At 63.8% G+C, this 56834-nt stretch carries 51 protein-coding genes and 3 pseudogenes (1 of these 54 running past the window's edge); 22 read left to right on the top strand and 32 right to left on the bottom strand.

What is annotated here, in order from left to right:
• The 5 genes from hutC to CK230_RS16510 all read right to left on the bottom strand — a co-directional run.
• Positions 1–494, bottom strand: partial view of a histidine utilization repressor gene (gene hutC / locus CK230_RS16530; protein ID WP_095818452.1) — the 5' portion only. Its footprint begins 238 nt before the window's first position; 494 of the gene's 732 nt are visible here — the first part of the coding sequence; its start codon is at positions 492–494; the stop codon falls past the left edge of the window.
• 32 nt (positions 495–526) lie between these two features.
• Positions 527–1549 carry an alcohol dehydrogenase catalytic domain-containing protein gene (locus CK230_RS16525; RefSeq protein ID WP_095818216.1) on the bottom strand — a complete coding sequence of 341 codons (1023 nt, stop codon included), beginning with the start codon at positions 1547–1549 and terminating at the stop codon, positions 527–529.
• A gap of 12 nt (positions 1550–1561) precedes the next feature.
• Positions 1562–2884 (bottom strand): histidinol dehydrogenase, encoded by a 1323-nt coding sequence (gene hisD / locus CK230_RS16520; RefSeq protein ID WP_095818215.1) that lies wholly within the window; start codon positions 2882–2884, stop codon positions 1562–1564.
• 100 nt (positions 2885–2984) lie between these two features.
• Positions 2985–3758 carry a glucose 1-dehydrogenase gene (locus tag CK230_RS16515; RefSeq protein ID WP_095818214.1) on the bottom strand — a complete coding sequence of 258 codons (774 nt, stop codon included), beginning with the start codon at positions 3756–3758 and terminating at the stop codon, positions 2985–2987.
• 195 nt (positions 3759–3953) lie between these two features.
• On the bottom strand, positions 3954–5999 hold the full coding sequence (locus CK230_RS16510) for an NADH:flavin oxidoreductase (protein WP_095818213.1): 2046 nt from the start codon (positions 5997–5999) through the stop codon (positions 3954–3956).
• A 204-nt stretch (positions 6000–6203) separates the two neighbouring features.
• Between CK230_RS16510 and queF the strand changes: the two genes are divergently transcribed.
• Positions 6204–6665: a preQ(1) synthase gene (queF, locus tag CK230_RS16505; protein ID WP_095818451.1), complete on the top strand. Its 462-nt coding sequence runs from the start codon at positions 6204–6206 to the stop codon at positions 6663–6665.
• A 4-nt stretch (positions 6666–6669) separates the two neighbouring features.
• Here queF and CK230_RS16500 read toward each other — a convergent pair whose 3' ends face one another.
• The 5 genes from CK230_RS16500 to CK230_RS16480 all read right to left on the bottom strand — a co-directional run bounded on the left by CK230_RS16500 (position 6670) and on the right by CK230_RS16480 (position 11984).
• Positions 6670–7539, bottom strand: coding sequence for an alpha/beta fold hydrolase (locus tag CK230_RS16500; RefSeq protein ID WP_095818212.1), 870 nt, complete (start codon positions 7537–7539; stop codon positions 6670–6672).
• Between the two features lie 33 nt (positions 7540–7572).
• A complete protein-coding gene (locus tag CK230_RS16495) occupies positions 7573–8148 on the bottom strand; it encodes a hypothetical protein (RefSeq protein WP_095818211.1) in 576 nt (191 codons plus the stop codon).
• 4 nt (positions 8149–8152) lie between these two features.
• Positions 8153–8626 carry a DUF3828 domain-containing protein gene (locus CK230_RS16490; protein ID WP_095818210.1) on the bottom strand — a complete coding sequence of 158 codons (474 nt, stop codon included), beginning with the start codon at positions 8624–8626 and terminating at the stop codon, positions 8153–8155.
• A 92-nt stretch (positions 8627–8718) separates the two neighbouring features.
• Complete coding sequence (locus CK230_RS16485) at positions 8719–10368, bottom strand: ABC transporter substrate-binding protein (protein WP_095818209.1); 1650 nt, start codon at positions 10366–10368, stop codon at positions 8719–8721.
• Between the two features lie 65 nt (positions 10369–10433).
• The gene (locus CK230_RS16480; RefSeq protein ID WP_095818208.1) at positions 10434–11984 is read right to left on the bottom strand and encodes a trimethylamine methyltransferase family protein; all 1551 of its coding nucleotides are present in this window, start codon (positions 11982–11984) and stop codon (positions 10434–10436) included.
• A 90-nt stretch (positions 11985–12074) separates the two neighbouring features.
• On the opposite strand from CK230_RS16480, the gene CK230_RS16475 reads away from it, so the two are divergent.
• The gene (locus CK230_RS16475; RefSeq protein ID WP_095818207.1) at positions 12075–12977 is read left to right on the top strand and encodes a LysR substrate-binding domain-containing protein; all 903 of its coding nucleotides are present in this window, start codon (positions 12075–12077) and stop codon (positions 12975–12977) included.
• Between the two features lie 285 nt (positions 12978–13262).
• Positions 13263–15152, top strand: a complete 1890-nt coding sequence (gene mutL, locus CK230_RS16470) for a DNA mismatch repair endonuclease MutL (protein WP_095818206.1) — start codon at positions 13263–13265, stop codon at positions 15150–15152.
• Positions 15153–15194: 42 nt separating this feature from the next.
• On the opposite strand, the gene CK230_RS16465 is transcribed toward mutL, so the two are convergent.
• The 3 genes from CK230_RS16465 to CK230_RS16455 all read right to left on the bottom strand — a co-directional run bounded on the left by CK230_RS16465 (position 15195) and on the right by CK230_RS16455 (position 17318).
• Complete coding sequence (locus CK230_RS16465) at positions 15195–15953, bottom strand: hypothetical protein (RefSeq protein ID WP_095818205.1); 759 nt, start codon at positions 15951–15953, stop codon at positions 15195–15197.
• Positions 15954–16012: 59 nt separating this feature from the next.
• The gene (locus CK230_RS16460) at positions 16013–16354 is read right to left on the bottom strand and encodes a DUF2185 domain-containing protein (protein ID WP_095818450.1); all 342 of its coding nucleotides are present in this window, start codon (positions 16352–16354) and stop codon (positions 16013–16015) included.
• Between the two features lie 70 nt (positions 16355–16424).
• Complete coding sequence (locus tag CK230_RS16455) at positions 16425–17318, bottom strand: DMT family transporter (RefSeq protein ID WP_095818204.1); 894 nt, start codon at positions 17316–17318, stop codon at positions 16425–16427.
• A gap of 90 nt (positions 17319–17408) precedes the next feature.
• Here CK230_RS16455 and CK230_RS16450 point away from each other — a divergent pair, with 90 nt between their 5' ends.
• Positions 17409–18335 (top strand): LysR substrate-binding domain-containing protein, encoded by a 927-nt coding sequence (locus tag CK230_RS16450; RefSeq protein WP_095818203.1) that lies wholly within the window; start codon positions 17409–17411, stop codon positions 18333–18335.
• A gap of 8 nt (positions 18336–18343) precedes the next feature.
• Here the strand turns inward: CK230_RS16450 and CK230_RS16445 are convergent, their stop codons facing one another.
• Positions 18344–18946: a hypothetical protein gene (locus CK230_RS16445; protein ID WP_141246038.1), complete on the bottom strand. Its 603-nt coding sequence runs from the start codon at positions 18944–18946 to the stop codon at positions 18344–18346.
• A gap of 115 nt (positions 18947–19061) precedes the next feature.
• Between CK230_RS16445 and CK230_RS16440 the strand changes: the two genes are divergently transcribed.
• Together CK230_RS16440 and CK230_RS16435 are read left to right on the top strand one after the other, a co-directional pair.
• On the top strand, positions 19062–19295 hold the full coding sequence (locus tag CK230_RS16440; protein WP_095818449.1) for a DUF2093 domain-containing protein: 234 nt from the start codon (positions 19062–19064) through the stop codon (positions 19293–19295).
• 186 nt (positions 19296–19481) lie between these two features.
• Positions 19482–20414, top strand: coding sequence for a UDP-glucuronic acid decarboxylase family protein (locus tag CK230_RS16435; protein ID WP_095818201.1), 933 nt, complete (start codon positions 19482–19484; stop codon positions 20412–20414).
• 35 nt (positions 20415–20449) lie between these two features.
• Here CK230_RS16435 and lpxK read toward each other — a convergent pair whose 3' ends face one another.
• The 6 genes from lpxK to CK230_RS16405 form a co-directional block, all read right to left on the bottom strand.
• Positions 20450–21478: a tetraacyldisaccharide 4'-kinase gene (gene lpxK, locus CK230_RS16430; protein WP_095818448.1), complete on the bottom strand. Its 1029-nt coding sequence runs from the start codon at positions 21476–21478 to the stop codon at positions 20450–20452.
• 137 nt (positions 21479–21615) lie between these two features.
• A complete protein-coding gene (waaA, locus tag CK230_RS16425) occupies positions 21616–22932 on the bottom strand; it encodes a lipid IV(A) 3-deoxy-D-manno-octulosonic acid transferase (protein ID WP_095818200.1) in 1317 nt (438 codons plus the stop codon).
• Entirely contained in the window at positions 22929–23708 is a 780-nt protein-coding gene (locus tag CK230_RS16420; RefSeq protein ID WP_095818199.1) for a lysophospholipid acyltransferase family protein, read from the bottom strand. The genes waaA and CK230_RS16420 overlap by 4 nt, the downstream gene beginning before the upstream one ends.
• Positions 23709–23713: 5 nt before the next feature.
• Positions 23714–23959, bottom strand: coding sequence for a DUF4170 domain-containing protein (locus tag CK230_RS16415; RefSeq protein WP_041002569.1), 246 nt, complete (start codon positions 23957–23959; stop codon positions 23714–23716).
• A gap of 75 nt (positions 23960–24034) precedes the next feature.
• Entirely contained in the window at positions 24035–24844 is an 810-nt protein-coding gene (locus CK230_RS16410; protein ID WP_095818198.1) for a 3'(2'),5'-bisphosphate nucleotidase CysQ, read from the bottom strand.
• The gene (locus CK230_RS16405) at positions 24831–26174 is read right to left on the bottom strand and encodes a TldD/PmbA family protein (RefSeq protein WP_095818197.1); all 1344 of its coding nucleotides are present in this window, start codon (positions 26172–26174) and stop codon (positions 24831–24833) included. Before CK230_RS16405 ends, CK230_RS16410 begins: the two co-directional genes overlap by 14 nt.
• Before the next feature lie 520 nt (positions 26175–26694).
• On the opposite strand from CK230_RS16405, the gene CK230_RS16400 reads away from it, so the two are divergent.
• Positions 26695–28557 (top strand): glycosyltransferase, encoded by a 1863-nt coding sequence (locus CK230_RS16400; RefSeq protein WP_141246037.1) that lies wholly within the window; start codon positions 26695–26697, stop codon positions 28555–28557.
• 5 nt (positions 28558–28562) lie between these two features.
• Positions 28563–29651, top strand: coding sequence for a glycosyltransferase family A protein (locus CK230_RS16395; RefSeq protein WP_095818195.1), 1089 nt, complete (start codon positions 28563–28565; stop codon positions 29649–29651).
• A gap of 19 nt (positions 29652–29670) precedes the next feature.
• On the opposite strand, the gene epmA is transcribed toward CK230_RS16395, so the two are convergent.
• A complete protein-coding gene (epmA, locus tag CK230_RS16390) occupies positions 29671–30711 on the bottom strand; it encodes an EF-P lysine aminoacylase EpmA (RefSeq protein ID WP_095818194.1) in 1041 nt (346 codons plus the stop codon).
• A 129-nt stretch (positions 30712–30840) separates the two neighbouring features.
• On the opposite strand from epmA, the gene efp reads away from it, so the two are divergent.
• Positions 30841–31410, top strand: a complete 570-nt coding sequence (gene efp / locus CK230_RS16385; protein ID WP_095818447.1) for an elongation factor P — start codon at positions 30841–30843, stop codon at positions 31408–31410.
• Between the two features lie 170 nt (positions 31411–31580).
• On the opposite strand, the gene CK230_RS16380 is transcribed toward efp, so the two are convergent.
• Positions 31581–32333, bottom strand: a complete 753-nt coding sequence (locus tag CK230_RS16380; RefSeq protein WP_245429950.1) for a phytochelatin synthase family protein — start codon at positions 32331–32333, stop codon at positions 31581–31583.
• A gap of 190 nt (positions 32334–32523) precedes the next feature.
• Between CK230_RS16380 and CK230_RS16375 the strand changes: the two genes are divergently transcribed.
• Both CK230_RS16375 and CK230_RS16370 read left to right on the top strand, forming a co-directional pair.
• Positions 32524–33114 carry an ankyrin repeat domain-containing protein gene (locus tag CK230_RS16375; RefSeq protein WP_095818446.1) on the top strand — a complete coding sequence of 197 codons (591 nt, stop codon included), beginning with the start codon at positions 32524–32526 and terminating at the stop codon, positions 33112–33114.
• A 12-nt stretch (positions 33115–33126) separates the two neighbouring features.
• A complete protein-coding gene (locus CK230_RS16370) occupies positions 33127–33630 on the top strand; it encodes a YHS domain-containing (seleno)protein (RefSeq protein ID WP_245429949.1) in 504 nt (167 codons plus the stop codon).
• A 12-nt stretch (positions 33631–33642) separates the two neighbouring features.
• Here CK230_RS16370 and CK230_RS16365 read toward each other — a convergent pair whose 3' ends face one another.
• Both CK230_RS16365 and CK230_RS16360 read right to left on the bottom strand, forming a co-directional pair.
• A complete protein-coding gene (locus CK230_RS16365) occupies positions 33643–35829 on the bottom strand; it encodes an adenylate/guanylate cyclase domain-containing protein (RefSeq protein ID WP_095818192.1) in 2187 nt (728 codons plus the stop codon).
• Between the two features lie 44 nt (positions 35830–35873).
• Positions 35874–38051: an adenylate/guanylate cyclase domain-containing protein gene (locus tag CK230_RS16360; protein ID WP_095818191.1), complete on the bottom strand. Its 2178-nt coding sequence runs from the start codon at positions 38049–38051 to the stop codon at positions 35874–35876.
• A gap of 128 nt (positions 38052–38179) precedes the next feature.
• Between CK230_RS16360 and CK230_RS16355 the strand changes: the two genes are divergently transcribed.
• Positions 38180–39793: a winged helix-turn-helix domain-containing protein gene (locus CK230_RS16355; RefSeq protein WP_245429948.1), complete on the top strand. Its 1614-nt coding sequence runs from the start codon at positions 38180–38182 to the stop codon at positions 39791–39793.
• Positions 39794–39878: 85 nt separating this feature from the next.
• Here CK230_RS16355 and CK230_RS16350 read toward each other — a convergent pair whose 3' ends face one another.
• Complete coding sequence (locus CK230_RS16350; protein ID WP_095818190.1) at positions 39879–40559, bottom strand: metalloregulator ArsR/SmtB family transcription factor; 681 nt, start codon at positions 40557–40559, stop codon at positions 39879–39881.
• Positions 40560–40672: 113 nt separating this feature from the next.
• On the opposite strand from CK230_RS16350, the gene CK230_RS16345 reads away from it, so the two are divergent.
• The 3 genes from CK230_RS16345 to CK230_RS16335 all read left to right on the top strand — a co-directional run bounded on the left by CK230_RS16345 (position 40673) and on the right by CK230_RS16335 (position 43856).
• A complete protein-coding gene (locus CK230_RS16345; protein ID WP_095818189.1) occupies positions 40673–41404 on the top strand; it encodes an MBL fold metallo-hydrolase in 732 nt (243 codons plus the stop codon).
• Positions 41401–42660: an MFS transporter gene (locus tag CK230_RS16340; RefSeq protein WP_095818188.1), complete on the top strand. Its 1260-nt coding sequence runs from the start codon at positions 41401–41403 to the stop codon at positions 42658–42660. The genes CK230_RS16345 and CK230_RS16340 overlap by 4 nt, the downstream gene beginning before the upstream one ends.
• A 107-nt stretch (positions 42661–42767) precedes the next feature.
• Entirely contained in the window at positions 42768–43856 is a 1089-nt protein-coding gene (locus CK230_RS16335) for an acyltransferase family protein (RefSeq protein WP_095818187.1), read from the top strand.
• Positions 43857–43880: 24 nt separating this feature from the next.
• Here CK230_RS16335 and CK230_RS16330 read toward each other — a convergent pair whose 3' ends face one another.
• Together CK230_RS16330 and CK230_RS16325 are read right to left on the bottom strand one after the other, a co-directional pair.
• Positions 43881–44519 carry a DUF5074 domain-containing protein gene (locus CK230_RS16330; protein WP_095818186.1) on the bottom strand — a complete coding sequence of 213 codons (639 nt, stop codon included), beginning with the start codon at positions 44517–44519 and terminating at the stop codon, positions 43881–43883.
• A gap of 31 nt (positions 44520–44550) precedes the next feature.
• Positions 44551–45771 (bottom strand): helix-turn-helix domain-containing protein, encoded by a 1221-nt coding sequence (locus CK230_RS16325; protein WP_095818185.1) that lies wholly within the window; start codon positions 45769–45771, stop codon positions 44551–44553.
• Positions 45772–45892: 121 nt separating this feature from the next.
• Between CK230_RS16325 and CK230_RS16320 the strand changes: the two genes are divergently transcribed.
• The 3 genes and pseudogenes from CK230_RS16320 (at position 45893) to CK230_RS16310 (ending at position 47731) form a co-directional block, all read left to right on the top strand.
• Positions 45893–46642, top strand: coding sequence for a DUF899 family protein (locus CK230_RS16320; protein ID WP_095818184.1), 750 nt, complete (start codon positions 45893–45895; stop codon positions 46640–46642).
• 153 nt (positions 46643–46795) lie between these two features.
• Positions 46796–46993, top strand: a pseudogene (locus tag CK230_RS16315) (hypothetical protein); the annotation flags it as partial.
• Positions 46994–47071: 78 nt separating this feature from the next.
• Complete coding sequence (locus CK230_RS16310) at positions 47072–47731, top strand: class I SAM-dependent methyltransferase (RefSeq protein WP_095818182.1); 660 nt, start codon at positions 47072–47074, stop codon at positions 47729–47731.
• A gap of 166 nt (positions 47732–47897) precedes the next feature.
• Here the strand turns inward: CK230_RS16310 and CK230_RS16305 are convergent, their stop codons facing one another.
• The 4 genes and pseudogenes from CK230_RS16305 to CK230_RS34100 form a co-directional block, all read right to left on the bottom strand.
• Positions 47898–49109: a substrate-binding protein gene (locus CK230_RS16305; RefSeq protein WP_245429947.1), complete on the bottom strand. Its 1212-nt coding sequence runs from the start codon at positions 49107–49109 to the stop codon at positions 47898–47900.
• Positions 49106–49378 carry a hypothetical protein gene (locus CK230_RS16300; protein ID WP_095818180.1) on the bottom strand — a complete coding sequence of 91 codons (273 nt, stop codon included), beginning with the start codon at positions 49376–49378 and terminating at the stop codon, positions 49106–49108. The genes CK230_RS16305 and CK230_RS16300 overlap by 4 nt, the downstream gene beginning before the upstream one ends.
• A 90-nt stretch (positions 49379–49468) precedes the next feature.
• Positions 49469–49609, bottom strand: a pseudogene (locus CK230_RS33615) (hypothetical protein); the annotation flags it as partial.
• Positions 49610–49930: 321 nt separating this feature from the next.
• Positions 49931–50674: pseudogene (locus tag CK230_RS34100) on the bottom strand (HD domain-containing phosphohydrolase); the annotation flags it as partial.
• A gap of 494 nt (positions 50675–51168) precedes the next feature.
• Between CK230_RS34100 and CK230_RS16290 the strand changes: the two are divergent.
• From CK230_RS16290 to CK230_RS16280, 3 genes are all read left to right on the top strand, one after another.
• Complete coding sequence (locus tag CK230_RS16290; protein ID WP_095818179.1) at positions 51169–51588, top strand: PLDc N-terminal domain-containing protein; 420 nt, start codon at positions 51169–51171, stop codon at positions 51586–51588.
• 169 nt (positions 51589–51757) lie between these two features.
• Entirely contained in the window at positions 51758–52432 is a 675-nt protein-coding gene (locus CK230_RS16285) for a peroxiredoxin-like family protein (protein WP_095818178.1), read from the top strand.
• Positions 52433–52828: 396 nt separating this feature from the next.
• Positions 52829–54757 carry an adenylate/guanylate cyclase domain-containing protein gene (locus CK230_RS16280; protein ID WP_095818443.1) on the top strand — a complete coding sequence of 643 codons (1929 nt, stop codon included), beginning with the start codon at positions 52829–52831 and terminating at the stop codon, positions 54755–54757.
• A gap of 110 nt (positions 54758–54867) precedes the next feature.
• On the opposite strand, the gene CK230_RS16275 is transcribed toward CK230_RS16280, so the two are convergent.
• On the bottom strand, positions 54868–56037 hold the full coding sequence (locus CK230_RS16275) for an epoxide hydrolase family protein (protein ID WP_095818177.1): 1170 nt from the start codon (positions 56035–56037) through the stop codon (positions 54868–54870).
• A 433-nt stretch (positions 56038–56470) separates the two neighbouring features.
• Here CK230_RS16275 and CK230_RS16270 point away from each other — a divergent pair.
• Positions 56471–56834, top strand: a 364-nt coding sequence (locus CK230_RS16270; protein WP_176480120.1) for a PLDc N-terminal domain-containing protein, incomplete at its 3' end; no start/stop codon positions are given.

Here is a 56834-nt window from a genome sequence, read left to right as displayed (position 1 = left end):
GTCTTCGAGAAATCCTGCTTGTCATAGTCGGGTATCAGGCTCGGATTGACGAAACGCTCTTCCAGTTGCACGGGCAGGTCGTTCTCGAAGTTGACGACCACCGAATGATAAAGCGCCGCGCGCTTGGCGAATTCGAAGGACAGCGAGAGCTCCTTGGTCGGCGTGATCCTTTCGAGGACGAGAACCTCGGAGCGATGCCTGTTGCCGCGCGCGACGATTTCGGCCGCGATGTTGTTGATCTCGATAAGCGTCGACTGCGGCCGGGGCGGCGCGATGAACGTCCCCACTCCCTGCAGCCGGATCAGGAAGCCGGCCGAGGTCAATTCCCGCAAGGCGCGGTGGACGGTCATGCGCGACACGCCGAGCGCCGCCACGAATTCATTCTCGGACGGCAGCTTGCGGTCCTTGCTCCACTTGCCGGTTCCGATGTTGGTCAGGATATAGTCCTTGACCTTCTCGTAGAGGGGGCTGGCCGTATCGGGCAAAGCACTCATCTTCAAAAGTCCCTTCCGCCAAACATCGGAAATCAGGTGCCGGCAGGCTGCCGCAGCCGGATAATGGTTTTCAAGCCGTCGCCTTGCCCCGCCAAAAGACGCTCATAAGCGGCGGGAATGTCATCCAGGCCGATCTCGCGATCGATCAGGCCGATCAGCGGTTCGGACAGCTCGGCCAGCATGCCGATGGCGTCGGGCAGTTCGTCGGCAAAGGCATGGCAGCCCAGCAGACCGATCTCGCGCTCGACCAGCATGTTGGGGTCGATGTCGAGGCGGCCGTGGAAGATGCCGACCAGCGCCACGGTGGCGCCAGAGCCCAGAACACCCAGCAACTGGTTGAGCGCGGCGATGCTGCCGGTGGCCTCGACGGCCGCAAGCAGAGGCGCATCGGCGGTCGCGGCGGCGATGGCATCGCGGTCGAGATCGACGATGGTGGCGCTGGTCACCCGGGCGACGCGCTTGCAGCGGGCCTTGTTGCGGTCGGCGATCAGCACCCTGCCCGAGAACGTCCGCGACAAGAGCAGCGCCGCCAGGCCGCCGATGGTGCCGCAGCCGACGACAAGCACCGTACCCGCGGTCTTCGGCAGGCGCCGCACGGCATGCAGCGCGACGGCGAGCGGCTCGGCCATCGCCGCCACCCTTTCGTCCAGCAGGGCGTCGATGACATGCAGCAGCCGCGCCGGCAGCACCGTCTCCTCGGCAAAGCCGCCGTCGCATACTTCGCCGACGAAGCCCAGCGAGGCGCACAGATGCCGCCTGCCCGCGCGGCATTGCGCGCATTCTCCGCACCAGAAACGGGAATCGGCAACGACCCGGTCGCCCACGGCGATGGTGTCGACGCCCTCGCCGACCGCAACCACCGTGCCGGTCAGTTCATGGCCGGCCGTCGACGGCGCGCGGCTTATCCATTGTCCAGTGCGGAAATTGTGGAGGTCGGAACCGCAGATGCCGGCGGCGTCGACATTGAGCTTCACCCAGCCCGGCTCGGGAGCCCCTGGCGCGGCGATGTCCTCGACACGCAGGTCGCCGGGTCCATGCAGTCTGGCGGCCTTCATCGCGCCGGCCCGTCAGGCGCCGAGATAGCGGTCGCGGATTTCCGAGACCGCGTTCTCGTGCGAGCTGAAGCCTTCATAGCGGGCGAGCCTGCGGGCGTGGCCGGCAAGCTCCGGATAGGCGGCCGAGGTCACATAACCGACCGACGAGCGTTTCAGGAAATCCGTCACCGAAAGCGGCCCGTAGGTCCGCGCCCAACGGCTGGTCGGCAGCACCGCATTCGGCCCGAGGACGAAATTGGCGAGCGTCACCGGCGTGTGCGGCCCCATCAGGATCTCGGCCGCCTCGGTGATGTGGCCGAGATGCGCGAACGGCTCCTTGGACAGGATCTCGAGATGCTCGGGCGCATAGTCGTTGATGAAGCGGTAGCTGTCCTCCAGCGATGCGGTCAGCACGATGCCGCCGCGCTTGCCGGTCAGCACCGCGCGCGAGAACTCGACCCGCTGCTCGGTCATACGGGACCAGTGCTCGGGAAGTTCTGCCAGGGCAGCGTCGGCGACCTTGCGGCTGTGCGTGACGAGATAGGCGGAGGAGTCCGGTCCGTGCTCGGCCTCGATCAGAAGGTCGAGCGCGGCGAGGCCGCCGTCGACGCTGCCGTCGGCGAAGATGATCGCTTCCGACGGGCCGGCCGGAAGGCCTGTGTCGATGATCGAGGAGAGCAGGCTCTTGGCGGCCACCACCCACGGGCTGCCCGGGCCGACGATCTTGAGCGCGGGCTTCACCGTCTCGGTGCCGTAGGCGACGGCCGCAACCGCATGCGCGCCGCCGCATTTGTAGACGGTCTCGACCCCGGCGAGCCGGGCGGCGACCAGGGTCGCGGCATCGACGGAGCCGTCCGAGGTCGGCGGCGTCACGATGGCGATCTGCGGCACGCCGGCGATGACAGCCGGAACCGAGGTCATCATCGTCACCGACGGGAAGGCGCCCTTGCCGCGCGGGACGTAGAGCGCGACCGAGGCGATCGGCGTGTAGCGGTCGCCGGCATAGGCGCCGGGACGGACCTCCTTGAGCCACATCGTCTCGGGACGCTGCTCCTCATGGAAATGCCTGATGTTTGCGATGCCGAAGCGAATGCTGTCGATGACATCCTTGTCGACCTTGCCGAAGGCAGCGTCGAACTCCCCTTCCGAAACCTTCAGATTGCCCGCGGCCACATCGGCCTTGTCCAGGTCTCTGACGAAGTGGAGCAAAGCCGCGTCGCCTTCGGTCCTGACTGCCTCAAGGATCGGACGGACCTTCTCGACGAAGACCGAGAGGTCGGCTTCGGCGCGCTTCAGCAGGCTCGCCCGCTGTTCGGCGCTGGCGGATGAGAGGTCGTGGAAGCTGATGTCGGACATGGCTGCTCCTCAGAAACGCGGGAAAAGTATATACATGTATGTATAATGGTCACCAGTATTTTTCTGTTCCCTGCCGCCAGGCTGGCCACCGCACGGCGCTTCAGATCGAGGCAAGAAAGCCCCCGTCCACCGGAAAGGACTGGCCGGTGATGTAGGCCGAGGCGTCCGAGGCCAGGAACACGGCGATCCCGTGCAGATCCGAAAGATCGCCGAAACGATGCTGCGGAATCTTGGCGAGCATCGACTGCTGCCACGCCTCGTCGACGTAGAACACCTCCGTCATCGCCGTCCTGAAATAGCCGGGCGCGATGGCGTTCACCCTGATCCCCAGACCCGCCCATTCCGCCGCCAGCGCCCGCGTCATGCCGAGCAGGCCCGACTTCGACGAGCCATAGGGCACGGCCGTGGGGATGCCGACCTCGGAGGTCAGCGAGCACAAATTGATGATGGCGCCTGGCCGTCCGGCATCGCGCATGTGGCGGGCGGCGGCCTGGGCGCAGAAGAAGGCCCCCTTGAGATTGGTATCGACGATCCGGTCCCAGAGCGCTTCATCGACATCGAGCGAAGGCCTGACCTCTTCCATGCCGGCATTGTTGACCAGGATATCGAGACCGCCAAGCAGGTTGGCGGCCTCGGCGGTCGCGGCGCGGCAGTGGGCGACGTCGGTGACGTCAAGGGCAATGGCATGCGCAACCCCGCCGGCGGCCCGGATCGCCGCCGTCGTCTCCTTCAGCGAAGCAAGGCTGCGCGCCGTGACCGCGACAGCGGCGCCGGCAGCGCTCAGCGCCTCGGCGATGCCGCGCCCGATGCCGCGGCTGGCGCCGGTGACGAGCGCCTTCCTGCCCGACAGGTCGAAGAGGGAAGCATTGCGCATGTCGATCCTCCTTGGCCTTGGCGGCCTGCCCTCGATTGCGAGACTAACCGATCATCAGTTATACATACAAGCATATACAATGGTTTTGGGAGCCGCAGTGAAAGCCGACCGCAGGGAGCGCGGTATCCGCAACCGATACCACAAGCCTGTACGGGCTTTTTCCCGTCGCCGCGATTTTGCGCCGCGGCCTGTCAGTCAGATCCTGATCCCGAACCGGATGCCGTCATAGATGGCGGCATGGATGTTGCGCGAAGCGACCGCGTCGCCGATGCGGAACAGCACGAAGCCGCCTTCGGCATTGCGCGCGGGGAAAATGTCGCCGCCATTCACCAGACGCTCGTAGTCGACCGCGCCGGCATTCTTCGACAAAGGCTTCAGCGCCAGATAAAGGTCGTCGAGGGGTGCCGTGCCATGCTCGACCACCACCTGGTCGACGCGCCGCTCGCCGCGCCAGCCGTCGGCGAAATCCGAAGCCAGCTCGGCGACGAGCTGGTTGCCCTCGCGCCGCACCGAGCGCAGCCTCGTGTTGATGGTGACGGTGACGCCCTTTTCGTGGAACGCGCGCATATAGGGCACGTGGTTCATGCCGCCCATTTCCGGCGCGAAGAAGCGTTCCGGCGAGACCAGCTCCAGCTTCGAGCCGCCGTTGGCGATGAGTTCGGCGGCGCCCATGCCCTGATGGCCGCCATTGTCGTCATAGACCAGCACATTCTCGGCCGGCTTGACGCTGCCGGCCATGATGTCCCAGCTCGAGGTCACAAGATTGTCGCCGGCCGTCAGCGGCGGGTTCTGCGGCAGGCCGCCCGTCGCCACGATCACCACATCCGGGGATAATGCCAGCACGTCATCCTTTTCGGCCCAGGTGTCGTAGCGGATTTCGACGCCAAGACGATCCAGTTCGGCGAGCCGCCAGTCGATGATGCCGATCAGTTCCTTGCGGCGCGGATTCTGGGTGGCGAGCCTCACCTGCCCGCCTGCCTGGCTGGAGGCTTCGAGCACCGTCACCAGGTGGCCACGTTCGGCCGCGACGCGCGCGGCTTCCAGGCCACCGGCGCCCGCCCCAACCACCACGACCTTCTTCTTCGGTCCTTCGCTTTTTGCGATGATGTGCGGAATGGTCGCCTCGCGACCGGTCGCGGCGTTGTGGACGCAAAGCGCCTCGCCGCCCTCATAGATGCGGTCGAGGCAATAGGTGGCGCCGACGCAGGGCCGGATCTCGTGCTCGCGACCCTCCATCACCTTCTTGATGATATGCGGATCGGCGATGTGGGCGCGCGTCATGCCGACCATGTCGAGCTTGCCGGTGGCGATGGCGTGGCGCGCGGTGGCGACGTCGGAGATGCGCGCCGCGTGGAAGGTCGGGAAGTTGGTCGCCGCCCTCACCTCGCCGGCGAAATCGAGATGCGGGGATGAGCGCATGCCGGTCACCGGAATGACCTTGGTCAGCGACGCATCGGTCTCGATCGTGCCGCGGATGATGTTGAGGAAATCGACCTTGCCGGAGTTGGCGAGCCGCCTGGCGATCTCGACGCCGACTTCCTTCGAAATGCCGTTTTCGAGATCCTCGTCGGCGACCATGCGGATGCCGACGATGAATTCTTTCCCGACTGCGGCACGCACAGCATCCAGCACCATGTCGGTGAAGCGCAGCCGGTTGTCGAGCGAGCCGCCGAACTCGTCGTCGCGATGGTTGGTCAAAGGCGACCAGAAGCCGTCCATCAAATGGCCGTAAGATTCGAACTCGATGCCGTCGAGGCCGGCCGCCTGGCAGCGCTGCGCGGCCGAAGCATAGTCGGCGACGATGCGCTCGATGTCCCACTCCTCGATGGTTTTGGGAAAGGCGCGGTGCGCCGGCTCGCGCACCGGCGAAGCCGAAAGCACAGGCAGCCAGTCGGCCTTGTTCCAGCCAGTGCGGCGGCCGAGATGGGTGATCTGGATCATCACCTTGCAGTCATGCTCGTGGCAGGCATCCGCCAGTTCGGCCAGCCACGGCACGATCCTGTCGTCATAGACATGCAGATTGCCGAAGGCGGCCGGGCTGTCGCGCGAGACGATCGCGGAGCCCGCCGTCATGGTGAGCGCCATGCCGCCCTTGGCCTTCTCGGCATGGTAGAGCCGGTAGCGCTCCTTCGGCATGCCGTCCTCGGAATAGGCCGGCTCATGGCTGGTCGACATAACCCGGTTCTTCAGCATCAGGTGCTTGAGCTGGTAGGGTTGGAGAAGCGGGTCGTTGCTGGTCATCGTCTTCCTGCCGTTTCATTTGCACGGGAGCGTCGTGCCGCACCCGCTTCCATTTCACGCATCGGATTCATCCGAAAACCGCTGCGCACTTTTCGGTCCGATGCTATTGAGCGGCCCAAACCCGCCGCGTCCGAAAGGTTGTGGCGCAATTTCCGCTTTGTTTTGCCTGCCGGCCGGACCTTGGACGGCAGCAAGGAGCCGCCCATGACCGATGCCAAGAACCTCACCCAGCTCGGCAAGCACGTCGAGACGCCACAGAGCCCCGAACAGGCGGTCCTGGAGACCGTGCCGTTCCAGCGCGGCGATGGCCCGCCGGCGATCGTGCGCTTCACCTGCCCCGAATTCACCTCGCTCTGCCCGGTCACCGGCCAACCGGATTTCGCCCACATCGTCATCGACTACGCACCCGACCGGACGCTGGTGGAATCGAAGTCGCTGAAGCTGTTCATGACCTCGTTCCGCAACCACGGCGCCTTCCATGAGGAATGCACGGTGATGATCGGACGCCGCATCGTGGAAGCGACTAAGCCGCTCTGGCTGCGCGTCGGCGGCTACTGGTTCCCGCGCGGCGGCATCCCGATCGATGTCTTCTGGCAGACCGGCGCGCCGCCCAAGGACGTATGGCTGCCGGATACCGGCGTGGCGCCCTATCGCGGACGGGGTTGAGCGCTCAGACATGGCCGGCCTGGCAGAGATTCTTTGACAGGAACGGCAGAACCGCATCGCGACAACGCGGCGTATCGTAGCGCAGCAGGTCGACATGGCCGGCGCCTTCGAACCAGACGAGCTGGGATGCGGGTGCGGCATCATGCAAGGCCGCCACCTGCCCGCGATCGATGAAGGGATCGGCACCACCTGCCAGCAGGATCAGCGGTTTGCCGATCTTGCCGATACGGTCGACAGGCCTGACGTCGTCGGCGCCGAAGCCAAGGCGCACGGACATTTGTGCCAGCAGGATATCGGCCTGCAAGCTGCGCAAGGCATGGAACGGCATGCGCCAGGCCGTAGTCTCGCGCAAGGTCGCGTAGAGCTGCTCGAGCACATAGGCGTCGGCCAGTGCCTGCGGCGTCGCAAAGACAAACGACGCGGCACCCAACGATGAGCCGAGCGCGCCGATTTTCTGGCCGGGAAAGCGCTGCCTTGCATAGGCCAGGATCCGGGCGGCATCCTGCCCTTCGCTGTAGCCGAAGCCCTGGACGGTGCCGCCGCTCTCGCCATGACCCGACAGGTCGAAGAGGATCACGGAATAGCCAGCATCGAACAGCATTTTCGCCCTCTGCACATTCGCCAGCCGGTTAGAGCCGCGGCCATGCAACAGAACGATCGCGCCGCAGCTGCCCTTCCTCTCGGCCACCCAGCCGACAAGCTCGGGCGTGCCGGGCTGATCAAGTGCGGTCCGCTCGATGGGCAAATCGCCGGGCGCCGTCAAGATCTGACGAGGCTCCCGGGCAATCAGCATCGTGCCGGCACGCCATGTGCCGATGCCGCCAACGATGCACACCGCAGCCAGCGCGAGCCCAAGCAAAGCGCGAATCCTCATCTGCAATGACCCAGCGGCGCATTCATCGGCAGCTCATTCGCACTGATACTGGCTCAGCGCCCATTCGCCGGTCACCGACAGAATGTCTGATACCTTCCAAGCGCCGCCGACCTTCTTCAGCTTCCATTCGAGCCGGTGCTGGTGGCCCTCGACGACGAAGGCGACGACCACCTTGGCCTCGTCGCCATTGACGGCCTCGATGGTGCGCAGACTCCGGTCTATGGCCAGCTTGTCGTAGTCGGCATTGTCCAGCGCCATGTTGGGATCCAGGCACTCGCCCTGCCCCGAGGCGCGCAGCGCATCGCTCTTGTCGAGCACGGTTTTCGCCGGGTCGATAAAGTTCTTGCGCTGGGACGGATCGAGTTCCAGTCCGAGACGCTCGTAGAACGGCTTCACCACCGCGGTCGGCGACCCGGGCAGAACGGGGGCGACAGGCGCCGGTTCGGCCGGCTTGCTTTCCGGCGCAGCGGCCGCAGGCGGCGAGGGATCGTCGCCCGATGAGGCTTTCGGCGGCGGCGCGCCGAAGAGCCCTTGCGCGGAGGCGCCGTCGTTCAGCCCCGCGGCCAGCATCGACAAGCTCGACAGCGCGAGGACCAGACGGCGAAGCACGGCATCACTCCGTCGAGGCGCCGCATTCCAGCGCGCTGAGCGTCCAGTTGCTGGTCTTCGAGGCGATGTCGGCGATCTTCCACTTGCCGTCCACTTTCTTCAGCGACCACACCATTTCGCGTTTGGAGTCATCGCCTTCCGGGAAAAGATTGAAGTTTGCCGTCACTTCGGCAGTGTCGCCATTGACGGCCTCGGTGAGCTTCAGCGTCTTCGACAGGGTCTTCTGGTCGAAATCCTGCGCGTCGAGGCCGGGATCGAAGTCGAGACAGGACACCTCGTCGGGCTTCTCCTTCTGCGCCTTGTCGTTGGCTTCGAACAGCTTGGTGACCGGCTCGGTGAAACGGTCGCGGTATTTCGCGTCTCCCTCAAACTTCACCGAAGGCACGTAGAAGAACTTCACGGCGTTGGAGGCCGGCCCGGCGAGCACGGCGCCGGGCAAGGCAATCGAGAAGACAGCGGCAAGCACTATCGGCTTCATGCAGGATCTCCGGGGTTCGGCGCGTGGCGGCACGCTTGCCACCACGCATCCTGCATATCGCCTTTTTTGCGGCTCATGAAGTCCAGGCGCACTCAGGCATCCAGCCAGACGTTCTGGAAGTCCATCTCGTAGGTCTGGTGCATCGAATAGTTCTTCACCTTCTTGTTCATGTGGCAGTAGAGCTTCTGCCAGAAGGGCTGGATGATGACGCCGGAGTCCTGCAGGATCGCCTCGACGTCCTTCATCACCTCCTTGCGCTTGGCGACGTCGATCTGCGACAGCGCGTCCTTGAGCTTGGCGTCGAAGTCCGGGTTGGAAAAGGCCGTCTCGTTCCAGGCTTCGCCCGAGCGGTAGCCCAGCGCCAGCACCTGCACGCCGAGCGGGCGCATGTACCAGATGGTCATGGAATAAGGATATTTCGTCCAGTCGTTCCAGAAGGTCGAGCCGGGCAGCACGGTGCGCTTTACCTTGATGCCGGCATCGCGCAGCTGTCCGGCGATGGCATCGCCGGTGTTCTTCTGCCACTCGTCCTCGACCGTGATCAGCTCATGCTCGAAGTCGGCCTGGCCAGCGTCGGCCATCAGCTTCTTGGCGCCGGCGGCGTCACGCTCCTTCTTGGGCAGCGGGTAGTATTCGGGATGGATCGGGGCGACGTGGTGGTTCTCGCCGACCGTGCCGCGGCCATTATAGCCGAGCCGCATGACCTGGTTGTTGTCGACCGCCATCTGCAGCGCGTTGCGCACCCGCTTGTCGTCATAGGGCTTATGGGTGATGTTCGTGCGGGCAACCAGCGTGGTTGCCGTTGCGACCTCTGACTTCACCAGGCCCATCTTATCCAGCGGATCGATGTAGTCGGCCGGCGTTTCGAAATCGAGGTCGACCTCGCCGGAATCGAAGGCATTGAGCGTGGCGTTGAAGTCGGTGCCGTAGTCGATGAACTCGACGCCGTCGAGCGGCGCCTCGCCGCCCCACCATTTGCCGTTCTCGCGGCGCTTGACGACCGCTTTTTGGCCGACATCGTAGGAGACCAGCTCGAAGGCTCCGGTGCCGATCGGCTTCTTGATCGGATCGGCGCCGTCCTTGTCGAAGTCGCGATGCACGACCAGCGCCGGATAGTCGGTGAGGCCGGGTATGATGGCGATATCGGCTTCGTTGAGCTTCAGCTTGACCGTGTGGTCGTCGACCTTGGTGATCGCGCCATCCTTGGCCTTGCCGGTTTTGGCGTCGATCAGTGCGCCGACGCGGGCGGCCATGGAGTTGCCGGAAGCCCCCTTCTCGCACCAGCGGTTCAGATTGGCGACCACGTCATCGGCGTTGAAGGCATCGCCATTGTTCCAGGTCACACCCTTGCGCAGATGCAGCGTGTATTCGGTGGCATCGTCATTGACGTCCCAGCTTTCGAGCAGGACCGGCTCGAAGGTGAACTGGTGTGTGTAGCGCACCAGCGGCTCCAGCCAGCAGCGGGTGACGTTCGCCATCTCCGTCCAGTCATAAGTGCGCGGATCCTTCTGCGCCTTGACCGACATGGCGACATGCAGCGTGCCGCCCTTCTTTGGCTCGTCGGCCAGCGCCTTGCTCGGCGCGGCAAGGCCGAGCAGGCCATAGGCGAAAGCCGTCGATGCGCCGAAGGCGCTTGCCAGCGCCAGGAATTCGCGCCGGTCGACACGGCCGGCGCGCGCCTCCTCGGCCATCGCCTCGATCGCGGCCGGAACGCGGTCACCATTGCTTCTGAAAAGTGTCATTGTCGTTCTCCCATTCTTATCGGGTCTACGCCCGTTTTTGATTCAACTGCGCTGCCTTCCATCAACTAACTAACGCTGTCGGGCAGCTTTTCCTCACGCCGCGCGATCAAATCCGCGAGGCCCTCGGCAATGCCTTCGTCGAGCTTCGGCTCCTGGTAGTCGGCCAGCATGGCGCGCGCCTTCTCGCGGCCGCGCGTGTCGTGGTCCTTCGCGCCTTCGGCGCTCCATTGCTCGAAGGAATTGAAGTCCATGATGTTGGGCATGAAGAAGGCGCTCTCGAAATGCTCCAGCGTGTGCTGCGTGCCGAGGAAATGCCCTTGCGGACCGACCTCGCGGATCGCGGCAAGAGCCTCCTTGAAATCGTCGAAAGGCACGCCGCCGGCATATTTGTACCAGCCGACGAGCTGCTCGCAGTCGGTGGCGAATTTCGAATAGCCGCAGGTCAGCCCCGCTTCCAGCCAGCCGGCGGAATGCCAGATGTAGTTGGCGCCGGACAGGATCGCGGCATGCATCAGCATGTTCGCCTCGTAACCCGCCTGGGCGTCGTTGAGCTTGGAGCCGACATGGAAGCCGGAAGTGCGCCAGGGCAGCTTGTACTTCCTGGCCAGCGCGCCCATCAGATACATCATCTGCGCGGCTTCCGGCGTGCCGCCCATCGGCGCGCCGGTCTTCATGTCGACGGTGACCATGAACTGGCCGTAGAGCTGCGGCGAGCCGGGACGGATGAGCTGGGTCAGCGCCACGCCCGCCAGCGCCTCGGCATTGACCTGCGCCACCGCGCCGACGGCTGAGGCCGAGGTCGAGGCGCCGCACAGCGCGAACGGCGCCAGGATCAGCGGCTGGTTGTGGCTCGCATAGACGCGCATGGCGTCGATCATGGTGGCGTCCCACACCAGTGGCGAATTGCAGTTGGTGATCGCCACCAGCACGGGATTGTCACGCACGAAATCCTCGCCGAAGACGATGCCAGCCATCGCCATCGTGTCCTCGGCGCGCTCCTTGGACGTCACGATGCCCATGAACGGCTTGTCGGAATGCTTCAGCGCCGAATGGATGATGTGGAGGTGCCGCTTCGGCACCGCGATCTCCATCGGCTCGCAGATGACCGAGCTCGAGGAATGCAGCGCCGGCGCCATATAGGCCATCTTGTGGAAATTGTTGAGGTCGGCAAGCGTGCCGTAGCGGCGCTTGTTGTCGAGGTCGCGGATATAGGGCGCGCCATACATCGGCACGAAGATCGAATTCTTGCCGCCGACGCGCACGGTGCGCTCGGGATTGCGCGCATGGAGCGTGAATTCCGGCGGGACCTTCGAGACGAGCTCCATCAGCAGCGCGCGGTCGATGCGGACGCGCGTCTCCCTGACATCGGCGCCGGCCGCCTTCCAGAGCGCGATCGCCCCGTCGTCGCGGAACTCGCACCCCACTTCCTCGAGGATCTTGAGCGATTCCTCGTGGATCAGCTCCACCGCCTCGTCGGGCACGATTTCATAGGCGGGAATCTTGCGGACAAGGGTCGGGAAGGACGCGATCGGCGCGCTTCTCAGCGCCTTGCGGCCAAGCCGGCCGCCGCCACGGCGGTGCGTCTGTTCGGTCATTTCAACGGCCGGTGCGTTCATGGGGTCTCCTTCTTCCCGTCCGACCAAGTTAGCGAGACGAAATATGGATGTGATGCTGGAAAATCCTGATCTCTTGTATAAGTTCACCTTATGCGAAGCCTACGCCACCTGCTGCCCTCTGCCGGCAGCCTCATCGTCTTCGAGGCCGCGGGCCGGCTGTCCAGCTTCACCGCCGCCGGGCGCGAGCTCGGCATGACGCAGGCGGCCGTCTCCTATGCGGTGCGCGGCCTGGAGGAGCAGCTCGGCGCCAAGCTCTTCCAGCGGCGCCACCGCCAGGTGGTTTTGACGGAGGCCGGCGAACGTTTCCACGCCGACGTGTCGCTGGGCCTCTCGCATATCCGCAAGTCCGCGGAGGACCTGCGCCTGCAGGCGACGGGCGGTCATGTGACTCTAGCCGCCTCGACCGCCTTCGGCTCGTTCTGGATGATGCCGCGCCTGCAGCAGTTCCGCGACGAGCTGCCGGGCGTCGACCTGCGCATCCAGACCGCCGACCGCGATCTCGACATCATCGCCGAAGGCATTCCGCTTGGGGTGCGCGGCGGCGTGCCGCGCGACTGGCCAGATTATCACTCGCTGTCGCTCTCCGACGAAGAGATCTTCCCGGTCGCCGGCCCCAGCTATCTCGCCAAATTCGGGAAGCCCAAGACGGTCGAGGAACTGGCGACGCACCGGCTGATCCATCTGGAAGAACCTTATCGCGAGGCCCCGACCTGGGACGAATGGTTCGCGTCGGCCGGCACCAGCCTGCGCAATGCCGAGCGCGGCCTGCGCATCAACGACTATGCGCTGGTGATCCAGGCGGTGATGGAAGGGCAAGGCATCTCGCTCGGCTGGCGGCATCTGGTCGAGCGCCTTGTGGCCTCAGGGCTGCTGGTGCCGGTCACCGACCATGTGATGCGGACCGGCATCGGCTTCCACGTCATCTGGCCGAAGAACCGCGATCTCAGCGACAACGCCCGCAGGGTTAGGGACTGGCTGGTGACGCAGGCGTGAATCTGGGAGCGTGAGGCGCCTCCCATAACAGCGTTGGCGGACCCGTTGGAGATTGGCGAAGGCGGCCGAGAGCGTGATCTCCCCCCTCGAGGGGGAGATGGCCGGCAGGCCAGAAGGGGTCGTCTCGCGTAGATCGCCGAGGTCTTCCGCGTCCAGAGGCGGCGTCGGCGCTCGACGCGAGACGACCCCCTCTGTCGCCTTCGGCGACATCTCCCCCTCAAGGGAGGAGATTTGGCGCCATTCTCCCCCTCCCCCACGCCGGTCGAATCCGCCTATAATCGCCGCATGCCCATTCGCCAGCTTTCCGAAACGATGATCAACCAGATCGCCGCCGGCGAGGTCATCGAGCGCCCGGCGAGCGTGGTGAAGGAACTGGTCGAGAATGCGCTCGATGCCGGCGCCTCGCGCGTCGAAATCGTCACCGCGGGCGGCGGGCTGAACCTCATTCGCGTCACCGATGACGGCTCGGGTATCCCTGAAAAGGAGCTTGCGCTGGCGATCGCGCGGCATTGCACCTCGAAGCTCTCCGACGACATCCACGATATCCGCTCGCTGGGCTTCCGCGGCGAGGCGCTGCCCTCGATCGGGTCCGTCGCGCGGCTCTCGATTCGCTCGCGCACGGCGTCCGGCGAAAGCGCGGCCGAGATCGGCATCGACGGCGGTCGTGTCTCGGCCGTGAAGCCGGCGGCGGCCAATCGCGGCACGACGATCGAGGTGCGCGACCTCTTCTTCGCCACGCCCGCCAGGCTCAAATTCATGAAGGGCGAGCGCGCCGAAAGCTCGGCCACCAGCGACGTGGTGAAACGGATCGCGATCGCCTTTCCCGCTGTCCGTTTCACGCTGGCCGGCGCCGACCGCTCGACGCTGGAACTGCCGGCCACCAGCGACACGCCAGAGGGCCGGCTTGCCCGCGTCGCGCAGGTGATGGGCAAGGATTTTCCGGACAATGCCATTGCCATCGATGCCATGCGCGACGGCGTGCATCTTGCCGGCCACGTCTCGATCCCGTCCTACACGCGCGCCAACGCGTTGCAGCAATATGCCTATGTCAACGGACGGCCCGTGCGCGACAAGCTGATCGCCGGCGCGATACGCGGCGCCTTCGCCGATGTGCTGCCGCGCGACCGGCACGCGGTGACGGTGCTCTTCCTGTCGCTCGATCCCTCGACGGTCGACGTCAATGTCCATCCGGCCAAGGCCGATGTGCGCTTCCGTGACCCGGGCTTGGTGCGCGGACTGATCGTCGGAGCCATCCGCGAGGCGCTGGCCGGCGCCGGCATCCGCGCGGCGACCACGGGTGCCGCCGGCATGATGGCGGCATTCCGGCCGGGGGCGGCGCCCTATTCGCACCCCGGCCCGACCGGCGGCCACCGCAGCCACGAGGTCGCCTATCACGCTTCCGGCTCCGGCGGCTTCGACCCGCTGCGCTCGGCGCAGCGACCGCTCGATATGGGCTATGGCGAGATGGGCTATGGCGGGGCAACGCACCAACGCAACGGCTTTGCGGAGAACGACCAGGCGGCTTTCGACACCGGAACTCTGGCCAGCGCCGACGCCCGCGCCGGCGCGGCCCCGTCGGCCGAGGCGTTGCTCGGCATGGTGCTGGGCGCGGCGCGCGCGCAGGTGCATGAGAACTATATCGTGGCCCAGACCCGGGATTCGCTCGTCATCGTCGACCAGCATGCCGCGCATGAGCGGCTGGTCTACGAGGCGCTGAAGAACGCGCTGCATTCGCGCGCCGTGCCTTCGCAGATGCTTCTGCTGCCCGAGATCGTCGACCTGCCGGAAGAAGACGCCGAGCGGCTGGCGATGCACTCCGAGACACTTGCCAAATTCGGCCTCGGCCTGGAGCGGTTCGGACCCGGCGCCGTGGCGGTGCGCGAGACGCCGTCGATGCTCGGCGAAACCAATGTGCAGCAGCTGGTGCGCGACCTCGCCGACGAGATCGCCGACAACGACACGGTCGAGACGCTCAAGGAACGGCTGGACAAGATCGCCGCGACCATGGCCTGCCATGGTTCGGTGCGCTCCGGCCGGCTGCTCAAGGCCGAGGAGATGAACGCGCTGCTGCGCCAGATGGAGGCGACTCCCGGCTCCGGCACCTGCAATCATGGCCGCCCGACCTATATCGAGCTTAAGCTCGCCGATATCGAAAGGCTGTTCGGTCGGCGGTGAGCACCTTGCTCGTTGCGCAACGGCAGGGTTGGCGCCTGAGCCTCATTTCTTCAGATGGTATTTTCTTGTCTTCGGGTTGAGGACGTAGTCATTCCCGCTTGAGAATTTGCCGCCTCCGAAATCTACGGAAATGATGTCCTTGCCGCCCTCCACCCATTTTTCCACGTTCATGTAAATGGGCGTCGTCGACATGCCGGCGTTGCAGTCCTCATCGTCGAACCCAATCTCCTGAACGACCTTCCTTTTCTTCTTGTTGATCACCTGCATGCTGGTCATGCAGATGCCGGCGCCGGTTTTCGTGTAGACGCCGGCAAACCGGTCGGTAGCGGTCTCGGCCCAAAAGGCAATCTCAACGTTTCCTGTGATTTGCCCCTCGCCGGTGTCGTCGAGGCTCGCGACCTTCTTGAGGCTGACGGGAAATTTATCGGCGCCCTTGCTCCAGCTTCCGGTCGCGCCGCTGTCATTGACCTCGAGCGAGAACGGGCATCCGGTGGTGTCGACGGGTGTCTTCGACCCCATCACCAGAACGCGCTGAAATTCCTTGTCGTCCGCAATTTCACACAGCGTGACGGTCGAGCCGTCGGCCGTGCCGTAGATGGCGATGGGACTTTGCTTGGCGTCGTAGAAGTAGCTTCCCTTGACAGTGATGCCGCTGCCGAAGTGAGCATATCTCTGTAGCGAGAGATGGACCGAGTTCGGTCCGATGGAGCCTTCGTAGTTGTCCACCTGGTACCAGCCCGCTACAGCTTTTTCGGTCAGGAGCAGCAAGCAGAAAACCGCGGCTATGAACCCTCTGCCCATCCCAATCCTCCCTCAAGTCGGATCAGGATAGCCCGCATCCTGCTCGCATCACAGAGGCCTCAGTTGTCCGGGCGTTCCGATTTCTCGCGGACAAACTTCCCGTCTACTCTCAAAAACGCACTTCCTGGGGAAGCCTCTAAGCAGGAGGCGATCAGCGGGTCATAATTTGCGATTGTGTTGACGTCGTACAATTCGAAGTTGCCGGGATTCTCGACATACTCATCGGACTCATCGCCCGCAAAGAAGCGCCACCCGCTATCACTCGGACTATCGGGTGTCTCGCGGTAGAGATAGCCTACTTTCGCCCCGTCCACGGTGATTCGATCGGTCGCAATGCAGCTGCCATAGCCAACAGCGATCGGACGAAATGTCGACGCGTCACGAAAGAAAGTCTTAGGCATCTTAGGTTGCGGCCAGCCCATTCCCGCTCAATCAGCCGCAAAACCTCGCCATCGGTCAAGCTCTGGGGTTTTATCGCTTCAAATTCACCACGATCACGCCACCCAGCGCCAGGGCGCCGCCGAGGATGCCGAGCAGGCTCGGCACTTCGCTCAGCCAGAAGAAGCCGATCAGCGCGGAGGTCGGAGAGACCAGGTAGAGGAAGTTCGAGGCGCGGGCGGCGGGCAGGCGCGAGAGTGCGGTTGCCCAGGCGGCATAGGCGATCAACGAGGGCACGATGCCGAGATAGATGACGGCGCCGAGACCCGCAGTGTCGGCGACCGCCGCCTGCGAAAACGCTTCCGGCAGGAAGGGCGACAGGCAGAGCGCGCCGAGCACCATGTTGGAGGCGGAGATCGTCAACGGATGATGGCGGGCAAAGAGCGGCTTCTGCACGATGGTGTTGACGGCTGAACAGAGTGCCGAGCCCAGCACCAGCAGCGCGCCGGTATTGAAATGCAGGCCGTGCCCGTCGGCCACAGCGATGATGCCGATGCCGGCGAAGGAAATGACCGTGCCCAGCCAGGCGATGCCGGAAAAGCGCTCGCCGAGCAGCGCCATCGCCATGATCGCCGTGAAGATCGGGCTGACATTGATGATGAAGCCGGCGGCGCCCGCCGAGACGGTCAGCTCGCCGAAATTGAGCATGGCGGTGTAGAGTGCGACGAAGATGGCGCCGCCGAAGGCGAAGCGCCAAAGCTCGTCAAGCCTGGGCAGCGCCGGGCGCTTCACGGCCAGGAAGATGGCGGCCGGAACCGCTGCGATGGCAAAGCGCAGCGCACCGAGCTCCAGCGGCTGGAAGGCGGCGAGGCCGGCGCGGATCGCCGGGAAAGCCGAGGCCCAGCCAAGCACCGTCAGCGCCACCGCGATGGCCGCAGTGGTGTCCACGCGCTGTGTCTCATTCAACGTGCCGGTGTAAGCGCTCATTGCCGTAACCTCGTCTTTTTGTACCATGCACGCAGAAAACGCTATTGCCGGCCAATTGACAAACGAGCAAATCGAGGGTCAGCTGTGAGCATGGATCACAGCTCTGATCAGATATTGCCGTTGGAAACCTTGCGCGCCTTCGATGCCGCGGCGCGCACGGGGAGTTTTTCCGCGGCGGCCGAAAAACTCAACCTCACCCATGGCGCGGTGAGTCGCCAGATCGCCAAGCTTGAAGACTGGCTGGGGCTGAAAGTCTTCGAGCGCAATGCGCGCGGCGTGACACTGACCATCGAGGGCAATCGCCTGCATCTTCGCACCACGGAGGCCTTCGCGCTGATTTCGGTCAATTCCGACCGCTGGGTCGAGCCGCGCGGCACAGCCGTCGTGCGGCTGGCCTCGATCCCCTCGGTCAGCGGTCTGTGGCTGATGCCGCGCATGGCCGCGTTGGAGAACCATCCGACCAAGCTGCGTATCGTGCTCGATGTCGACAACCGCCAGGCCGACCTTGCCGACGAAGGCATCGACCTTTCGGTGCGCTGCGGCCGCGGCCGCATTCCCGGCCGCGTCTCGGTGCAGCTTTTCGAGGAGCAGATTTTCCCGATCGCCTCGCCGGAGCTCGCCAAGGAGATCGGACGGGGCGACCCTGCACGGTTGCTGAAGTACCCGCTGATCAACGATTCCGATGCATCCGGATGGCGCGCATGGCTCGCCGCGCAAGACATCGATTACCGCCCGCGTCCGCAGGACAGGCGTTTCGAGGATTACAATCTGGTGCTGGACGCGGCGGCGCATGGGCTGGGCATCGCGCTGGCGCGGCCGCCGCTGACCGCGGACCAGCTCCAATCGGGCCGTATCGTTGCCGTCGACGAGCGCGTTGCGCTCAATCCAGTGTCTTACTGGATGGACCGTCCGGTCGGCCGACCGCGCGCGGCGGCGGCAGATCTTGCCGGGCGCATCGCCGAACAGGCGGGGCTTGCGCCGGAAAAGCTCGAAGCTTTCCTTCAGGATGATGCCTAAGGACTGGCTTAGCGAAGCAGCAGGACCATGATTGTTGCCGTCACCGCCGAGACGATCGCCGTGACAACCGAAATCGTCCAAAGGGATATCGGCGGGGCTTCCGATCGCGGCGCGTGACCAGCCGAACGGAGCGCGGCGCCGCGAGGCTGCGGCGCGTTGGCATTGGCCGCGACCAGCGTCGCGGCGGAAGCGACGGCCGGCGCAAATGTGGACAGCGCCGGCGCAACCGCGGGCCCGGACATATTGTCTGCAACCGCTGCCTGCGGTGAGGCGAAGCCGCGCGGAGCCTGGTCGGCATCCGGCGCCGCCCTGCCCGTCGAGGGTCTTGCCGGCGATCCGTCGGTGACGGCATCGGGCTCCATGACGGCCCGGTAAGCATCTTCGACCTCCGAGGACGACAGGCGTTGCGGTGCCTGGGCGGCAGGGCGCGGTTGCGCGCTTTGCAGCGACTGGGCCGCGATTTGCGCAGCCTGTCCCGTCGAGGGCGCCGGCGGCTGGATCAGCGTCTTGATCAAAGTCGCCGCCGCCGGATCGGCCTTGGGCAACGGCACCGGCTGCGGGGTGAGCGCTTCACCGATCAGTGCGTTCAAGCGGGTCGAGGTGATGTCCATGCCGAGTTCCGAGAACCATTTCTCCACTTGAGCCATACCGCATGAGCATTGCGTCAAGCTTGACGTTGCCGGCAATTTGTGGCGATTGAAATCCGATGAACGCAAGCGTCCTTTCATGATGAACCGTTTCGAAGGCCCGGGCGGCAGGGAAGCCCGGATCCGCTATCTCGACGGCGACTTCCAGGTCACCAGCCCGGGCGCGTTCGTGCGCTGCGCGGTGACGGGCGAGAACATTCCGCTCGACGAGCTCAAATACTGGAGCGTCGCCCGGCAGGAACCCTATGTGAACGCCGCGGTCTCGCTTGCCCGCGAGATCGAGATGCACCCGGAACTGCGCAAACGGGGATAGGCCAGGCGAGGCTTTGCTTCGCACTCCTCGCGATCCGGCGCCCTCCTCTTGTGGAATCGAGCCCCATGCAGGTTCGCAGCCAATATCGCCTGCGCCGATCGCAGCGGCAAAAACCCCTTTCAGAGACACGTGACAGGTTCGTGACTCTGCGGCTATAGACAATGCCGTGGGGATCGGGGATTAGCTGTGAAGGCTCTGGTGACCGGCGGCGCCGGCTTTATTGGTTCGCATCTGTGCGACCTGTTGCTGGCAAGAGGCCATGAAGTAATATGTCTCGACAATTTCTCGACTGGTTCCGATGAGAACATCCGGCACCTTCTCGGCAATGCGCGGTTCAGCCTGCTGAGGCACGACGTCACCGTGCCGCTTCAGGCCGAGGCCGATGAGATCTTCAATCTCGCTTGCCCCGCCTCGCCTGTTCACTATCAGCGCATTCCGATCGAGACGACAAAGGCCTGCGTCTATGGCGCCATCAACATGCTCGATCTTGCATGTGCTTCGGGTGCCAGAATCCTTCAGGCGTCGACATCCGAGGTCTATGGCGATCCGCAAGTCCATCCTCAGACCGAGGCCTATTGGGGCCATGTCAACCCGATCGGCCCGCGCAGCTGCTACGATGAAGGCAAAAGATGCGCCGAAGCGCTGTTCTTCGACTATCGGCGCCGGTCGCAACTGCCGATCAAGGTGGTGCGCATCTTCAATACATATGGGCCTCGCATGCACCCCTCGGATGGGCGCGTGGTCAGCAATTTCATCGTCCAGGCGTTGCGCAACGAGCCCATAACCATCTACGGCGACGGAAGCCACACGCGCAGCTTCTGCTACGTCGACGACCTTGTAGAGGCGATGGCCGGGATGATGGCGACATCCGACGATTTCATCGGGCCCGTCAACATCGGAAACCCGATGGAAGTCACGATCCTCGAGCTGGCCGAAATGGTGCTGGGCATCGTCGGCGGCAAGTCCAAAATCGAGTTCAAACCCCTCCCGGAAGACGATCCGCAACAGCGCCAACCCGATATAGGCCTGGCGCGTTCGGCGTTGGGCTGGTCCCCTCGTGTTGCCCTCGAAGACGGGCTTGGCGAGACCGTCCGCTATTTCCGTGGGCTTATCAACTGACGGCAGGGCACGGATCGACCAGGCGCACCGGAAACTCAGCCACGCATCTTGCGCTGACGCCAGGCGTCGAGCGTCTCGTCGATGATGCGTGCGGGCACGTGGCTGAGTTCGAACACAGCCTCGATATCGAGCACGTCCAGTTGATCGAGGAAACCGGCGGGCACCTCCCCGTGGCGCAGCCGCGCGGCGTCCTTCGCCGTGGTGACGAGCCTCAGCCCTTCCTGGCGGGCAAGCGTCAGAAGGTCGGCAAGTTCGTCCTGGGCGTAGAAATGATGGTCCGGAAAGGCGCGTGACTGGGCCACTTCGCCGCCCGCGCCGCGCAGCGTATCGAAGAATTTCTCCGGATGGCCGATGCCGGCGAAGGCAAGGAAGCGGCCGCCTGCGAAGCGCGACGGGTCCGCCGGCTCTACATGCGCCAGGAAGATCGGCCGGCCGGCGCGCGCCGCCTGGCGCACGACGCCGTCGGCGGCGGCTCCCTCGCCCATCTTCAGCAGGCCGCTGGTGAAGACCAGTTGGTCGACAATCTTGGCGCGAAGCGGTCCGCCCGGAATGACGCGGCCGTTGCCGACGCCGAAGCGGGCGTCGACCACGACCAGCGCATAGTCGATATGGATGCGCGCCGATTGGAAGCCGTCATCCATGATCAGGAAGTCGCAGCCATGTCCCTCGATGAGCAGTTTCGCGCCGGTGGCGCGGTTCGCCGTCACCGCCACCGGCGCATGTTCGGCCAGAAGCAGCGGCTCGTCGCCGACATGCTTGGCGGCGTCGTGATGCGCATCGACGACATGCGGCTTGGCGAACGAGCCGCCATGGCCACGCGACAGAAAGCCGGGCGTGAGCTGCATGCGCCTGGCTTGCTTCGCCAGAGCGATAGCGACCGGCGTCTTGCCGCTGCCGCCGACCGTCAGATTGCCGACGCACAGCACAGGTGCTGCGACCTTCTCGCGCGGGGCATGCCGCAAACGGCGGCCGGCGACCAGCCCATAGACCGCGGAGGCCGGCGACAGCGCGAAGACGCGCCAGTCCGGCTTTTCCCACCAGAAGGGCGGCGCTTCGCTGGTCATCGCGCGGCTTCCGGGCGTGACGCCTTCGCGCATGACCTTCTCCAAAAACCGGCTCCGATTTTTGGCGTCATACGTTCTATCCCTCGTTTCACGCAATTCCGGACGGAAAACCGTTACACACTTTTCCTGGAATTGCTTTAGCGCCCGTTAGCGCTTTTCAGGCGCGCCTTGACGACCAGCGGCTGGATATAGGGCTCCAGCGATCTCAGCGTGCGGGCAAGCGCGCCGCGCATCTCGTCGACCGTAGCGGCACCCGCCGCGATCATTTCGTGGCGCGCCACCTCGTTGGTCAGAAGGAAATTGACGGCGCCGGTCAGCATGTCGCGGTCGCGCACCAGCTTGGCGCCGCCGCTGTCGAGCAGGCGCTGGTAGGCCTCGCGGAAATTCTGCACGTTGCGGCCGGCAAGCACCGCGGTTTCGAGCATTGCGGGCTCAAGCGGATTCTGGCCGCCTTCCGAGGTCAGCGAGCGGCCGACGAAAGCAATCTCGGTCAGCCTCAGATAAAGCCCCATCTCACCGATCGTGTCGCCCAGAAGGATATCGGTGTCGGGCGAGATGCGGTCGCCCTTGCTGCGCCTTGCCACCGTCAGGCCCATGCCGGAAATCTGCGCGGCAAGCGCGTCGGCGCGGTCGGGGTGGCGCGGCACGATGATGGTCAGAAGCCCATGATGGCGCCTGTGCAGGCTGGCATGGACCTCGGCGGCCACGACCTCCTCGCCGTCGTGGGTCGAGATCGCGGCCCAGGTCGGGCGGTTGCCGATCTGGCGCTGCAGGGTGGCCAGGGCCCGCTCGTCGACCGGCGGCGGGTTGGTGTCGACCTTGAGGTTGCCGGAAACCGTGACCGGCCGGGCGCCGAGCGCGCGAAACCGTTCGCCGTCGACATCTGATTGGGCAATGACATGGGCGAGGTTCTCGAACAGCGCCTCGGCGACGCCGGCGCGCTTCTTCCACGAGGTGAAGGAGCGGTCTGACAACCGGCCATTGACCAGGACTTGCGGCACGTTGCGGGCGCCGAGTTCCAGGATGGTCATCGGCCAGATTTCCGATTCGGCGATGATCGCCAGTTCCGGCCGCCAGTGGTCGAGGAAGCGGCTGACGGCGGGCTTGAGGTCAAGCGGCACATATTGGTGGATGATGCGCTCGCCGAGGCGCTCGTCGGCGACCTTGGCCGAGGTCACGGTGCCGGTGGTCAGGACGATGTTGACGCCGTAGTCAAGGATGCTCTCGACCAACGGCACCACCGCGATCGTCTCGCCGACGCTTGCCGCATGGATCCAGATCACCGGCCCTTCCGGCCGGGGCCGGCCGGCCACGCCATAGCGCTCGCGGCGCCGGGCGCGATCCTCCTTGCCGCGCGAGGCGCGCCAGGCGACATAAGGACCGATCAGCGGATAGGCGGCCGCCCCCGCATAGCGGTAGGCAGTCAGGGCCGCACGCGCCCAGCGCTCGCTCATTTGCCGCCATCCACGAGGCGATAGGCCTCGGCCATAGCGGCGTTGAGGGAGGCGGTGACCTCCTGGCGCTTGCGCTCCATCTCGGCATCGTCGGCATCGGCCGGCACGAAGACCGGGGGTCCCACGATAACCGCGGAACGCCCGAAAGGCAGGTTGATGGTGGTCTTGTCCCAGCTCTTCTCAAGCACCTTGCGGCGGCTGGTGGCGATGGCCGAGGGCAGGATCGGCCGGCCGGAAAGCCTTGCCAGAAGAACGATGCCAAGTCCGGCGTCGCGCGGCTTGCCGTTCGGAATGTCGGCGATCATGGCGACGTTCTTGCCGGCGATGAGCGACTTCCTGAGCGCGATCAAGGCCTTGGCGCCACCCTTGTCGAGATGTTTCGAACTGTTGCGGCCGCCGGAACCGCGCACCGCCTCGATGCCGAATTTCTCGATCATCAGCGCCTGGAGCTCGGCGTCGGCGCTGCGCGAAACCATGGCGACCAGCGGTCGGCCCTTGGGGTAATAGGCAGGCGTCAGAAGATGCTGGCCGTGCCAGAGCGCGATGATGCCGGGCTCAAGATGCGCATAAGCGCCGCCGGCTACCTTCGTCGAGCCTTCGACAAGCGGGCTGGTGAGGCGAATCAGCCGCAGGAACCAGGCGAACAGGCTGGCGATGAAGTTCTTGACGAAGCTCGACTGCGCCAATGGCTCGCGGATGCGCCGCCACAGCGTGCGCGTTCCGCCGCGTCTGGCGGCGCGACGCCTGGTCGCCCCTTTCACTGCCTCATGCTCCATCGACGTCAACCGCCGACCTTCGATTCTGGATCGAGCAAACGGTGCAGATGCACAACGAAATAACGCATATGGGCATTGTCGACACTGGCTTGCGCCTTCGCCTTCCACGCAGCGTGCGCCGATTGATAGTCGGGGTAGATGCCGACGATGTCGAGCGCGTCCAGGTCACGAAACTCGGTTCCACCCAGCTTTTTCAGCTCGCCGCCGAAAACCAGGTGCAAAAGCTGCTTCTTTCCGTCTTCCACGGCCATGCCGATCCTTCGCAGATTCATGAATTTTGTGAAACGTTTAGCCCAAAGAAACCGATTTTGGAACTGCGGGCCGACTCACCCTTGATCAATCTCCGCGATGACCCTGGCGAGGACGCCGAGCAGTTCACCGCTGCCGGCGGCGAGCGCGCCGTGATTGATCACCTCGCCGGCATAGCGCGGCGGCTTGCCGTCGCGGTCGAGCAACGCGCCGCCAGCCTCGGTGAGGATGAGATCAGCGGCGGCGATGTCCCAGTCATGCGCGTTCGGCTTGACGAAGGTCGCATCGAGCTTGCCGGCGGCGATCATCGCCAGCCGGTAGGCGAGCGAAGGAATGTAGGCCGTGCGTCGCAGTCTGTCATGCCAGGCTTCCGGCATCCGATCGACCAGGGGCTTGGGTCCGCCGATATCGACGTCCTGCCCAAGCGGACGCACGTGGATGGGCTTGTCGTTGAGATATGCGCCCTCGCCCGGCAGCGCCCAGTAGGTCTCATGCTTGGCCGGGCATTCGAGCACGCCGGCGAGCGAGCGCCCGTTCTCGACCACGGCGACGCTGACGCACCAGGAATGCAGGCCGTCGAGAAAGCCGCGCGTGCCGTCGATCGGGTCGACGACGAAGGTGCGGCGGGCCGACAGCCGGGCATGATCGTCAGCCGTCTCTTCCGACAGCCAGCCATAATTAGGACGCGCCTTGAGCAAGGTCTCGCGCAGAAAGGCGTCGGCCGCATGGTCGGCCTCGCTCACGGGCGAGGTGCCGCCCTTCATCCACACCTGTGGGTTGTTGCCGAAATAGCGCAACGCGATGGCGCCGGCTTCGCGGGCGGCATCGCGCAGCAAGGCAAGGTCGTCGCGAGCCTCGCTCGATGTCAGCTGGTCAAGCACCGGCAAGGGTCATCCCTTCGATCAGGAGCGTCGGCGCGGCCGTGCCGAAATAGCGGTCGAGATCGCTCGCCGGCACCATCTTGAGGAACATGGTCTTCAGGTTGGAGGCAATCGTCACCTCGGCCACCGGATAGGCCAGCGCGCCGTTCTCGATCCAGTAGCCGGAAGCGCCGCGGCTGTATTCGCCGGTCACCATGTCGACGCCCTGGCCGAACACCTCGGTGACGTAGAAGCCGCGCTTCAGCGACGCGATCAGGTCTTCCGGCGAACGCTCGCCGGGCTCGATGGCAAGGTTGGTCGAGGATGGCGAAACCGATGAGCCGCTGCGCGAGCCGCGGCCGTTGGTGACAAGGCCGAGCTCGCGCGCGGCCGAGGTCGACAGGAACCAGTGGTTCAATACGCCCTTCTCGACCATCAGGAGCTTGTCGCCCTCGACGCCTTCGCCATCGAAGGGACGCGAGGCCTGGCCACGCCGCCGCAAGGGCTCGTCGGTGACGGTGATCGCGGCCGACGCAACTTGCTTGCCCATCATGTCGCGCAGGAAGCTGGTCTTGCGGGCGACCGACGCGCCGTTGATGGCGCCGGCGAGATGGCCGGCAATGCCGCGCGCGACGCGCGGGTCGAAGACCACGTCGACCGGACCGGTCGACGCCTTGCGCGCCCCCAGCCGACGCACCGCGCGTTCGCCGGCCTTGCGGCCGATGTCTTCCGGCGCGTCGAGATCGGCGAAATGCTGGCGCGATGAAAATTCGTAGTCGCGCTCCATCGCCGTGCCCTCGCCGGCGATGACGCTGGTCGAGCGCGAGAAGCGCGAGGCGACATACTGGCCGACAAAGCCATGCGAGGTGGCGAGCACGAGCCCACCCAGTCCGGCGCCGGCGCTGCTGCCCGAGGAATTGGTGACGCCCTTGACGGCCAATGCGGCTGCTTCGGCGGCAAGCGCCGCCTCCTTCAACTGGTCTGCCGTCACCTCGGTCGGGTCGAAAAGGTCGAGGTCGCGCAAATTGCGGGCAAGCAGCGACGGATCGGCAAGGCCCTGGAACGGATCCTCGGGCGAGACCTTCGCCATCGCCACGGCACGCTCGGCGAGTGCCTTCGGATCGGAAGCGGCGGTGGCCGAGACGCTCGCCACACGCTGGCCGACGAAGACGCGCAGCGACACATCCTCGCTCTCCGAGGATTCGGTGCCCTCGACCTTGCCCAGCCGGACCGAGACGCCGGCAGAGCGGCCGCGCACCGCCACCGCATCGGCCGCGTCGGCGCCGGCACGCCTGGCGGCCTCGACGAGCGCCGTCACGCGATCGGTCAATTTCGCCGCGTCGAGCTGGTTGGTCATACAGTTGTTCCTGTTTGTTCGAGCAGTCCGTTAAGGCGTCATTCCGTCGAAGGCCAGCAGGATCGTCCCTGCCGCACCATCGCGGGTGCAGTGCAACATCCATGGATGCCTTGCACCATCTATTGTTCCGCCGGCGCTTGCGCAATGGGCGACGGCCGATCCAGGCGCCGCGACCAAATCGCCCAAGGGTCGGCAGGACGTCCGCGGTCCATCCTCGTTCCGGAATTTTCGCATAACGCCCCTTCAACTCGCCTGCCCGGTCCGTGATCCCGACGAAATCCGCGCTTTCTATGACGAGCGCTCGGTTTAATTCGCCGCCCGTCTGGCACCCGGGCCAGTTCGACCTCCATTGTCAGCAGATTTCGGCGCAGTCCTTCGGCTCCATGCACAGTCTGTCGTCGACGGGGCGGAGCGACCGATGGTACGCTGCAACTTGCCCGTGACTTTCGGGCAATGGGGTTGGAATTAAAAGAGGGGTGCCGATCACCGGGCAGGTGTTGGCGCACCGACAATTGGGGTTGTGCTTGCTTCGGGCACCGGACCTCTTGGGGGAAGAATGGATTATTTCGCAGGTGGACGGTTTACCTATGACTGGACCTCCCATCACCTGAACCTTTGGGAGGAACTCCTCCGCGACAGGATCGACACCGCGACCGCAGTGCTGGAAATCGGCTCATTCGAGGGCCGCTCCGCGCTGTTTTTCCTGCAATTCCTGCCAAAATCCCGCATCACCTGCGTGGATACCTTTCAGGGCAGCGAAGAGCATGTCGAGCGCGGCTCGAAATATGAATCCGATATGGCCGAGGTCGAAAGACGCTTCGACCAGAACCTCATACCCTTCGCCGACCGGGTCGAGAAGCGCAGGGGCTGCTCGGTGGTGGTCCTGCCGGCACTGGCCGCCGAACAGCGACTGTACGACGTGGTCTATGTCGATGGCGATCATTCCGCCGCATCCACCTACACCGATGCCAGACTGGGTTGGGACCTGCTCGACAAGGAGGGCCTGATGATCCTGGACGACTATCGGTGGGGAAGAGACCGGCTGGCGGCAAAACGTCCCGCGTTGGGTATGGAAGCCTTCCTGCAGCAGATCGCCGGCGAATATGAGCTGCTGCACCAGGACCAGCAGATCGTCATACGCAAAATCAAGATCGGCGAGGCATCGATCGGCGCAACCAAGTCATTCACGATCGCTGGGCGCGACATCGGCGAGCTGGCGGGCGGCGCGCTGTCGCCGCCGCTCGTCAGTTTCGTCGTCATCAACTGGAACTACGGCCGCTATGTCGGCGCGACAATCGACTCCATACGCCGGCAGGACTATCCGCATTTCGAGTGCATCGTCATCGACAACGGGTCGACCGACGACAGCGCGGAGGTGATTGCCCGGCATATCGAAGGCGATCCGCGTTTCCGGATGGAAACGCTGGCGCAGAACCACGGCCAGCTCGGCGCCGCCCTGTGGGCGCTGGACAAGGTGAATGGCGGATTCGTGACCTTCGTGGATGCGGACGACGTGCTGTTCGACAATTACGCCTCGATGCACATCCAGGTGCATATGGCATTGCAACGAAGCGTCGGCTTCACCTCGGCCAACGTTGCCGAGATGGATTCGACGGGCAAGATCCTTACCGCCTCGTATCTGCACCACCGGTTGGACAAGACGGACGCGCAGCGCAGCCTTCGCGGAGAGCAGACCGTACTGCGGCTGCCTACGGTTTCTCCGTCGCAGTATCGGTTTCTCGACGCCAACACGGCGACCATACCGCGGTGGCACATAGGCTGGCTCTGGGCGCCCGGCAGCGCCAACATGTTCCGCACCTCGGTGCTGCGTCTGTTGCGGCTGGATGATGGCAGCAAGCCGCGGATGACAGCGGCGGACGGGTATTTCAACACAATATGCCATGCAGTTGCGGGCAGCGCGCTGATCGACATGCCGCTGTCGGGCTATCGCCTGCACTCGAGCAACTATTTTGCGGCCGGCGAAAGCATCGAGGGCATGCGCGCCGGAACGAGAAGCTACGCGGCCAAGTCGCAGCAATTCACATATGAAAGCGTAAGGTTCCTGTTCGAACAAAGCGAGCGTTTCGAGTGGCTGCTCGGACTGGAATTCTGGCCGACTGTCGACAGGGTCACGCGTGAGAGTGGCGCAGCGTTGCGCGACTATTTCAGGAATGAGCTCGCGGTTGAAATTTTCAGACAAAACGCGCCGCAACTAAGGTCCGTCTTCGGCGACGAGAAATTCCGCAAGGAGATCACGAACCGCTTCTCCGGCGCACAGGCGAGATCAATCTTGCGAGCCGGTTTCGGAGGCCGAATCCCAATACGCCATCTGCAAAAGTCGCTGTTCCGCGATTTCCGCGCATTCCTGCGGAGGGTTCGGTAACGGTGATGGCCCGGCCGAAGCTCAGTTTCGTCATCATCAACCACAATTATGGCCAGTATGTCGGCCAGGCCATATCGAGCGTCTTGTCGCAAACTTATCGCGACCTCGAATGCCTTGTGGTGGACAACGCGTCGACCGACGGCAGCCGCGATGTCATTGGGCGATTTGCGGATACCGACCCCAGGCTAGCCTTCGAATATCTGGACAACAATCTGCACCAGATGGGCGCATTTCTCCACGTCCTGGATCGTCTCGGGGGAGAATTGGTCTGCATCGTGGACGCCGACGATTTCCTGTTCGCGAACTTCGCGGCCCTCCATGTCCAGCTTCATTGCGACTGCCCGACGATCGGGGCAACGTCGAGCGGCGTTCTTGAAACCGATCATTCCGGGCGGCCGCTGTCTTCTGGTTTTGGAGGGTTCCTGCACCGCAAGGCAGGCAGGCCTTTCGATCCCAGGCAGACAAAGTCAGACCACATGATATTAGAGCGGCGAGAGCTCGAATTGCTTTGGCGCCAGTCCACGGTGATAGAACCTCACGAACCTGGCTGGCACTGGTCGCCCGGGACAGCAAACATGTACAAACGGCGTTACCTTGTCCGCTGCAAGCCATCCCGGGCCGTTGTCAGCAATGCCGCGACCGACAATTATTTCATGCCGTTCGTCCATGCCTTGGCTGGTTCGGCCTGCATAGACCTTCCGCTATCGGCCTACCGCATTCACGGGAGCAACGTGCACGGCGCACAGATCTCGATGCCGGACCTCAGGACATTCAGCAAAGCGGCCCATCTGCGTTCGCGCGCGCGCCGGAGCGCTATCGTGCGCGAGCTGGCCTCACGTGCCCGAGACTTTGTCTCGACCCACGGGCGCGCCTTCTGGAGCCTGATGGATGCCCCAAGCGTGCCGGACGGCGTTCCCTTGGATGCTTATTTCAACGACCCTGTGATCCAGGATATTTTGCACGATCATCTCGACGAGATCCTGGCGGCATGCGGAGAGGCCGAGACACGCGAGGCGTTGACCGCCCGCATGGGCCAGAAAGGTTACAAAAACTTCCTGGCGTCGCGGACTCTGAAAAAGTCCAGCGCGGGGTGAAGGGCTGACGCATCCGGGATCACGCCACCGGCGCCCAGATCACGTCCTCGATCCTCGTTGCACCCGTCGCCAGCATCACCAGCCGGTCGAAGCCGAGGGCCGAGCCGCTTGCCTGCGGCATGATGGCCAAGGCCGCGAGCAAATCCTCGTCCAGCGGATAGCGCTCGCCATAGATGCGCTCCTTCTCGTCCATCTCGGCAAGGAAGCGTCGGCGCTGCTCGGCCGGGTCGGTGAGCTCCCCAAAGGCGTTGGCGAGCTCTACGCCGCAGCAATAGAGCTCGAAGCGCTCGGCGACGCGCGGATCCCTGGCGCTCGGCCGGGCAAGTGCCGCCTCCGCAATCGGATAGCCGTAAAGAATGGTGGCCCGCCCCTGCCCCAGCGCGGGTTCGATCTTCTCCACCATCACCCGGCTGAACAGATCGGCCCAATTGTCGTCGGGCGCGGTGCGCAGGCCAGCCTGGATCAGCGCGGCATGAAGTCCGTCGCGATCCGTGCTGCCGTCAGCCGCGACGGTCGCCAGAAGATCGATGCCGGCATATCGAGCGAAGGCCTCCGCCACACTCAGCCGCTCCGGCTCGGCGAAGGGGTCGGCCTCGCGGCCGCGAAAACGGAAACTCCTGGCGCCGGCCTTCTCCGCCGCGAGCGCCAGGAATTCGGCGCAGTCGTCCATCAGGCGTTCATAGCTCTCGCCGACGCGGTACCATTCGAGCATGGTGAACTCGGGGTGGTGCAGCGGCCCGCGCTCGCGGTTGCGCCAGACCGGACCGAGGCTGAAGATGCGCTCCTCGCCGGCGGCAAGCAGCTTCTTGCAGGCGAATTCCGGCGAGGTGTGGAGATAGAGCGGCCGGCGCGACGTGTCGGGGCCGATCGCCTCGGTGGCAAAGGCGGCAAGATGCGCCTCGTTGCCCGGCGAAACCTGCAGCGCCGAGGTCGTCACCTCGATGAAATCGCGTGTCCCGAACCAGCCGCGGAGCGCCGTGGCGATGGCATTGCGCGCCATCAGCCGTGGCCGGCGATCGGCATGGACATCGGGCGTCCACCAGGGCGAAGCGGCGGTCATAGGCAGGAAAATAGAGCGGAAGGCTGGCGGTTCGGCGCAAGATGCGCTAGGGCGCACGCGATGGCCGCCGTCGCCGCTTCGCATAAATCGACGCTCGCAGGCCGAAAAACTCGAACGGGATCGAATATCGTGGTCAAGGTCATCGCCAGCTCCTTACGCAAAGGCAACGTCGTCGATAAGGACGGCAAGCTCTATGTCATCCTCTTTGCCGAAAACATCCACCCTGGCAAGGGCACGCCCGTGACCCAGCTCGACATGCGCCGTATCGGCGACGGGGTGAAGGTGTCGGAACGTTACCGCACGACCGAAATGGTCGAGCGCGCCTATGTCGAGGAGCGCGAGCACACCTTCCTCTATTCCGACGGCGAAGGCTTTCACTTCATGAACCCCGAAAGCTACGACCAGGTCGTGGCCTCCGAAGCCGTGGTCGGCGACTTCGCGCCCTATCTGCAGGAAGGCATGGCCGTGCAGCTCGCCCAGTTCAACGGCGTGCCGATCTCGCTGACGCTGCCGCAGCGCGCCACCTTCGAAGTGGTGGAAACCGAGCCGGTCACCAAGGGCCAGACGGCGTCTTCCTCCTATAAGCCCGCCGTGCTCTCCAACGGCGTCCGCACCGCCGTGCCGCCGCACATCTCCACGGGCACGCGCGTGGTGGTGATGACCGCCGACGGGTCTTATGTCGAGCGCGCCAAGGACTGAGATTTACGACAGGTCAATTACAGCGGCTCGCCTGCGATCACGCGGGCCTATGGCAGTTCTGCTGTGCGCTTTTCGCCAGGCAGCTTTTCTGCCGAGCTACGTCGCGAATACGCTCGCCGACTTCCGCAAGTGTGCCCTTGTGGGTGTTCTCTGCTGGACGTTCAGCTAAGCTACTCTCCCGACGGCGACGACACCAGCACATATCCGCGGGTTCTGTTCTCATTGTCGCTGTCGACGGTGTTCATCGCCGCGAACAGGTCGGCGGTTGTCACCCACACCGGCGGATATTTGTAGCGCGCGACATCGAGGATCAGGAACCTGTCCGCTTTCTCGTCGTAAGCGGCCAGCGGCGATATATGCCCGCCCCTCTCCTGGCCCATCGCCTTGCGCAGATAGTTGACGATGACGAAGTGTCCGGGTTTGGAGAGAAACGAACTGGCCTGGGTGCGGAACTGCTCAAGGCTGGCATCTGAAGCGTGGCGGACCTCGGCCTTGATCGGCTGGGTGGATAGAATGGCCCCGATCTGGTCGAGCGTCATTCCCTGCTTGTCCAGGACCTGGCGAGGAAGAATGGTCTCGGTGCGGTCACTCAGAACATTATCCTGCGTGAACGTTTTATAGGGTTCGTATTCGGGCACAGCGGGCGCCGGAACGTTGAGCGCGTTCAGCACCATGACGATGCTTGCCACGCCGCAATAGGACTGCGTCTTTTGCGTGAGAAAATTGCTCGCGAGCGGGAAATAGGCTTCTTTCGCCATGCTCTCTGCAAGAAAGCTCTCGCCGGCAGGGGAACTGAATCCCGTCAGATTGTCCGGAAGCTTCAGCGTCTCGGAGAAGGCGCTGGGTGCAGCCAGCAGAAACGCCAGCAGGAGCGAATAAAAACGCGCAGACATCGTGACCCTCCGCCCGATTAACAAAGGCATCGAGGAATGTATCAGCTTGTCGATGCCGTGGCACGTTCGAGTTCGATTCCGCGGATGCGAAAACCGGCGCTCCAGAATAGGGACGGGCCTTGTCAGGGCCTCAGCGCGCGCGCTCTCCTTGGGCCGGTACCTGCCCCGATGAGCCCAACGCAGCTTGTATGTCTCCTAGCTAATATGCTACCCTTGCATGATGCGTGGACTGCTGGCACTTGTGATGCTGGTACTGGTGGCTACAACAGCAGCCGCGGGTGAGCCGTTGTTCGATTCCATCGCTGCCGGCGATAAGGCTGCAGTGGAGCAAGCCGTGGCAGGCGGTGCCGACGTCGACAGCCGGGCACGCGACCAGGCAACCCTCCTCATCGCTGCAGCGCTGGATAACCAACCGGAAATCGCCGAATTCCTGCTGAGCAAGGGTGCCGACGTCATGGCGCGGAACTCGGGCGGCTTCACCCCGCTTCATGCGGCAGCCTTCTCGGGCAGCCTGCCGATCGCCAAGCTGTTGCTGGAAAAAGGCGCGGTGCTCGACGATGCCGCCAACAAGGCGGGTGCAACGCCGTTGCTGGTGGCCGGCGAGGAAAACCACGTCGAACTGGCCGAATTCCTTATCGCGAAAGGTGCCGATGTGAACCATCCCGAGGGTCATGGCTACATGCCGACAACGCGCGCATTCTGGAAGGGCAACACGGATATCTTACGTCTGTTCAAACGCCATGGTGCTACCTGCCAAGCCAAAATCCTTGGCGAGGCGAACGCGGCGAAGTGCGCCGAGATCCACGATTAACGGAGGATGCAGATGAGCACGATGATCAAGTCACGACTGGTTCGGAATTTGGCGGCGGCCGCCCTGGTCGCGGTTGCTGCGGTCGCCGGCGCGGGATCGGCCCGGGCCGACGATTCGGTAAACACCGGCTATTTCGGCGGTGTGGCAATTATGGGCTACGACACGGTCGCCTATTTCACCGACGGCAAGGCGGTGAAGGGCTCCGAAGAATTCACTTATGAATGGCTGGGGACTCCCTGGCATTTCGCCAGCAAGAAACACCAGGAAATGTTCATGAGCGAACCGGTCAAGTACGCTCCTCAATATGGCGGCTACTGTGCCGGCGAAGTCGTGGGCGGAGGGGTCACGGTCAATGTCGATCCCGAGGCATTCAAGATTATCGACGGCAAGCTCTACCTGATCTACGACGTCGGCAATGCGGACGATTTCGCCGCGCATGCGGCTGAAAACATACCGAAAGCCGATGCCAACTGGCCGAAGGTCGCGGCCAATTTGGAGCTTGATAAGTATCACTGAGACGGTGTGCGTCTACTGAACCACCGTGAAGTGAAACACCTTGCTTGTATTGACAAAGGAGTAGCCTTTGCCGGCTGAGTCACTGCGTCTGTAGACGGGACCGCAGTCGGGGCGCCCGAACAGGTTCTCGCTCTGCTCGCACAAGAGATCGCCATCGACGTAGACGGTCTCTGTGACCAGCCGCGTCGTCGTGCGGAAGGCCGCCTTGCCGTCGCTTCCGATCTGAAGGAAGGCTGGTTGTAGTGCGGGTTCGATCTGGCCTTGCAGTGTATGGCCAAGAACGAGGGACGCGATCTCCGCACCCTTCAACCGGTCGTGTTCGTCCGGGGTAAAGCCGTAGGGCCATTCGGGTAGTCCTGCCTGGCGCAGCGCATTGACGATGGTCGCCAGATCCTGCGGGTTTCGGAAATGTTGAGTCATCTGCCACCCAGCCAAGGAGTCCACATAGCTGGACCCTGCTCCGAGGCGGAGCCCATCGGCAATTGCGGCTTTCGCATCCGGTAGACGGCCGCCGCGGACATACGCCGCAGCGAGCGTAAACCGAAAGTTGGCAACGGTGGGCGCGTCGTCGCGTGTGCGTTCGAGAGTCTCGATCGCTTTCTCGACATTCCCCTGCAGAAGAAAAGCCAGCCCAGCAGCTTCCCGGTTGATCGCGGAAAGGTCGGGGTCGAGCCTGAGCGCCGTCTCGACCGCATTGGCCGCTTCGGCATGATTGCCGGCGTATAACTGGACATATCCAAGGGCTGCTTGCGCGTCTGCATCGCCCGGACCGATTGAAACAGCCTTCTTGGCAGAGGCAATCGCATCTTCGTAGTGGCGATTCACGACTTGCATGATACCGAGAATAGCATAGGGCGACGAAAGGTCCGGTTCGAGTTCCAAGGCTCGGCTCGCCTTCTCATAGGCTCTCTTTCGTGCTGGTGCGCTCTGGATGATGTCGTTGAAGGACTCGCGCCAGACATAGACGGTCGTGCGCGCGTCGGCCGCAAAGGCTTCTGCGAAGGCGGAGTCGAGCCCCTCCGCCTTTTCATAGAGCGCAAGCGCCTCCCGCAGACCGGCCAGCAGGCCGCTGCGTGACGCCGTCTCGGCTTGTAGATAGTAATCGTAGGCCTCAAGATTATTCGTCGGCGGGCGTGCCATGCGCTGGCTCTCCGCTGCCGAAGCCTGGATACCGAGCGCTTTGGCGATCTCCCCGCTCATCTCGTCCTGGACACTGAACACTTCAGCCATGCCGCGGTCGAACCGATTAGCCCACAGATTATCGCCGCTTGCTGCGTCCATGAGCTGGACATTGATGCGGATTTGCTCGCCGGTGCGGCGGACGCTGCCCTCAACGACGAAGCGGACACCAAGGTCGCGCGCGACATCGGCCAGCGCAGCATGCCGATTCTTGTAGGCGAAGACGGAATTGCGGGCGATGACATCGAGACCGGAAAGTTTGGTGAGGTCGGTGATCAAATCCTCGGTTATGCCGTCGGCAAAATAGTCCTGGCTCGGATCACCCCCGAGGTTTGTAAACGGCAGCACGGCAACCGATGGTCGGTCGGCCAGGGAAGATGTCCTCGATTGCCACGCAAACAATCCTGCAAGGAGCACGACGAACAGGACCGCGATTCCTGCCATCCCGATCGCCCGGGGGGATACCGGCCGGCGAACTGCCACCTTGATTTTCCCTGCGGCTGCGGGATCCAGCAGCAGCCGATAGGCGCGAATGGGATCGGCAATGTTCTTGAGGCGCTGCTCGCCAAGACTGGCAAAGCCGACGTCCACCTTGTGCAGCGCGTGATCGAACGCCGTGCCCGAGATACATACACCACCCGGCTCGGCCATCGCCTCCAGGCGCGCGGCGATGTTAACGCCATCGCCGTAGATGTCATTTTCCTCGACGATGACGTCGCCGAGATTGACGCCGATGCGAAACCGGATGTGGCGGGGGTCGGAGGTGCCCTGGTCTCGGACGGCCATCCGACGTTGGATCATGGCAGCACACTGGACGGCATCGACGACACTCGCGAACTCGACCAGCGCTCCATCGCCCATGAGCTTGATAATGCGACCGTGGAATTCCTTGATCGCGGGGTCGACCAGTTCGCGACGGCAACTTTTCAACCGCTCGAGCGTACCGACCTCGTCCTCGCCCATGAGGCGGCTGTAGCCGACAACATCGGCAGCAAGGATTGCGGTAAGCCTTCGCTCCATACCTTCCATCCGCGAATCCTGAGATATCACTGAGACGCGTGCATCTACTGAACCACCGTGAAGTGAAACACCTTGCTTGAATTGACAAAGGAATAGCCGCCGCTTCCATCGTCGCGGCGTTTATAGACGGGACCGCAGTCAGGGCGCCCGAACATATTCTCGCTCAGCTCGCACAAGAGATCGCCATCGACACGGACGATTTCAGTGACCAGCCGCGTCGTGGAGCGGAAGGCCGCCTTGCCGTCGCTCCCGATTTGGAGGAAGGCTGATTGCAGACCGGGTTCAAGCTGGCCCTGCAGCGTATGGCCCAGCACCAACGAGGCGATCTCGTGGCCCTTCAAGCGATTGTGCTCGTCGCCGGTGAAGGCGAACGGCCATTCGGGCAAGCCCGCCTGCTGTAGCGCGTCGACGATGAGAGCCAAATCCTGCGGGTTGCGGTACTGGGCGCCGTTGAGCCGGTATGCGGACAATGAATCGAACCCCGGCGTCGACATGGCACCCAGTCCCTCGGCGACCGCCGCCTTGGCATCCTGCAGGCGGCCGGCGCGGGCGTAGGCGGCACCAAGCGTGATCGTGAAATCTCCGACCGATGGCGCATCATGGCGGACGCGTTCGAGCGCCTCGATCGCCTTGTCGTTGCTACCTTGAATGAGGAAGACCAGACCGGCAGTTTGCCGGTTGATGGGCGAAAGGTTGGGATCGAGCCTGAGCGCGGTCTCGACCGCCGCGGCTGCCTCGGCATGATTGCCGGCGAACAATTGCACGTATCCAAGGGCTATTTGCGTCTCCGCATCGCCCGGGCCGAGTGCAACGGCTCGCTCGACCGAAGCGATGGCTTCCTCGTAGCGGCGATCCACGACCTGCATGATGCCAAGAATTGCATAAGGCGACGAAAGATCCGGATCGAGTTGCAGCGCACGGCTTGCCTTCTCATAGGCGCGCTTGCGCGCCGGGGCGCTCTGCATGATGTCGTTGAACGATTCGCGCCAGATATAGACCGTCATGCTTGCATCCGCGGCGAAGGCTTCGGCAAAAGCTGGGTCGAGTTCCTCGGCCTTGTCGTAGAGCGTGAGCGCCTCCCGCAGCCCGTCACGCCGGCCGGTCCGTGCTGTCTGCTCGGCCCGAAGGTAGAAGTCGTATGCTTCGAGGTTTTCGGTCGGCGGGCGCGCCATGCGCTCGCTTTCCGCTGCCGAAGGTTGCATGCCAAGCGCCTTGGCGATCTCCCCGCTCATCTCATGCTGGACGGCAAACACGCCGGCCATGCCACGGTCGAACCGGTTGGCCCATCGATTATCGCCCGTTGCCGTATCGATGAGCTGGGCATTGAGGCGGATCTGCTCTCCCGTGCGGCGGACGCTCCCAGTGACGACGAAGCGGACGCCAAGGTCGCGCGCGACGTCAGCCAGTGCCGCGGGCTTGTTCTTGTAGGCAAACACCGAGTTGCGCGCGATGACGTCCAGACCGGAAAGCTTGGTGAGGTCGGTGATCAGATCCTCGGTGATGCCGTCAGCGAAATAGTCCTGGCCCGGATCGCCGCCGAGGTTTGCAAACGGCAGCACGGCAACCGATGGCCGCGATGGCATGGAGAACTTCTGCCATGCGAAAAAGCCGGCCATCGCGGCAATCACCAGACCGGCGATACTTGCCAGGATCATGACGCGCGATCGCGGCCGGTGTGGCGCGGCTGTGACCTTGCCCGATGCAGCGGGATCCAGCAGCAGCCGATACGCCCGAACCGGATCGGCGATGTTCTTAAGCCGCTGTTCGCCAAGGCTGGCAAAGCCGACGTCAACCTTGTGCAGCGCATGATCGAACGCCGTGCCCGAGATACATACACCCCCCGGCTCAGCCATAGCCTCGAGGCGCGCGGCAATGTTGACGCCATCGCCATAAATGTCATCGTCCTCGACGATGACGTCGCCGAGATTGACGCCGATTCGAAACCGGATCTGCCGGGTCTCAGTGGTGCCAATATTGCGATCGACCATTCGGCGCTGGATAACGGCCGAGCACTGGACGGCGTCGACGACGCTGGCGAATTCGACCAGAGCACCGTCGCCCATGAGCTTGATAATGCGGCCATGGTATTCGGCTATCGCGGGGTCGATCAGTTCGCGACGGCAACTCTTTAGTCGATCGAGCGTGCCGACCTCGTCCTCGCCCATGAGGCGGCTGTAGCCGACCACGTCGGCTGCAAGGATTGCGGTGAGCCGTCGCTCCATACGCTGGTGCCTGCCTCGTCCACCCGTCAAGCTTCGCCGACGAGTGTATTCGACTGGTATTTCGAATGCGAGCGTGCTCGGACCCTGGGGCAGTGATCAATGCAGCCTCATTTCGCCGAGGGGGGACATTGATCGCCGAGCGCGAATTTCGCCAGGCGACCGCCGGACAACCCCCGGGGCTGAGGCATGCAGTTCCTGACCCTTTTCCGAAAACCTTCGAAACGCTTAATATGCCTAGCATGCAAGGGACTCGCGTCGCTTTCGGTCCGTTCGTGTTCGATCCCGACATCGGGACGCTCCTAAAAGAGGAGATCCCGATCGCCGTTGGGCATCGTGGGCTGATGCTGCTTGCCGCGCTTACGGCACGACCCGGTGATATCCTGACCAAGGCCGAACTGATGGACGCTGCCTGGCCGGGTACCGCCGTTGAGGAGGGCAACCTTACCGTCCAAATCGCGATACTGAGAAAGGCTCTCGGTCAGACTGACAACGGCGGTGAGTGGATAGCCACGGTGCCGCGCGTCGGCTATCGCTTCACCGGAACTGTCGAGCTGGTGGCGAGCGCATCCAGCAAATCGATACTCCGGTCCGGCAAGCCATCGATCGCAGTGCTGCCTTTTACTAATTTGGGCGGCGATCAGGACCAGCAGTATCTCAGCGACGGTATAACCGAGGACATAATTACGGAGTTGGCCAGGTTTCGCTCACTCCTTGTCATCGCGCGCAATTCATCTTTTCAATTTCGCCATCGGGCATTGGACAGTACCGAGGTCCATCGCGAACTCGGAGTTCGCTACCTCGTCGAGGGCAGCGTACGAAAACTCGGTGAACGCATCCGGATCACCACGCAATTGATTGACGCCGCCACCGGCACCCACCTGTGGGCTCAACGATACGATCGGGCCCTCGACGACATCTTCGCATTGCAAGACGAGGTTGCGGCTCTTATCGCCTCGATGGTCGAAGGCCAGACGGAGGCCGATTCGGCGAGCCGCACCAAACGCAAGCCGCCGGCCGAGTGGGATGCATACGACTACTACCTGCAGGGGCGCGCGCACTTCTATCGATATGAAAATGACAAGGCCGAGCCTCTGTTCGTTCGGTGTGTCGAGCTCGATTCGACGTTCGCTCAAGGCCACGCCTTCCTCGCACAGGCCCTTGTTAGCAGATATTGGTACGACAACGATCCGCGGACGCTGCAGAAGGCCTGGGACTCGGCGCGAACGGCGCTCGCTCTCGACAGGAGCGATGGCGTCTGTCACCAGAGCATGGGGCTGGTGCTTACGCACATGCGCCAGCATAGCGATGCAGGAGCGCATTTCGAGCGAGCACGAGCGCTGAACCCGCTAGACGTGAACATAGCAGGGGATTACGCAAGCTGGCTCAACTACGGCGGACGGGCCGAGACGGCGCTCAACGTGCTCGAAAGTGCGCTCCTGCGCGACCCGTTACCTCCGATATGGTTCTGGGAGGTGAAGGGCAGCTCTCTCTTCCTGCTTGGAAGGTATTCGGAAGCCGTCGGTTCGTATCAGAAGGCTGGCGACCAATTCTTCATTCATGCGTTCCTCGCAGCGTCATACGCACATTTGGACGAGATGGAGAAGGCACATGCTGAAGTCGAGGAAGCAATGACGAGGAAACACGACTTGACTGTTCGGCTGGTTTCAGGTCTCCCGTTCGCCGACCAAGTCGCTCTCGAGCTTTTCACATCAGGCTTCAGAAAGGCGGGCTTTTCTGAGTGAACGCATCTTGTGGAGTCTGCGTTCCAGACTGCGGCACAGCGACCTGGAGAACAAAACGGATCGCCATCGACGCCGAGTTCAGCCACTATAAGGAGGCTACGCAGGTGACCACTTCCACCGGCAGGCCGGCGGCTTTCCATTCCGGCATGCCGTCCTCCAGTCGACGCGCGGAATGCCCGAGCGAGCGCAGCGCCGCGACCGCCTCGAAGGACATCACGCACCACGGGCCGCGGCAGTAGGCGATGACTTCCCTGCTGGCATCGGTGCCGGCCGACCATGCCTTGACTTCCCGCAGCGGAACGTTGATCGCGCCGGGCACATGGCCGAGCGCGAACTCGTCCGCCGGGCGGACATCGATCAGCGTCACTAGCCCATCGCGCATCATCGCCCGCAGCTCGTCACGCGTCACCGGCCGCATGTCATCGCGCGCATCGAAATAGCCGCGGACGATGCGATCGACCTCGGCAAGCTGCCGCTCGGCAACGCCGCGCACCGAGGCGAAGGCGGAAAGCACGCTGTCATCGGCCAGCGAATAATGCACGAACTTGCCGTCGCGCTCGGCCGAGACGATGCCGGCGCGGCGCAGCGCCTGGAGATGCTGCGAGATGTTGGCGATCGGCTGGCCGAGCTTCGCGGCGAGAGCCTCGACGCTTCGGGCGCCCTGCGCCAGATGCTCGATCATCTCCAGGCGCAGCGGATGGCCGAGCGCCTTGGCAACGGTTGCGAACTGTTCGTAGAGCGCCTGTTTCGGATTGCGGATTGACATCGGCCCTTCTGCGACGCATCGTCATTCAACAGAACGATTGAATGACGATTTCGACCTGCTGTCAAGCGAAGCGGCTTGCGCGCCGCTCAGTTGCTCGCTCGGAGGAGAAAGCGATGATTCTCAGGCAGTTCCTGCACACCGATCCGGTCGCCGCTTCCTATCTGTTCGGCTGCGGCGGCAAGGCGTCCGCGGCGGTCGTCGATCCGGTCGGCGACATCGCGCCCTATGTCGAGGCGGCGCGCGCGACCGGTATGCGCATCCTCTATGTTGTCGACACGCATATTCATGCCGACCACATCTCGGCGGGACGCGCGGTCGCCGAGGCGACCGGCGCCGAATACGTGCTGTTCGAAGGCGCCGAAGCAGGCTTCCCGTTCCGGCGCGTCAAGGACGGCGAGGGGCTCGGGCTCGGCAATGTCACGGCAACGGTGATGCACACGCCGGGTCACACGCCGGAGCATCTGAGCCTTCTCGTCACCGACCGGACACGGTCGGCCGAACCCTGGTTCGTGCTCACCGGGCACACGCTGATGGTCGGCGATCTCGGCCGCACAGAGCTCGCTTCCAGCGCCGAGGACGGAGCGCGCGCGCTTTTTACCAGCGTGCGCCGGCTGAAGGAATTGCCGGATCATATCGAGGTGCTGCCCGGCGCCTATTCGGGCTCGGTCTGCGGGCGTTCGCTGAGCGGCAAGCCGACATCGACCATCGGTTTCGAGCGGCGTTTCAACAAGGCGTTCCGCATCGAGGACGAAGGCGAGTTCATCGCCGCCATGACCGCAGACATCCCTGCCCCGCCGCCGGAGGCCGCCCGGACCCGGGCCGTCAACGCCGGGGCGGAACCTTGAACGCAGCGGGGCCCGCCGTCGCGCTCGGCCTCAAGGCCAACTGGAAGCAGTTTTCGCTGCTGGTGCTGATCAATGCTTTTGTCGGCGGCATGGTCGGCATCGAGCGGACCGTCGTACCGCTGATCGGCGCTGAGGAATTCGGCGTCGCATCCACCACGCTCGTCACCTCCTTCATCGTCAGCTTCGGCGTGGTCAAGGCCTGCGCCAATCTCGTTTCCGGCCAGCTTGCCGACATATGGGGCCGCAAGCGCGTGCTGATCCTCGGCTGGCTGTTCGGGCTGCCAGTGCCCTTCATCATCATCTGGGCCCCGAGCTGGGGCTGGATCGTCGCCGCCAACGCGCTGCTCGGTATCAACCAGGGTTTCGCCTGGTCGATGACGGTAATCATGAAGGTCGATCTGGTCGGGCCGAAATCGCGCGGACTGGCCGTTGGCCTCAACGAGTTCGCCGGCTACCTCGCTGTCGGCGTCACCGCCTTCCTCACCGGCTATCTCGCCAGCCGCTACGGGCTGCGGCCGGTGCCGATCTATCTCGGAGTCGGCTACGCGATCCTGGGTGCGACGTTGTCCATCCTGCTCGTGCGCGACACGCGCGAGCATGTGCGGCTGGAACTGGCCAACCACCCAAAACAGGCTTCACCGCTCAGCTTCCGCGAGATCTTCATGCTGACCTCGTTCGGGGACCGCAACCTGTTCGCCGCTTCACAAGCCGGCCTGGTGAACAATCTGAATGACGGCATGACCTGGGGGCTGTTCCCGCTCTTCTTCGTCGCCAACGGGCTCGGCATCGAGCGCATCGGCATCCTCAAGGCGGTCTATCCTGCGGTCTGGGGCATCCTGCAGGTCGCGACCGGCCCGTTGAGCGACCGCTGGGGCCGCAAAGGCCTGATCGTCGCCGGCATGTGGGTGCAGGCGGTGGGGCTTCTCTTGACCGCCATGACGCGCGATTTCGGCTGGTGGCTGGTGGCGAGCCTGCTGCTCGGCCTCGGCACGGCGATGGTCTACCCAAGCCTGATCGCGGCGGTGTCGGACGCCTCTCATCCCTCCTGGCGGGCGCGCTCGCTCAGCGTCTACCGCTTCTGGCGCGATCTCGGCTACGCGATCGGTGCGCTGTCGGCGGGTCTCATCGCCGACTTCTTCGGCTTCGCCGCGGCGATCGCGGCCATCGCGGCGCTGACGTTCCTGTCGGGCGCGATCGTCGCGATAGCGATGCGCCAGACGCGTGCAGCCGTCCAGTCTCCGCAAGGCGATGGTTAACGCAGGCCCCGAACAAGGTTTCCGTTTACGATATCGTAAGCTTGTTGCTGCGGGGCATTCGCCGGTCCGCTACAATCTCGGCAGTTGAATTATCCTCGAGATCGCGCATGACCAGCCCCAACCGCATGCCGTGGGTGGACACGGCAAAAGGCCTTTCCATCATCCTGGTGGTGATGATGTATTCGGCCTACAACACCGGTGAGTACACCGGCGGCGTCGGCTTCCTGCATTATGTCATCGGCTTCGCGACGCCCTTCCGTATGCCGGAATTCTTCCTGATCTCGGGCCTGTTCCTGTCGCAGGTGATCGACCGGCCGTGGCGGCGTTATGTCGACCGCCGCGTCGTCCACTATCTGTATTTCTATGTGCTGTGGGCGCTTATCTCGATCGGGCTGAAGATCGGCATCTTCAGCCGCGATCCCGCCGGCATGCTGCACGACCTCGCAATGGCCGTCGTCCAGCCCTATGGCGTCTTGTGGTTCATCTACATGCTGGCGGTCTTCGGGATCGTCATCCGCGTCCTGCGCGAATTCAGAGTGCCGCACTGGATCATCATTTTGGCTGCCGCCGCGCTGCAGATGTGGGCGCCGCAGCCGGACAGCTACGCACTCGAGCAGTTCGCGGCCTATTTCGTGTTCTTCTATCTCGGCTTTGTGCTCGCGCCGCTGATCTTCCGGCTGGTGGAATGGACGCAGTCGCGGCCGGCGATCGCCGTGGCTAGCCTGCTTGCTTGGGCGCTCGTCAACGGCCTGCTCGTCTATTCGCCGGGCTACGCAATGCAACCGGTCGGCATGCAGATGGGCCTGGCGGCATGGCCGCCGCTGCATCTTACGCTGGCAGTCGCCGGCGCGGTGGCGCTCTGCGTTGCCGGCGGCTTCCTGTCGAAATTCGCCTCGATGGAATGGCTGCGCTGGCTCGGCGAGCATTCGCTGGTGGTCTATGTCGCCTTCACCATCCCGATGTCGATCTTCCGCGGTGTCATGCTGGCGAGCGGCCTCCTGACCGACACCGGCATGCTGAGCCTTGCGGTGCTGCTTGTCTCGGTCGTCAGCCCGGTGGTGCTCTACTTCATCGTCAAGCGCATCGGCTTCGGCGCCTTCCTGTTCGAGCGGCCGGCCTGGGCGCATGTCGATGGGCCAAACGCTGCAAAGGTCGCCGACAAGGGCATGCCACGGCCAGCGCGCGAAGCGGCCTGATCGGGCCGCCCCTCCATCAGTCCGTTACTTGCCGCCGTGTCCCGGACGCTTTGCTGCCTTAATCTTGCCGCTGCTGCCGCCACCACAGAAGAAGCAGCCGCCGCCGTCGGATTCCAGCCCCGAGACGCCGGAGGGCATCGCCAGTTCCTGCAGCACGTCACCGGTGGCGGGATCGACGCGCACCAGGTCGCCCTCCTCGCCCTCCCAGGTGGCATGCCAGAGCTCGCCGTCGACCCAGGTGACGCCGGTGACGACGCGCTTCGATTCGATGGTGCGGATCACCTTGCCCGTTTCAGGATCGATCTGATGGATCTTGTGCGCCCGATATTCGCCGACCCAGAGCGAACCCTCGGCCCAGGCCATGCCTGAATCGCCGCCATTGCCGGGGGCCGGAATGGTGGCGACGACCTTGCCGATCTTCGGGTCGACCTTGTGGATGCGATCCTCGGCAATCTGGTAGAGATACTCGCCGTCGAAGGCAGTACCGGCATGCGAGGCGACATCGATCGAACGCACGATCTTGCCGCTGTCGGGATCGAGCGCGTTCAGCTTGTCGCCGCTGGCGAACCAGACATGTTCGCCGTCATAGGTAACGCCGTTGACGCGGTCGATGCCGGGGAACGGTCCGTATTCACGCAGGATCTCGGCAGCGGCTCTTTTCATTTTCGACCTCCATTCGAACAACGACCCCAGACTAGTCGGTCGGCAGCGGACCCGGGAGTAACAACACAGTCGGGAATCCAGTCACCGGCGGCATCATCCAGCGGCGCGCCCTACCACGACCGACCGCCTGCACCTTATTCTGCGTCGACAGCTCTTCCAGCGCCCGCTGCACGGTGCGCGCGCTGGCGCCGAGCGCGATCGCCAGCGCCGAGCTGGACCAGGCCTCGCCATCGGTCAGAAAGGCAAGCACCGCGCCATGTTCGTCTTCGACCGGCGGCGCCAGCACGACGACCTCGGCGGCCTTTAAGGGCGTCAACGCAAACCCGGCTGCCGTAGCATTGATCTCGGCCACCCCGGCGAGCTCGGCGCGGAGCCGTCCCATCTCGACCCTCAGCCGCGCGCGATGCGATTCATCAGCGTGTCTTGCCCGGAAGGCGCGCCTCAGCAGCGTCTCGCGCGAGGCATCCGCCGGCCATGTCTCGGCAAGCGTGCGCGCCAGCGCGAACAGCACGGGCCGCGTCGCCAGCGAAACGACCGCGTCGGCCACCCGGACGACGTTGCGCGAAGCATCGACGACGAGCGCACCCGAGGTCAGCAACGCTTCGACCTCGTCGAGCAACAGCTCTTTCTCTGTCCCACGCGCGATCAGTCGGCCGATCGGCGTGTTCAGGACCAGGGATGCCGCTTCGACCTCCGCCTTCAAGGCCGGGATGTTGGCTTCGTAAGCGGCCAGCGATGCCCGGCCGAATGCCGAGCGCGCCGCCTTTGTCCTCAGACGCCTGACCGCGATGCCGGCCGCGGCGAGCTCATGCGCGACGCGCGCGACCGGCGGCAGCGGCGCCGGATCGAAGTCCGAAAGCAGCCGCTCGGCCTCGTCGAGCCGGCCGATCAGGATGAGACGGCGCGCCTCGAGGCTGCCGGCATAGGCGGCATTCAGCCGGTCGCCATGCGCGGCAAGAGTGGCGCGTGCGGATCGCAAGGCCTTCTCCGGCCAGCCGAGGTCGCGCGAGACGAGCGCGATCTCGGCCTCGGCGACGACGCAGCGCGCGCGGGCGACGATCTCCCTCGAACTGAAGGCGCGGGCGGCGTCCTTCAGCAACGCCTTAGCCTTGGCGAAGTCGCCGAGCTGCGCCATCGCGATGCCGCGCAGCGCCAGCGCCGGCGCGTCGTCGCGCAGCGCCACGCGCTTCAAGGCGCCGAGCGGATCGCCCGCGGCAAGCGCGCGCCCGGCGGCGTTGATCAGCGAGTCCATGCCGCCGCCTCAGGGCTCGCTGCAGCAAATCGCGTCACACTTGTAACTCTCACCATCGAACCATGCGGCCCTATGTCTGTCCCTGTCACCCCCAACCAAACCCAAGAACGGGACAAGAGCAATGACCCAACACATGAAGACACCGCCGGTCGTTTCGCAGGAAGCGTGGGAAGGCGCCTATGAAGAGATGCTCGTCAAGGAAAAGACCCTGACCCGCGCCCGCGATGCTTTGGCCGCCGAACGCCGCCGCATGCCGTGGATGGAAGTCACGAAGGACTATGTGTTCGAAGGCCCGAACGGCAAGGCGAGCCTGCTCGATCTCTTCGAAGGCCGCCGCCAGCTCGTCATCTACCGCGCCTTCTTCGAGCCGGGCGTCTATGGCTGGCCGGAACATGCCTGCCGCGGCTGCTCGCTCGGCGCCGACATGGTCGGCAACCTCGCCCATCTCAACGCCCGCGACACCACGCTTGCCTATGCCTCGCGCGCGCCGCAGGCCGACATCCAGCGGCTGAAGCAGCGGATGGACTGGAAAATGCCCTGGTACACCATCACCGACAGCTGGGATAAGGATTTCGGCGTCGACGAATGGCACGGCCACAACGTCTTCATCCATGACGGCAAGCGCATCTTCCGCACCTATTTCGTCAACAACCGCGGCGACGAGGCCTTCGGCACCGTGTGGAGCTATCTCGACGTCACGCCGCTGGGCCGCCAGGAAGTGTGGGAGGATTCGCCCGAAGGCTATCCGCAGACCCAGACCTACAAATGGTGGAACTGGCACGACAATTACGAAGCGGGCGCCGCCCCCGATCAGAGATGGGTCGAGGTGTCGGATGCCGGTGAAGCGGCGTTCCGCAACAAGAGCGCCTGAGCCTGAAGCGACTCCGGCGGCGGCCCGCACGCCGCCGGAGCCGATCTCGATATCCTTCCGAACATCTGAAATCCCGACCACTTTGGGAAGGTGAATACCATGAGCATCGACAATTCCGCCCCTCGCCCAACCGGCTTGAGCGGCTTCGGCCTTGCCGACTGGCTTTGCCTCGCCGCCGCCCCGACCTTCGCAGCGATGGCGCTGCTGACGGCTGCCTATGACGGCCACGACATGATGTGCATGTCGGGCGCCCCGGTGCTCGGCGGCATGACGCCAATGTATCTGTTGATGGCCGGCTTCCATCTGGCGCCATGGCTGCGGCTGGTGGCAAGGCGCACCAGCGCGATTTGACGCAAGCGCTCAGCGTTCCCGTTACGTTGCGTTTAGCTCTGCCATGTAGAGAATTCGGCATGCGGAGGCGGCGTCTGAATGCTGGATAACTATGAGGCGGACGAATTCGGCGTGATCCACCAGATCGACTTCACGCCGATCAAATACGACAAGAAATACATTTCCTATTACGAGGACCTGAGCGACCGGACCATCAAGCTCGGCTATCAGCGGCTTGGCTGGGTGCTTGGCATCACCGGTGAAATTCCGCGCTCGGTGCTGGAAATCGGGTATGGCACCGGCACATTCATCGAAGCCGCGAAGATAACAGGCGTCGCCGATTGCGCCGGCTGCGACATCGCCGAGTTTCCGCTGCCCCAGGGTGTCCGCTTTGTCGATTGGGATGAGGCACTCGCCGGCACATGGGATCTCGTCGCCATGTTCGACGTGCTCGAACACATCCCGGATCTCAGTTTCCTCGGCCGCCTTAAGACCCGGCACCTGGCCGTCGCCGTCCCTTATTGCCGCTGGCGTGAGCTCGGCGCCGACGGCGACGCATGGTTCCGAACCTGGCGCATGCGCCTACCCAACGAGCACCTGCACCATTTCGACCGTGACTCGCTGGTGGCGCTGCTCGCGGCCAACGGCTTTCAATGCGTGACGCTGAACTGCTTCGAGGACGGAATCAGGCTGCGCCCCGGAGAATCGGGTCCGAATATTCTGTCGGGCTTCTTTCGAAAACCCCAGGCCGGCGATTAGCCGACTGTTCCGCTCGCCGCGACACCGACCTTCGCGGTGATAGCGCCTATAGCAGCCATGATGACGAGCATGTCTGGCGCATCGTTGCTGGCCAAGATGGATGACAGGACGGAGGCGCCGTTCGGCTGCCCCCGCCATTGGAAGAAAAACTGTCAACGGTCGCTGGTTACCCCACGTTGCTTAGTTCCTCTGGAAGCACGCTCTCGTTGGGATCGACCGGGCCTAAATTCTTCACGACCCGGAACCGATCGCTCTGCGCCTGCGCGATGTACATGTTCATCCGAACATGGTGCTGTCCGGGAACCATCTCGGCCGGACCGCCAGGGCTTTCGCTGATCCGGGCGTGGTCGAGTGCCCGGATGACCGCGTCGCGCTCGACGCTGCCCGCTTCCTTCACCGCCGCTTCCCACATCTTGATTGCCCGGTAGTGGCCGGTGCACCCGCTGCCCGCAGTCAAGGTGGCGCCGCCTGGGAACCGTTCGCTGTAGCGGCGCAAGAGCGCGCGGCCGAACGGCTCGTCGAGTTCCTGGTAGTAGTCGAGGCAGCTGTAGAGACCCTCGATCTGCTCGGACGGCACCAGATTGAAGAAGTTCTCGTCGAAATAAGTGCAGACGATCCTGCCGCCGCGTTTGCCGAAACCAGCCCGATGCAATTCTTCGAGAAACGGTGTCAGGCCCGGCGGGACGATGGTGTTGAAAACCACGTCGGTGCCGCTCGCCATGATCTGCTGCACCGTGCGCCGGAAATCGACGGTGTCCAGCGGAAAATACTCCTCGCCGACGATCTCGCCGCCGTTGGCGCGCACAGCCCGGCTCGCGGCTTTGTTCAGCAAATGCGGCCAGATGTAATCGGCCGACGGCAAATAGAATTTCCTGGCTCCGGTGGACTCCATAAGCCATGGGATCAGAGGCTCGACCTGCTGCGCGGGCACGGGGCCCGTGCAGAAGATCAGGGGATCGTTTTCCTGTCCCTCATACTGTTCGGTATAGATGTAGAGCGTCCTGCCCCGGGTAACCGCCTCGCTCTTTATGGCCAGGCGGGTCGAACTGTAGATGCCGCCGACAACCACATCGACCTTGTCGACGTCGACCAGTTTCGCGGCCTTTGCCTTGGCGACACTGTCTGTAGTCTCGCCATCCTCGATGACGAGTTCCACCGGCCGGCCGAGCAGGCCACCTTTGGCATTGATGTCGTCGACGAGCATGGTGGTGAGGTTCGCATTCGCGATGCCCATGAAGGACAATGGGCCTGTCAGCTCGGCGATGAGGCCGATCTTGATGGGCTTCGGATCCATCTGAATTCTCCGATTATGGGGTTCGTCTTCTGGATTTTGTCGGACGCGACGCCGACGGCAGGCGACGCGCGGCGTGGACGTCAAGCTTCGTAGTGGCCAAGCAGCAGTGCCGCCTGCGGCTTGCCGATATGACCGGCTTCCTGCAGAATCGCCGGCACCTCCGGGTCAGACACGAAATTCTTCCAGCCCTCGGCGTCCCAGTCGAAGATCGCCCAGACGCGGTCGGGTTCGCTCGGGTCGCGGAACACGGTTGCGCCGTTCGAGCCGTGCAGCCGGCGCTTGTCGGCGCCCTTGGTTGAAAAGATACGGATGAAGTGGTCGACGTCCGCCACCTTGGTCGTTGCAAGAAGCATCGGATTTCCTCCTGTCGGTCGTGGCCACCATTGGTCCATCGACAGGATCACGATGCGCCCCTCGCTGCGGGCGCACATGGGGTGGATTCCCTATCCCGGCATCTCGCCTGGCCGGACAAGGCCGTGCTCGACCGCGTAGAGCGCGGCGGCGGCGCGGGTTCCAACGCCGATCTTGGAGTAAACGCTCTGGATATGGTGGTCGGCGGTCTTGGGCGAGATACCGAGCCTGCGAGCCGTTTCCTTTCGCGGTCAGGCCGGCGGCGATGAGGCGCAGCACCTCGATTTCGCGCGGCGTCATGCCGGCCAATGCCTGCGGCAAGGCCCGGCGCGACTGCTGCCCGGCGAACGACAGCACGGCCTCGGCGGCCTCCGGGCAGATACAGCCGTCGCGAACAGCCGCGCGCAGCTGTGCCGCCGCCGCCTCGCTGGAAAGCGCCTTGCGATGCGGACGCTCCTCGCGCGACGTCTGGAATGCCTCGGCGGCGGCCAGGATCCTGGCTGCCGGAGACAGGTCGGAACCGCCAACCTTGCGGTGATATCCCGAACCACCAGGCGTTCGTGATGACGCAGCACGAGCGCGCCCATCGCCTCGCCGTCATGGCCGAAGGAAGCCAGCGCCCGCTCGCCGTAATAGGCATGGAGTTGCGCGGCGTCGCGCTCGCGCACCGACAGCGGGCCGTTGCGCATCCAGGTCGCCACCGGCACCACGAGTTCGCCGATGTCATGGATGCAGCCTGACCAGCGCAGCGCGCGGACGTCAGGATCAGGCAAGCCGATCCGTTTCCCGGCACCCGCGGCCAGCTCCGACACCATCCGCGAATGCCCCTGCGTAAACGGCATGCGCATGTCGATCATGTCGGCGATGGCGAGGAACGCCTCGCCGCAAGCCCCCTCGTCCAGGGTCACCGGCGGATCGGGCTCCAGCGCCAGGATCGTCTCGCGATCGACCGTGGCGCCGATACCCCGCATCAGCGTCGCCGCGTTGGCCGAGACGAGCCGCGCCAGATCGGCCTCGTACGGGCCGTCGGCACGACTGGCGATGGTTTCGGCCATCGCGTCGATGCCGACCGCATCGCTGAGCGCAATCGCATCCTGCGCCAGCGTGATCAGGCGCACCGCCGGCAGGACATCCTCGCCGCTCAAGCCACGCGGCAGGCCCTTGCCGTCCCAACGTTCGTAGATTTGTCCCAGATTTCGCCGAATCTCGTCAGACAGGCCGAGTCGTTCGCCGATCCGCTGCGCCACCTCACAATGGGCCGTCAGAACCGGACGCGCCACGGCGAGCGCTTGCGACATCGCGGCCTCGACGGCCTTGGACTGCGCGTCAGGCTCGAGATCATAATAGAACCGCTTGAAGGCCTGCACGAAGACCCTGCCCAGTTCCGCACGGTTACCCATGTCGAGCCCGACAAGATCCTGACGAAGCGCGATTTCGTCGCCGAAGAGGCCCGAGAGAAGGTCGGTGTCGGCGTTGCAGCCGACATAGCGCAGCATGGACTGGTGATAGGCATTGCGCCGAACCTGCTCCGAAACGCCGGCAAGCTCGGCGATCCGCATTGCGAGCACGCAGGATTTCAGCGCGAAATCGCGCGAATGGCCGGTGGCGAGGTCCGAGGCATAGGCAAGGACCATCATGAAGTCCGCCCGGCGTATCGAGACGTCCGTCATCGCACACCCCCCGTTGACCCCTATCGTAGTCCCACATACCGCTGATACCTAGGAAAAAGTCCAAAGCCTGACGAAGACCGTCCGCATTGCCTTCCGCGCCGGCTCGCACAATAGTCGGGCCGATGTTCGAGGCGATTGCGAGTCACTGGTCGACGCTTATCCTGATCCTCTCGCTGGCGATGGCGGCGGTCGGCGTCGTGCATGCCATCATGACCAAAGAGGACGTGCGCGCCGCCACCGGCTGGGTGGGCGTGATGCTGCTCTCGCCCTTTCTCGGCGCGATCATCTACGCCATCGCCGGCATCAACCGCATCCGCCGCGCGACGATCAGCGCGATGCGGCCGGTCTCGCCCGAGGCGGCCGCTGCCAGGCATGACCGCGACGTCGCGCTGGAAGCGCTGATCAACACCGAATTCGGCCAGCGCTTCACCGGGCTGAAGACGCTTGGCGACAGGGTGGCGCGGCGACCGCTCACCTCCGGAAACAGGATCGGCGCCACCTTGCTATCAAAGGCTGCCCTGCTCGTGAAACACATCTGGTGAAAACGTTTCCCTGGTGGGAACTGGCGTCCGCCCTCTCAGTGCTATAACGCCTTCTCTGTGCTATGAGTGGATATCGACGCCGACCTTGACGCTGTCCTATGGCCGACCGCCGTTTCACCATGCCCAAGCATGCATGTGCCGCACATGGGCTCAAGCAGGAGGGAACAGCATGTCAGAACGTCTCAACACAGGCCCGCTGCAACCTGGCGAAACGGCGCCCAATGTCGTGCTCGACGCGATTACCCGGGAGGGCAAGATCGCCATCGACGATTTCCGAGGCGACAAACCGGTGCTGGTTGGGCTGTACCGGGGTCTCCATTGTCCTTTTTGTAGGCGCCATATCGCCATGCTTTCGCAACTCACCCCAGCCCTCAACGAAAAGGGCATCGAAAGCCTGACAGTGGTCAACACGCCCATCGAGCGGGCGCGCCTCTATCTGCGGTACCATCCGATGCTCGGCCTCCTCGCGGCATCCGATCCGGAACGGACTTCACACCGTGCCTTTGGATTGCCGAATATGCAGATCACCGAAGATGAGAGCGCATGGCCGCAAAAGGTTTCGATGAGCGATGTGAAGTCGATACGGGTCGACTTGCCGGGCGAGATGCCTGAACCGATGGAGCCCTTTGCCGCGCTCGAATATCTGAACAAGAAGGACGGCTACGATATCACAGAAGCGGATCAACAGATGATGGCCACCGGCGTTGGGCAGCTCGTCGGTCAGTTCTTGCTGGACCGCGATGGCGTCGTTCGCTGGACTTCCAACGAGGTACTCGATGGCGGCCTATTCGGCGCCCCGAACACTCAGGAGTTGATGTCGGCAGCGTCGCAAATCGGAAGGTAAGCCGCAGCTTCGGCAGTGGGGCTAGGCGGAGAATTACGCGAAGTTTGCGACCCTGTGTACCTCTCTTGTTGGCGGCCTTGCGCCATGGCTAAGACTGTCGGCCGGGCGAGGATGAGTTTTGATAAGCTGTACAAGCCCAACGCCCACTACATGCCACTAGCGTCGTTCACTAACGATGTCGAATGACCGCAAAGGGCCGAGACCCGACTGTCAACTTTCAGGATGACTGGGCAAGAAAGCCGACCCTTGTGTCCAGCCTCGTGCGGACCGTTTTGCACCAGAAGCGACCTTTACGACCACCGGGGCTAATGGATGGCCTCCTGACTTTGGTGGGCCCCTCGTCAGGGCGCTGCGCTGGGTGTACCATTTTAGCCATGTTGGGTCCGGGGCCGAATGATGATCGTCCCTCCATTGAACCGGAAGCTGCTGGCGATCCTGGCGGCCGATATGGTCGGTTACTCAAGAGCGATGGAGGCCGATGAGGCCGGCACCATTGAGCGGTTGAAATCCGTTCGTGCCGAGCTGTTCGACCCCGCCATCTCCCAGCACCATGGCCGCCTCATCAAGCTGATGGGCGATGGCGCGCTTGTCGCCTTCGACAGCGTGGTCGACGCAGTCGCCTGCGCAGCGGAAATCCAAAGTGCGGCAGCCGCGCGCAATGAAGGTCTGCCTGAGCCTGAGCGCATCGTGTTCCGCATCGGGGTCAATCTGGGCGACGTTGCGCTGGTTGACGGCGATGTCTATGGCGATGGCGTTAATGTCGCCGCGCGATTGCAGCAACTCGCTGATGCTGGCGGCGTGATCGTGTCGGGCACAGCCTTTGACCATCTGCAAGGCAAGCTTGATTGGTCGCTCGATTTCGCTGGCGAGCAACAAGTAAAGAATATCAGCCGCCCGGTGCGGATGTACCGGCTGAGGCTCGACGGCAAGCGGCCGCGCTGGACCTTGCGTAAGGTGATGTCGCGCTGGCGTGGGACGGCGGCGGCCATCGCCCTTTTTGCTCTGCTGAGCGGCGGCGGGACATGGTGGTTGTTTCATTCAGCTGCTCTGGGTGCCAAGCCGTCGGTCGCGGTGCTGCCCTTCAACAACTTTGGCGGCGACGAGGTCACCGGGCGTCTGGCCGATGGCCTCACCGAGGACATCATCACCGATCTCGCGCAGTTTCCCGAACTCGACGTCGTGGCACGCAATTCGACGCAAGCGTATAAAGGCAAGTCGCTGGATGTCCGCCAGGTCGCAAGTGCGCTCGACGTCGGCTACGTGCTGGAAGGGTCGATCCAGCGCCAGGGAAGTCGGCTGCGGATCACCGCGCAGTTGATCGATGCAAAAACCGGCAACCATCTGTGGTCGGAGCGATGGGACCGGCCTGCTGAAGACGTGTTCGCCATTCAAACCGAGATCGCCGAGCAGGTCACCAACCGTCTCGGCAACGGCGTGGGGCTGATTCAGGGAGCGGGACGGGCTGCAGCGAAGCGTAAACGGCCGGACAACTTGACTGTCTATGATTACTATCTGCTCGGAACCGAAAGGATTGAAAAGATTACCGTAGCGGATGAGCAGGAGGCCATCAGGCTGCTCAACCTCGCTGTCGAGCTGGATCCGGAGTTCGCCCGCGCCTGGGTGGAACTTTATCATGCTCATAACATATTGGCTGGCTTCGGCATCAATCGGGAGAGCGAGATCAAGGCGGCTGCCGATGTAGCCGAACGCGCGGTGCGGCTCGATCCGAGCGACGCCGAGGCGCACGCGGTTTTTGGCATGAGCCTCAAAGACAAGGGCGACAACGCCCGCGCCAAGGTCGAGCTGGACACGGCCCTCCGCCTCGCTCCGGGTTCGGCCGAAATCCTGACATTCTATTCCGGCTTTGCGGCAGGCTTCGACGAATCCGAACGCGGCGCCCAGTTGGTCGACCAAGTTATACGGCTCGACCCGAATTACCCGATGTGGGCCACTGCTTTCTACTCCGCTGCCTATTTTATGGCTGGCCGCTATGAGGACGCCTTGAAGATGCTGGAGCGCAAGACGACCGATAATTACAGCAAATGGGAATGGGTAATGCGTAGCAGCTCCTTTGCGGCTCTGGATCGAATCGATGAGACGAATGCTTCGGTCAGGGAAACCCTCAAACGGTATCCGGACCTGACCGTCGAGGGCATGGTCAATGAATTCAGATTGAGCAAGACAGAGCGCGGTCGTTTCATCGAGACAATGCCGCCCGCCGGCTTCCCGCTTTGCGCCAAGCCCGAGGCGCTGGCAGAGGTCGCCAAACCTGTGCGGCTGCCGGAATGCGAGGCGGTGGAGGCGAAGCCTCTCGGGCAGCCATAGGACCGAAAAGGGGCCGTGAGCGGACAGTCAGCTTTCGGGTCTTGGCGATTGGATAACTGCCGTGCGCGGCGGGCACTTCCGAATGGCAGGAAGCGCCCAATTGAAGACGTTCAGGTAGTCAATCCATGGTCCCGAAAGCAGCCAAAGCGCGCTCCCGACACCGTCGCGATAAAGGCTCGCAGGTCGGCCAGCATCAGTTCCGGCTCTTCCAGCGCGGCGAAATGCCCGCCCCGCGGCATGTCGGTCCAATGCACGATGTTGTAGGTTTTCTCCGCGAACGAGCGCGGCGGCGGCAAGAACACCGGATCAGGAAAGGCCGCAACGCCGGTCGGCACCTGGATGCGGGTGCCGGCCGGAAGCATCAGCGACCCCTCAATCCGGCTGCCGTAGTAGATCCAGGTTGCAGTCACGAACGATGCCGGCGCGATGTAGAGCATGATGTTGGTGAGGAGTTCCTCCTCGGAAAACTTGCTCCATATGTCCGGGGCGCCATCGGCGGTTGTCGGAAGATCGGCCCACTTGCCGAACTTTTCGAGTATCCAGCCCGCCGCTCCGACCGGGCTGTCGGCCATCGCGACGCCAAGCGTCTGCGGACGGGTTTCCTGCTCGTGAAAGTAGGCCCTCTCCCAATCGGCAATCGCGGCCCGCTTGGCGGCGAAGGACTTCTCCTCGTCGGTCGTCGGAGCGGCATCCTCCGCGCGCACGGTCATCATGTTAATATGGATGCCGAGCAGAGCGTCCGGTCGATCATGCGCTGCCCAGGCCGCGATGCCGTGGCCCCAATCGCCCCCTTGAACGAAATACCGCGCGTCGCCGAACAGTTGGATCATCAGCCCATGCACGAGCGCAGCAGCCCGCCGCGGGCCGATCGGGCGCGTGATCGGGTTGGAGAACGCGAAGCCAGGAAGCGAGGGGACGACAACATCGTGCCCGTCCGCTGCGAGCGGCTGCAACAGCCGCTCGAACTCGAGATACGAGCCCGGCCAGCCGTGGAGAAGCAGTACGGGCGGCTTGGAGCCGTCACCCTTCACATGAACGAAGTGGAGGTGCTCGCCTTCCACGTCGGCCGTGAAGTTGGGCAGCGCGTTGAGGCGCCGTTCGACCGCACGCCAGTCGTAGCTGTCCCGCCAATAACCGGCGAGTCGCTTGAGGTCATCAACCCCGACCCCCGCCGACCAGCCTCCCGCATCCGGCAGCTGGCTCCAGTCATAAGCCTCGACCTTGGCTCTGATCGTGGCGAGCCGTTCGTCAGGAATGTTTATTATGTAGGGTGAAATCATGATGTTCTCCGCTTAAACGGCTGACGACGTTGACCGCCGAAGGGTAATACCGACTGAACTGAAAGCTGCGCACAACGTTTCCTGAACGCCATCCTTTTTGCGAACGGCGCCACGGCAAAACGTCTGTTATGCAGGTCGGCGTTGCCGTAGGCGCAATGTCCGCTTTCCACCCTTTCCGGACTTCCCCCCAAGGCCAGAACAAACGTCCGCTTTTAAGATCTCCAACGGCGCATTCGAATGACCGATTTTGGGCGCGAAGCTGACGTTCGCGTCTTGAGAGATGATGATCATCATCCCTTCAGGTCAAAGACGATCAGCACACAGACGGTGTTGGTTGTCATTCGCCCCCCGGTCATCCCGCTAAGTACTTGTTTTCGTCCCGCACTCACCCGCCGCATTGCCTTCCGCTGATCCTCGCTCAATAGTCGGGCCGATGTTGCAGACGATAGCGAGTCACTGGTCGACGCTTATTCTCGCCCTGTCCCTGGCGATGGCGGCCGTGGGCATCGTCCATGCGATCATGACCAAGGAGGACGTGCGCGCCGCAACCGGATGGGTCGGCGTGATGCTGCTCTCGCCCTTCCTCGGCGCCATCATCTATGCCATCGCCGGCATCAACCGCATCCGCCGCGCGACGATCAGCGCCTTGCGGCCGGTCTCACCCGAGGCGGCCGCTGCCAGGCATGACCGCGACGTCGCGCTGGAAGCGCTGATCAACACCGAATTCGGCCAGCGCTTCACCGGGCTGAAGACGCTTGGCGACAGGGTGGCGCGGCGACCGCTCACCTCCGGAAACA

Source organism: Mesorhizobium sp. WSM3859 (assembly GCF_002295065.1).
Taxonomy (GTDB): domain Bacteria; phylum Pseudomonadota; class Alphaproteobacteria; order Rhizobiales; family Rhizobiaceae; genus Mesorhizobium.
This window is presented reverse-complemented; position numbering and strand designations above follow the sequence as displayed.

Bases quoted from the DNA above. Each gene is read 5' to 3' on its own strand.
- CK230_RS16525 (WP_095818216.1), bottom strand. From the start codon at position 1,549: ATGAAGGCCGCCAGACTGCATGGACCCGGCGACCTGCGTGTCGAGGAC.
- hisD (WP_095818215.1), bottom strand. From the start codon at position 2,884: ATGTCCGACATCAGCTTCCACGACCTCTCATCCGCCAGCGCCGAACAG.
- CK230_RS16515 (WP_095818214.1), bottom strand. From the start codon at position 3,758: ATGCGCAATGCTTCCCTCTTCGACCTGTCGGGCAGGAAGGCGCTCGTC.
- CK230_RS16510 (WP_095818213.1), bottom strand. From the start codon at position 5,999: ATGACCAGCAACGACCCGCTTCTCCAACCCTACCAGCTCAAGCACCTG.
- queF (WP_095818451.1), top strand. From the start codon at position 6,204: ATGACCGATGCCAAGAACCTCACCCAGCTCGGCAAGCACGTCGAGACG.
- CK230_RS16500 (WP_095818212.1), bottom strand. From the start codon at position 7,539: ATGAGGATTCGCGCTTTGCTTGGGCTCGCGCTGGCTGCGGTGTGCATC.
- CK230_RS16490 (WP_095818210.1), bottom strand. From the start codon at position 8,626: ATGAAGCCGATAGTGCTTGCCGCTGTCTTCTCGATTGCCTTGCCCGGC.
- CK230_RS16485 (WP_095818209.1), bottom strand. From the start codon at position 10,368: ATGACACTTTTCAGAAGCAATGGTGACCGCGTTCCGGCCGCGATCGAG.
- CK230_RS16480 (WP_095818208.1), bottom strand. From the start codon at position 11,984: ATGAACGCACCGGCCGTTGAAATGACCGAACAGACGCACCGCCGTGGC.
- CK230_RS16475 (WP_095818207.1), top strand. From the start codon at position 12,075: ATGCGAAGCCTACGCCACCTGCTGCCCTCTGCCGGCAGCCTCATCGTC.
- mutL (WP_095818206.1), top strand. From the start codon at position 13,263: ATGCCCATTCGCCAGCTTTCCGAAACGATGATCAACCAGATCGCCGCC.
- CK230_RS16465 (WP_095818205.1), bottom strand. From the start codon at position 15,953: ATGGGCAGAGGGTTCATAGCCGCGGTTTTCTGCTTGCTGCTCCTGACC.
- CK230_RS16460 (WP_095818450.1), bottom strand. From the start codon at position 16,354: ATGCCTAAGACTTTCTTTCGTGACGCGTCGACATTTCGTCCGATCGCT.
- CK230_RS16455 (WP_095818204.1), bottom strand. From the start codon at position 17,318: ATGAGCGCTTACACCGGCACGTTGAATGAGACACAGCGCGTGGACACC.
- CK230_RS16450 (WP_095818203.1), top strand. From the start codon at position 17,409: ATGGATCACAGCTCTGATCAGATATTGCCGTTGGAAACCTTGCGCGCC.
- CK230_RS16445 (WP_141246038.1), bottom strand. From the start codon at position 18,946: ATGGACATCACCTCGACCCGCTTGAACGCACTGATCGGTGAAGCGCTC.
- CK230_RS16440 (WP_095818449.1), top strand. From the start codon at position 19,062: ATGATGAACCGTTTCGAAGGCCCGGGCGGCAGGGAAGCCCGGATCCGC.
- lpxK (WP_095818448.1), bottom strand. From the start codon at position 21,478: ATGACCAGCGAAGCGCCGCCCTTCTGGTGGGAAAAGCCGGACTGGCGC.
- waaA (WP_095818200.1), bottom strand. From the start codon at position 22,932: ATGAGCGAGCGCTGGGCGCGTGCGGCCCTGACTGCCTACCGCTATGCG.
- CK230_RS16420 (WP_095818199.1), bottom strand. From the start codon at position 23,708: ATGGAGCATGAGGCAGTGAAAGGGGCGACCAGGCGTCGCGCCGCCAGA.
- CK230_RS16415 (WP_041002569.1), bottom strand. From the start codon at position 23,959: ATGGCCGTGGAAGACGGAAAGAAGCAGCTTTTGCACCTGGTTTTCGGC.
- CK230_RS16405 (WP_095818197.1), bottom strand. From the start codon at position 26,174: ATGACCAACCAGCTCGACGCGGCGAAATTGACCGATCGCGTGACGGCG.
- CK230_RS16395 (WP_095818195.1), top strand. From the start codon at position 28,563: ATGGCCCGGCCGAAGCTCAGTTTCGTCATCATCAACCACAATTATGGC.
- epmA (WP_095818194.1), bottom strand. From the start codon at position 30,711: ATGACCGCCGCTTCGCCCTGGTGGACGCCCGATGTCCATGCCGATCGC.
- CK230_RS16380 (WP_245429950.1), bottom strand. From the start codon at position 32,333: ATGCCTTTGTTAATCGGGCGGAGGGTCACGATGTCTGCGCGTTTTTAT.
- CK230_RS16375 (WP_095818446.1), top strand. From the start codon at position 32,524: ATGCGTGGACTGCTGGCACTTGTGATGCTGGTACTGGTGGCTACAACA.
- CK230_RS16370 (WP_245429949.1), top strand. From the start codon at position 33,127: ATGAGCACGATGATCAAGTCACGACTGGTTCGGAATTTGGCGGCGGCC.
- CK230_RS16365 (WP_095818192.1), bottom strand. From the start codon at position 35,829: ATGGAGCGAAGGCTTACCGCAATCCTTGCTGCCGATGTTGTCGGCTAC.
- CK230_RS16360 (WP_095818191.1), bottom strand. From the start codon at position 38,051: ATGGAGCGACGGCTCACCGCAATCCTTGCAGCCGACGTGGTCGGCTAC.
- CK230_RS16350 (WP_095818190.1), bottom strand. From the start codon at position 40,559: ATGTCAATCCGCAATCCGAAACAGGCGCTCTACGAACAGTTCGCAACC.
- CK230_RS16345 (WP_095818189.1), top strand. From the start codon at position 40,673: ATGATTCTCAGGCAGTTCCTGCACACCGATCCGGTCGCCGCTTCCTAT.
- CK230_RS16335 (WP_095818187.1), top strand. From the start codon at position 42,768: ATGACCAGCCCCAACCGCATGCCGTGGGTGGACACGGCAAAAGGCCTT.
- CK230_RS16330 (WP_095818186.1), bottom strand. From the start codon at position 44,519: ATGAAAAGAGCCGCTGCCGAGATCCTGCGTGAATACGGACCGTTCCCC.
- CK230_RS16325 (WP_095818185.1), bottom strand. From the start codon at position 45,771: ATGGACTCGCTGATCAACGCCGCCGGGCGCGCGCTTGCCGCGGGCGAT.
- CK230_RS16320 (WP_095818184.1), top strand. From the start codon at position 45,893: ATGACCCAACACATGAAGACACCGCCGGTCGTTTCGCAGGAAGCGTGG.
- CK230_RS16310 (WP_095818182.1), top strand. From the start codon at position 47,072: ATGCTGGATAACTATGAGGCGGACGAATTCGGCGTGATCCACCAGATC.
- CK230_RS16300 (WP_095818180.1), bottom strand. From the start codon at position 49,378: ATGCTTCTTGCAACGACCAAGGTGGCGGACGTCGACCACTTCATCCGT.
- CK230_RS16290 (WP_095818179.1), top strand. From the start codon at position 51,169: ATGTTCGAGGCGATTGCGAGTCACTGGTCGACGCTTATCCTGATCCTC.
- CK230_RS16285 (WP_095818178.1), top strand. From the start codon at position 51,758: ATGTCAGAACGTCTCAACACAGGCCCGCTGCAACCTGGCGAAACGGCG.
- CK230_RS16280 (WP_095818443.1), top strand. From the start codon at position 52,829: ATGATCGTCCCTCCATTGAACCGGAAGCTGCTGGCGATCCTGGCGGCC.
- CK230_RS16275 (WP_095818177.1), bottom strand. From the start codon at position 56,037: ATGATTTCACCCTACATAATAAACATTCCTGACGAACGGCTCGCCACG.